This window comes from Plantibacter sp. lyk4-40-MEA-4 (genome assembly GCF_030209415.1).
GTDB classification, from domain to species: domain Bacteria; phylum Actinomycetota; class Actinomycetes; order Actinomycetales; family Microbacteriaceae; genus Plantibacter; species Plantibacter flavus_A.
This window is the reverse complement of sequence record NZ_JARVSA010000008.1, coordinates 1-56655: the sequence shown is the minus strand read 5'-3', so window position 1 is coordinate 56655 and position 56655 is coordinate 1. Positions and strand designations below refer to the sequence as shown.

Annotated in this window: 52 protein-coding genes and 1 tRNA gene (1 of these 53 only partly in view); 14 read left to right on the top strand and 39 right to left on the bottom strand. The window is 69.1% G+C overall.

Annotated elements, in window-relative coordinates; translation table 11 throughout:
- From QRN44_RS14680 to QRN44_RS14630, 11 genes are all read right to left on the bottom strand, one after another.
- Nucleotides 1-632, bottom strand: partial view of an ATP-binding cassette domain-containing protein gene (locus QRN44_RS14680; protein WP_121290484.1) — the 5' portion only. 142 nt of this gene lie to the left of the window's left edge; only the first 632 of its 774 coding nucleotides appear in the window; its start codon is at nucleotides 630-632; the stop codon falls past the left edge of the window.
- Nucleotides 629-1498: an ABC transporter ATP-binding protein gene (locus tag QRN44_RS14675; RefSeq protein WP_285039493.1), complete on the bottom strand. Its 870-nt coding sequence runs from the start codon at nucleotides 1496-1498 to the stop codon at nucleotides 629-631. The genes QRN44_RS14680 and QRN44_RS14675 overlap by 4 nt, the downstream gene beginning before the upstream one ends.
- A 57-nt stretch (nucleotides 1499-1555) precedes the next feature.
- The gene (locus tag QRN44_RS14670) at nucleotides 1556-3127 is read right to left on the bottom strand and encodes an ABC transporter substrate-binding protein (protein WP_285039492.1); all 1572 of its coding nucleotides are present in this window, start codon (nucleotides 3125-3127) and stop codon (nucleotides 1556-1558) included.
- A complete protein-coding gene (locus tag QRN44_RS14665; protein ID WP_285039491.1) occupies nucleotides 3124-4104 on the bottom strand; it encodes an ABC transporter permease in 981 nt (326 codons plus the stop codon). The genes QRN44_RS14670 and QRN44_RS14665 overlap by 4 nt, the downstream gene beginning before the upstream one ends.
- Nucleotides 4101-5051, bottom strand: a complete 951-nt coding sequence (locus QRN44_RS14660) for an ABC transporter permease (protein WP_071260690.1) — start codon at nucleotides 5049-5051, stop codon at nucleotides 4101-4103. Before QRN44_RS14660 ends, QRN44_RS14665 begins: the two co-directional genes overlap by 4 nt.
- Nucleotides 5052-5055: 4 nt before the next feature.
- Entirely contained in the window at nucleotides 5056-6216 is a 1161-nt protein-coding gene (gene solA / locus QRN44_RS14655; protein WP_079002628.1) for an N-methyl-L-tryptophan oxidase, read from the bottom strand.
- Between the two features lie 145 nt (nucleotides 6217-6361).
- Nucleotides 6362-8308: a helix-turn-helix domain-containing protein gene (locus QRN44_RS14650; RefSeq protein ID WP_175118270.1), complete on the bottom strand. Its 1947-nt coding sequence runs from the start codon at nucleotides 8306-8308 to the stop codon at nucleotides 6362-6364.
- A 57-nt stretch (nucleotides 8309-8365) separates the two neighbouring features.
- Entirely contained in the window at nucleotides 8366-9145 is a 780-nt protein-coding gene (locus QRN44_RS14645; RefSeq protein WP_285039490.1) for an enoyl-CoA hydratase/isomerase family protein, read from the bottom strand.
- A complete protein-coding gene (locus tag QRN44_RS14640) occupies nucleotides 9145-10431 on the bottom strand; it encodes a CaiB/BaiF CoA transferase family protein (protein WP_285039488.1) in 1287 nt (428 codons plus the stop codon). Before QRN44_RS14640 ends, QRN44_RS14645 begins: the two co-directional genes overlap by 1 nt.
- 179 nt (nucleotides 10432-10610) lie before the next feature.
- The gene (locus QRN44_RS14635; protein WP_285039523.1) at nucleotides 10611-12314 is read right to left on the bottom strand and encodes an ABC1 kinase family protein; all 1704 of its coding nucleotides are present in this window, start codon (nucleotides 12312-12314) and stop codon (nucleotides 10611-10613) included.
- A gap of 61 nt (nucleotides 12315-12375) precedes the next feature.
- Nucleotides 12376-12963: a PadR family transcriptional regulator gene (locus QRN44_RS14630; RefSeq protein ID WP_436278702.1), complete on the bottom strand. Its 588-nt coding sequence runs from the start codon at nucleotides 12961-12963 to the stop codon at nucleotides 12376-12378.
- Nucleotides 12964-13066: 103 nt separating this feature from the next.
- Here QRN44_RS14630 and QRN44_RS14625 point away from each other — a divergent pair, with 103 nt between their 5' ends.
- Complete coding sequence (locus QRN44_RS14625) at nucleotides 13067-13939, top strand: oxidoreductase (protein ID WP_285039487.1); 873 nt, start codon at nucleotides 13067-13069, stop codon at nucleotides 13937-13939.
- Between the two features lie 21 nt (nucleotides 13940-13960).
- On the opposite strand, the gene QRN44_RS14620 is transcribed toward QRN44_RS14625, so the two are convergent.
- A complete protein-coding gene (locus QRN44_RS14620; RefSeq protein ID WP_285039486.1) occupies nucleotides 13961-14446 on the bottom strand; it encodes a glutathione peroxidase in 486 nt (161 codons plus the stop codon).
- A gap of 185 nt (nucleotides 14447-14631) precedes the next feature.
- On the opposite strand from QRN44_RS14620, the gene QRN44_RS14615 reads away from it, so the two are divergent.
- The 3 genes from QRN44_RS14615 to QRN44_RS14605 are packed head-to-tail and all read left to right on the top strand — an operon-like array spanning nucleotide 14632 to nucleotide 17038.
- On the top strand, nucleotides 14632-15258 hold the full coding sequence (locus QRN44_RS14615) for a dihydrofolate reductase family protein (RefSeq protein ID WP_285039485.1): 627 nt from the start codon (nucleotides 14632-14634) through the stop codon (nucleotides 15256-15258).
- Nucleotides 15255-16670, top strand: a complete 1416-nt coding sequence (locus QRN44_RS14610; RefSeq protein ID WP_285039484.1) for a flavin monoamine oxidase family protein — start codon at nucleotides 15255-15257, stop codon at nucleotides 16668-16670. Before QRN44_RS14615 ends, QRN44_RS14610 begins: the two co-directional genes overlap by 4 nt.
- A gap of 44 nt (nucleotides 16671-16714) precedes the next feature.
- Nucleotides 16715-17038, top strand: a complete 324-nt coding sequence (locus QRN44_RS14605; protein WP_285039482.1) for a YciI family protein — start codon at nucleotides 16715-16717, stop codon at nucleotides 17036-17038.
- A gap of 121 nt (nucleotides 17039-17159) precedes the next feature.
- Here the strand turns inward: QRN44_RS14605 and QRN44_RS14600 are convergent, their stop codons facing one another.
- Nucleotides 17160-17720: an NADPH-dependent FMN reductase gene (locus QRN44_RS14600; RefSeq protein ID WP_121290461.1), complete on the bottom strand. Its 561-nt coding sequence runs from the start codon at nucleotides 17718-17720 to the stop codon at nucleotides 17160-17162.
- Between the two features lie 161 nt (nucleotides 17721-17881).
- A complete protein-coding gene (locus QRN44_RS14595) occupies nucleotides 17882-18739 on the bottom strand; it encodes a helix-turn-helix transcriptional regulator (protein WP_285039481.1) in 858 nt (285 codons plus the stop codon).
- 174 nt (nucleotides 18740-18913) lie between these two features.
- On the opposite strand from QRN44_RS14595, the gene QRN44_RS14590 reads away from it, so the two are divergent.
- Nucleotides 18914-19834 carry an SDR family oxidoreductase gene (locus tag QRN44_RS14590; protein ID WP_285039480.1) on the top strand — a complete coding sequence of 307 codons (921 nt, stop codon included), beginning with the start codon at nucleotides 18914-18916 and terminating at the stop codon, nucleotides 19832-19834.
- 121 nt (nucleotides 19835-19955) lie between these two features.
- On the opposite strand, the gene QRN44_RS14585 is transcribed toward QRN44_RS14590, so the two are convergent.
- A complete protein-coding gene (locus tag QRN44_RS14585; RefSeq protein WP_285039479.1) occupies nucleotides 19956-20945 on the bottom strand; it encodes a helix-turn-helix transcriptional regulator in 990 nt (329 codons plus the stop codon).
- A 97-nt stretch (nucleotides 20946-21042) separates the two neighbouring features.
- Here QRN44_RS14585 and QRN44_RS14580 point away from each other — a divergent pair, with 97 nt between their 5' ends.
- Both QRN44_RS14580 and QRN44_RS14575 read left to right on the top strand, forming a co-directional pair.
- Nucleotides 21043-21426 carry a VOC family protein gene (locus tag QRN44_RS14580; protein ID WP_285039478.1) on the top strand — a complete coding sequence of 128 codons (384 nt, stop codon included), beginning with the start codon at nucleotides 21043-21045 and terminating at the stop codon, nucleotides 21424-21426.
- Between the two features lie 132 nt (nucleotides 21427-21558).
- Nucleotides 21559-22110 carry an AAA family ATPase gene (locus QRN44_RS14575; RefSeq protein WP_285039477.1) on the top strand — a complete coding sequence of 184 codons (552 nt, stop codon included), beginning with the start codon at nucleotides 21559-21561 and terminating at the stop codon, nucleotides 22108-22110.
- A gap of 73 nt (nucleotides 22111-22183) precedes the next feature.
- Here the strand turns inward: QRN44_RS14575 and QRN44_RS14570 are convergent, their stop codons facing one another.
- Nucleotides 22184-22813 (bottom strand): TetR/AcrR family transcriptional regulator, encoded by a 630-nt coding sequence (locus tag QRN44_RS14570; protein WP_285039476.1) that lies wholly within the window; start codon nucleotides 22811-22813, stop codon nucleotides 22184-22186.
- An 86-nt stretch (nucleotides 22814-22899) separates the two neighbouring features.
- Here QRN44_RS14570 and QRN44_RS14565 point away from each other — a divergent pair, with 86 nt between their 5' ends.
- Nucleotides 22900-23862, top strand: coding sequence for a zinc-dependent alcohol dehydrogenase family protein (locus QRN44_RS14565; RefSeq protein ID WP_285039475.1), 963 nt, complete (start codon nucleotides 22900-22902; stop codon nucleotides 23860-23862).
- 34 nt (nucleotides 23863-23896) lie between these two features.
- On the opposite strand, the gene QRN44_RS14560 is transcribed toward QRN44_RS14565, so the two are convergent.
- On the bottom strand, nucleotides 23897-24262 hold the full coding sequence (locus QRN44_RS14560) for a DoxX family protein (protein ID WP_285039474.1): 366 nt from the start codon (nucleotides 24260-24262) through the stop codon (nucleotides 23897-23899).
- 119 nt (nucleotides 24263-24381) lie between these two features.
- On the opposite strand from QRN44_RS14560, the gene QRN44_RS14555 reads away from it, so the two are divergent.
- Complete coding sequence (locus tag QRN44_RS14555) at nucleotides 24382-24756, top strand: winged helix-turn-helix transcriptional regulator (protein WP_121290446.1); 375 nt, start codon at nucleotides 24382-24384, stop codon at nucleotides 24754-24756.
- A 743-nt stretch (nucleotides 24757-25499) separates the two neighbouring features.
- Nucleotides 25500-27227 (top strand): hypothetical protein, encoded by a 1728-nt coding sequence (locus tag QRN44_RS14550; protein ID WP_285039473.1) that lies wholly within the window; start codon nucleotides 25500-25502, stop codon nucleotides 27225-27227.
- Nucleotides 27228-28053: 826 nt separating this feature from the next.
- On the opposite strand, the gene QRN44_RS14545 is transcribed toward QRN44_RS14550, so the two are convergent.
- Complete coding sequence (locus QRN44_RS14545; RefSeq protein WP_285039472.1) at nucleotides 28054-33177, bottom strand: NACHT domain-containing protein; 5124 nt, start codon at nucleotides 33175-33177, stop codon at nucleotides 28054-28056.
- Between the two features lie 38 nt (nucleotides 33178-33215).
- Here QRN44_RS14545 and QRN44_RS14540 point away from each other — a divergent pair, with 38 nt between their 5' ends.
- Nucleotides 33216-33776 (top strand): hypothetical protein, encoded by a 561-nt coding sequence (locus QRN44_RS14540; RefSeq protein ID WP_285039471.1) that lies wholly within the window; start codon nucleotides 33216-33218, stop codon nucleotides 33774-33776.
- Between the two features lie 73 nt (nucleotides 33777-33849).
- On the opposite strand, the gene QRN44_RS14535 is transcribed toward QRN44_RS14540, so the two are convergent.
- Nucleotides 33850-33926, bottom strand: a tRNA-Pro gene (locus QRN44_RS14535).
- A 220-nt stretch (nucleotides 33927-34146) separates the two neighbouring features.
- Between QRN44_RS14535 and QRN44_RS14530 the strand changes: the two genes are divergently transcribed.
- Nucleotides 34147-34347 carry a hypothetical protein gene (locus tag QRN44_RS14530; protein ID WP_285039470.1) on the top strand — a complete coding sequence of 67 codons (201 nt, stop codon included), beginning with the start codon at nucleotides 34147-34149 and terminating at the stop codon, nucleotides 34345-34347.
- 79 nt (nucleotides 34348-34426) lie between these two features.
- Here QRN44_RS14530 and QRN44_RS14525 read toward each other — a convergent pair whose 3' ends face one another.
- The 4 genes from QRN44_RS14525 to QRN44_RS14510 all read right to left on the bottom strand — a co-directional run bounded on the left by QRN44_RS14525 (nucleotide 34427) and on the right by QRN44_RS14510 (nucleotide 39471).
- Entirely contained in the window at nucleotides 34427-36121 is a 1695-nt protein-coding gene (locus QRN44_RS14525) for a long-chain-fatty-acid--CoA ligase (RefSeq protein WP_502928645.1), read from the bottom strand.
- Between the two features lie 279 nt (nucleotides 36122-36400).
- Complete coding sequence (locus QRN44_RS14520; protein WP_064295482.1) at nucleotides 36401-37921, bottom strand: flotillin family protein; 1521 nt, start codon at nucleotides 37919-37921, stop codon at nucleotides 36401-36403.
- A 46-nt stretch (nucleotides 37922-37967) separates the two neighbouring features.
- Nucleotides 37968-38456, bottom strand: a complete 489-nt coding sequence (locus tag QRN44_RS14515) for an NfeD family protein (protein ID WP_079002642.1) — start codon at nucleotides 38454-38456, stop codon at nucleotides 37968-37970.
- A 100-nt stretch (nucleotides 38457-38556) separates the two neighbouring features.
- Nucleotides 38557-39471 (bottom strand): NUDIX domain-containing protein, encoded by a 915-nt coding sequence (locus tag QRN44_RS14510; protein WP_285039468.1) that lies wholly within the window; start codon nucleotides 39469-39471, stop codon nucleotides 38557-38559.
- 146 nt (nucleotides 39472-39617) lie between these two features.
- Here QRN44_RS14510 and QRN44_RS14505 point away from each other — a divergent pair, with 146 nt between their 5' ends.
- A complete protein-coding gene (locus tag QRN44_RS14505) occupies nucleotides 39618-40265 on the top strand; it encodes a TetR/AcrR family transcriptional regulator (protein WP_285039467.1) in 648 nt (215 codons plus the stop codon).
- 93 nt (nucleotides 40266-40358) lie between these two features.
- Here QRN44_RS14505 and der read toward each other — a convergent pair whose 3' ends face one another.
- From der to QRN44_RS14425, 16 genes are all read right to left on the bottom strand, one after another.
- Nucleotides 40359-41867, bottom strand: coding sequence for a ribosome biogenesis GTPase Der (gene der / locus QRN44_RS14500; protein ID WP_079002645.1), 1509 nt, complete (start codon nucleotides 41865-41867; stop codon nucleotides 40359-40361).
- Nucleotides 41854-42591, bottom strand: coding sequence for a (d)CMP kinase (gene cmk / locus QRN44_RS14495; protein ID WP_285039466.1), 738 nt, complete (start codon nucleotides 42589-42591; stop codon nucleotides 41854-41856). The genes der and cmk overlap by 14 nt, the downstream gene beginning before the upstream one ends.
- Nucleotides 42592-42599: 8 nt before the next feature.
- A complete protein-coding gene (locus tag QRN44_RS14490; RefSeq protein WP_175118234.1) occupies nucleotides 42600-43700 on the bottom strand; it encodes a prephenate dehydrogenase in 1101 nt (366 codons plus the stop codon).
- Nucleotides 43697-44518: a pseudouridine synthase gene (locus tag QRN44_RS14485; protein ID WP_079002647.1), complete on the bottom strand. Its 822-nt coding sequence runs from the start codon at nucleotides 44516-44518 to the stop codon at nucleotides 43697-43699. Before QRN44_RS14485 ends, QRN44_RS14490 begins: the two co-directional genes overlap by 4 nt.
- Nucleotides 44484-45119, bottom strand: a complete 636-nt coding sequence (gene scpB / locus QRN44_RS14480) for an SMC-Scp complex subunit ScpB (RefSeq protein WP_121290430.1) — start codon at nucleotides 45117-45119, stop codon at nucleotides 44484-44486. The genes QRN44_RS14485 and scpB overlap by 35 nt, the downstream gene beginning before the upstream one ends.
- Nucleotides 45112-45972 (bottom strand): segregation and condensation protein A, encoded by an 861-nt coding sequence (locus tag QRN44_RS14475; RefSeq protein WP_502928644.1) that lies wholly within the window; start codon nucleotides 45970-45972, stop codon nucleotides 45112-45114. The genes scpB and QRN44_RS14475 overlap by 8 nt, the downstream gene beginning before the upstream one ends.
- A gap of 16 nt (nucleotides 45973-45988) precedes the next feature.
- The gene (locus QRN44_RS14470) at nucleotides 45989-46864 is read right to left on the bottom strand and encodes a ParA family protein (protein WP_071260744.1); all 876 of its coding nucleotides are present in this window, start codon (nucleotides 46862-46864) and stop codon (nucleotides 45989-45991) included.
- 85 nt (nucleotides 46865-46949) lie between these two features.
- Nucleotides 46950-47885, bottom strand: coding sequence for a site-specific tyrosine recombinase XerD (gene xerD, locus QRN44_RS14465; protein ID WP_285039465.1), 936 nt, complete (start codon nucleotides 47883-47885; stop codon nucleotides 46950-46952).
- Nucleotides 47886-47888: 3 nt separating this feature from the next.
- A complete protein-coding gene (locus QRN44_RS14460; RefSeq protein ID WP_285039464.1) occupies nucleotides 47889-48527 on the bottom strand; it encodes an NUDIX domain-containing protein in 639 nt (212 codons plus the stop codon).
- Complete coding sequence (pyrG, locus tag QRN44_RS14455) at nucleotides 48520-50214, bottom strand: CTP synthase (RefSeq protein WP_199862395.1); 1695 nt, start codon at nucleotides 50212-50214, stop codon at nucleotides 48520-48522. The genes QRN44_RS14460 and pyrG overlap by 8 nt, the downstream gene beginning before the upstream one ends.
- Nucleotides 50215-50300: 86 nt before the next feature.
- Nucleotides 50301-51998 carry a DNA repair protein RecN gene (gene recN / locus QRN44_RS14450; protein WP_285039463.1) on the bottom strand — a complete coding sequence of 566 codons (1698 nt, stop codon included), beginning with the start codon at nucleotides 51996-51998 and terminating at the stop codon, nucleotides 50301-50303.
- Nucleotides 51995-53005, bottom strand: a complete 1011-nt coding sequence (locus QRN44_RS14445; RefSeq protein ID WP_121290417.1) for an NAD kinase — start codon at nucleotides 53003-53005, stop codon at nucleotides 51995-51997. The genes recN and QRN44_RS14445 overlap by 4 nt, the downstream gene beginning before the upstream one ends.
- Nucleotides 53006-53009: 4 nt before the next feature.
- The gene (locus QRN44_RS14440; RefSeq protein ID WP_175118228.1) at nucleotides 53010-53861 is read right to left on the bottom strand and encodes a TlyA family RNA methyltransferase; all 852 of its coding nucleotides are present in this window, start codon (nucleotides 53859-53861) and stop codon (nucleotides 53010-53012) included.
- A 3-nt stretch (nucleotides 53862-53864) separates the two neighbouring features.
- Nucleotides 53865-54023, bottom strand: coding sequence for a hypothetical protein (locus tag QRN44_RS14435; protein ID WP_167620469.1), 159 nt, complete (start codon nucleotides 54021-54023; stop codon nucleotides 53865-53867).
- A gap of 91 nt (nucleotides 54024-54114) precedes the next feature.
- Nucleotides 54115-55116 (bottom strand): HAD-IIA family hydrolase, encoded by a 1002-nt coding sequence (locus tag QRN44_RS14430; protein ID WP_240555473.1) that lies wholly within the window; start codon nucleotides 55114-55116, stop codon nucleotides 54115-54117.
- A 4-nt stretch (nucleotides 55117-55120) separates the two neighbouring features.
- Nucleotides 55121-55789 carry a hypothetical protein gene (locus QRN44_RS14425; protein WP_285039462.1) on the bottom strand — a complete coding sequence of 223 codons (669 nt, stop codon included), beginning with the start codon at nucleotides 55787-55789 and terminating at the stop codon, nucleotides 55121-55123.
- A 114-nt stretch (nucleotides 55790-55903) separates the two neighbouring features.
- Between QRN44_RS14425 and QRN44_RS14420 the strand changes: the two genes are divergently transcribed.
- Entirely contained in the window at nucleotides 55904-56182 is a 279-nt protein-coding gene (locus QRN44_RS14420) for a hypothetical protein (RefSeq protein ID WP_285039461.1), read from the top strand.
- The last annotated feature ends 473 nt before the right edge of the window (nucleotides 56183-56655 follow it).

The following is a 56655-nucleotide window of genomic DNA, read 5'->3' as shown; positions in this document are numbered from 1 at the left end:
ACGACCGCGAGGTTGTGGGTGATGAAGAGGTACGTCACACCCGTCTCCTCCTGGAGGCGGACGAGCAGGTTGAGCACCTGCGCCTGCACGGAGACGTCGAGGGCCGAGGTCGGCTCGTCCAGGACGACGAACTCGGGCTTCGCCGCCATGGCCCTGGCGATCGCGATGCGCTGCCGTTGCCCACCGGAGAACTCGTGAGGGAAGCGCCCCGCGGCGTCCCCCGGCAACCCGACCTGGTGAAGTGACTCGACGACCCGGGCTCGACGCGCGGCCGAACCCATGCCTGCGGCGACGAGCGGTTCGGCGATCGAACGTGCCACCGTGAAGCGCGGGTCGAGGGAGTCGTTGGGGTCCTGGAACACCATCTGCACCCGCCGCCGGTGCGTCCGCAGCGCCGACCCACGGAGCCGCGAGACGTCGCCACCGTCGAACTCGATGCGGCCCGAGCTCGGTCGCCGCATCAGGAGGATCGCCCGGGCGAGGGTGCTCTTCCCGGAGCCGGATTCTCCGACGAGTCCGAGCGTCTCGCCCCGACGCACCTCGAGCGACACGTCGTCGAGCGCGAGCGTCGCGTGCTCACCGTGTCCGAACCGTTGCGTGACACCGTCGACGCGGAGCAGGGTGTCGCTCATCGGACCTCCTCCAGGACCGCCGGTGCCTCGGCGAAGTCGTTGTCGACGGGGATGACCGCCAACGGCGACCGCACCGGCACCGACGGTCGCGGAATGCTCTCGAGGAGCGCCCGGGTGTACGGATGCTGCGGGTCCGCGAGGACCCGCTCGGCGCGGCCGGTCTCGACGATGCGCCCGCGGTACATCACGGCGACCCGCTCGCAGAGCTGCCCGATGACGCCGAGGTCGTGGCTGATGAACAGGACGCCCATCCCCGTCTCGTCGCGCAGAGTCCACAACAGCTCCAGGATCTGTGCCTGCACCGTCACGTCGAGCGCTGTCGTCGGCTCGTCTGCGACGAGCAGGGTCGGTCCGGCGGCCACCGCGATGGCGATCACGACTCGCTGGCGTTGACCGCCGGACAGCTGGTGGGGGTAGTAGCCGAGCCGTCGTTCCGCGTCGGGCATCCGCACGAGGTGCAGGATCTCCAACGCCCGCGCCCGAGCCTGCCGTTTGTCGGCGATCCCGTGGATGCGGAGGACCTCGGCGATCTGCGCCCCGATCCGCATGCACGGGTTGAGGGCGGACATCGGCTCCTGGAACACCATCGAGGCGCGCGCTCCGCGGAGCCCCGACCAGTCACGTTCCGTGGCACCCTGCATGTCGGTCCCCGCGACGTCGAGGCGGGACGCCGTGACCGTCGCCGAGTCCGGCAGTAGCCCCATCATCGCGAGGGCGATGCTCGACTTCCCGCTCCCGGACTCGCCGATCACCCCGACGATCTCCCCCGGACCGACGCGCAGGGACACGTCCTGCACCGATGGCGCAGCGCCACCGTAGGCGATGCTCAGCCCCTCCACGTGGAGGGCGTCGACGTCTCGATCCATGGTCAGACCAGCTTTCGCTCGAGTGGTGCGGGAGGGACGGTGGGGTGGACGACAGGACTACTGGCTCAGCCAGGCCTCGTCGAGCCGGTACCTGGAGTAGTACGCGTCGCTCTGGTAATCGTGCAGCTTGGCGCTGTCCCAGACCTCGAAGTAGACCGGGACCGCGACCGGCACGATCTCGAGCACCTGCTCGGCCGCTTCCTCTGCCAGCTGGTCGACGAGTTCGGCGTACTCGGCCGGGTCCGAGGCGCTCTTCGCCTGCTGGAAGAGCTCTCGAGCCGCGTCCGCCTCGGGGTTCCCCTCCCAGTGGTTGTAGACCCCGCCGTCGACGAGCACGGGGTCGTAGTAGAACAGCGACGCAGCACGAGGGCTGCCCGGGATGGCGACGAGGTCGGTCCAGCTCTCGCCGGTGGTGAAGACCGGGGCGATCTCCGACAGCGGCTTCGCGTCGAGCTTCAGGGTGATGCCCGCTTCGGCGAGCTGCTGCTGCATCATCTCGTAGACGGGGTGGTGCGACTGTGCGACGTCGCCCATGTAGCTGAGCGTGATGGTCGGGTTCGGCTGGCCGGCGTCCGCGAGGAGTTCCTTCGCCCGGCTGACGTCGCGCTCGTAGTACGGCAGCCCCTTCGGGTCGAGCGCGCCGGGGTCACCGGCCGGTGGCACGAACGACAGCGCGGCGTAGCCGAGCATCGCCGTGTCGACGAGGGCCTGGCGGTCGAGGGACAGCGCGACGGCGCGACGGACGTCGATGTCGGCGAGCGGCCCGGTCTCCGGGTTGATGTAGATCGCGAGGTTCTGGCGGTAGGACGCCTCCCCGAGGGTGAATCCGGCCTGGACCGCCTGATCGGCGAGGCTCCCGTCCGTGAAGTAGGCGGCCTGGATGCTGCCCTGCTGCAGCGCGGCGAGGCGTGCGGACTCGTCGGGGATGAAGTCGAAGACGATCTCGTCGAGGTACGGTTTCGTGTCCTGCCAGGCGTTCTCGTTCTTCGCCATCGTGACGCTGACACCGTCGCTCCAGTCGGTCACCTGGAACGCGCCGGTCCCGAAGGTGGTCCGCTGCCGCTCGTCCGGGGTCGCCGCGCCATAGCCCTCCTCGCTCACGATGAAGAACGTCTGGCGTGCGGAGACCGCGTCCACGAAGGTGCCGTCCGGTGCGCTGAACCGGAACGTGACCTCGGTCTCGCCGGTCTTCTCGATGCTCGAGACGTTCGCCAGGTAGGTGCTCGCCGACGTGGTGGCCTCTTTCATGAGGTTGAAGGAGTAGACGACGTCGTCGGCGCTGAACGCGCTGCCGTCGGCGAAGGTGACGTCGTCGCGCAGCTCGAAGACCCAGGTGAGTTCGTCCGGTTGCGACCACTCGGTGGCGAGCGCCGGGATGACCTCGCCGTCGTCGTCCTTCGCGAGCAGCGTGTCGTACGCGACGGCGTTGATGACCTCGGCGGCGATCGCGCTGGCGGCCATCGGGTCGAGTCCGCCGGCCGACGGCTCGGCCGGGACTCCCCAGTGCAGGGTGCCGCCGGCGACCGGGTCGCCGCCCGCGTCGGCCGTGGATCCGCCGGGCGCACAGCCGCTGAGCGCGAGGGACGCCGCCACGATGGCGACCGTCCCCGCGAGGATGCGTGTCTTCATTGCTGCCTCTTCTCTGGAGCGTCGTCCGTGGACGCCGCGTCGATGGTGGTGCCGGATGACGTGCCGTGGTGCGCCGCTGACGCTCGGCGACGCCCGCGTGGGCGGCTGAGCGAGAACGCGGGCTCCCGCCTCGGGGCGAAGCGGTCCTGGAGCCCGTCGGCGAGGAGGTTCCAGGCCGCCGAGAGCAGGATGATCACGAGGGAGGGCAGGACGATGAGGAGGGGCTGCACCTGCATGAAGCGCGTGAACTCGCTGATCATGCGGCCGGCCGAGGGTTCGGGCGCCTGGACACCCTGTCCGAGGTAGCTGAGCGCGGCTTCGATGAGGACCACCTGCGAGGCGACGGACGCGAACTGCACGAAGAGCGGCGTCAGGACGTTGGGGAGCAGGTGCTCGACGATCACCCGATGTCCCCGCACACCACTGAGCGTCGCTGCGAGGACGAAGTCCCGTTCGCGCAGCGCGATGACCGGGGCTCGCATGACCCTGGCGAATCCCGGCGCGAACACGAGGCCGAGGGCGATGATGAGCGGCCAGGGCCCGGTGCCGATGACGACCCCGACGACGAGCGCGACGAGGATCGCCGGCAGGGCGAGCGCCGCGTCCACGATCCGCATGATGATCGCGTCGACCCAGCCGCCCAGGTACCCGGCTACGAGCCCCAGCGCGGTGCCGATGACCGCACCGAGCAGGGCGGCGGCGCCCGAGATGAGCAGACTCGTCCGTGCGGCGAGCGCCAGCCGGGTGAGGTTGTCGCGGCCGAGGTTGTCGGTGCCGAGCAGGTGGTCGAGGCTCGGCGCGGCGAGGGCCGGTCCGGAGGCGGCGAACGGGTCGTAGGGCGGCGCGAGGGTCATCCATCCGGCGAGCAGGAGGATGCCGACGAGGATGCCGGATCCGCCCCAGAAGGCGGGGCCGAACCCGTTGCGACGGCGGCGGCCGTCGATCTTCGCGAGCGCGATGGCGCGGGTGACCGTCATGACGTGTGGACCCTCACTCGTGGGTCGATCAGCGGGTAGATCAGATCGACGATGAAGTTGATGAGCACGTAGACCGCACCGATGAGCAGCACGGTCGCCTGGATGATCGGGTAGTCGGACGAGCGGATGCCGGTGAGGAGGAGCGAGCCCATCCCGGGGAGCGCGAACACGGTCTCGATGACGACCGTCCCGCCGACGAGCGCGGCGAGTTCGATGCCGATCACGGTCGTGACCGGGATGAGGGCGTTGCGCAGCGCGTGCCGACCGACCAGCCGGGACGGTGACGCCCCTTTGGCTCGCGCCGTGCGGACGAAGTCCTGTCCGAGCGTGTCGAGCAGGGTGCCGCGGGTGTACCTGGCGACGATCGCCGCGAGGACGAGACCGATGAGGAGTGCCGGCAGGACCAGCACGCCGACGAGTCGCAGCGGATCCCCGCTCGCCCCCGCCGTACCCACGAGCGGCAGGCGCAGGGTGAGTGAGTTCACGAGGATGAGGACGGTGCCGAGCACGAACGGCGGCGTCGCGAGGAGCACGAAGGACAGCCCTCGGACCGCGTTGTCGGGGGCCCGACGCCACCGGGTCGCTGCGAGGACACCGGCCGGGATGCCGAGGACGGTCCCGAACAGGGTCGCCATGACGGCGAGGGTGAGGCTGAGCGGGAGGCGCTGGGCGATGAGGTTGGACACCTCGTTCGGGACGGTGATGGCTCGTCCGAAGTCACCCTGCAGGACACCGAGCAGCCACGCGAGGTACTGCGTCAGCCAGGGTCGATCGAGGCCGAGCTCCGTGCGGAGGGCGTCGAGCGCGGCCGGGTCGGGGTTCGAGGGGTCCGCGAACGCCGACAGGGGGTCGCCCGGGATCACCCGGACCATCGAGAAGACGAGGACGGACAGGACGAACAGGACGAAGAGCGACGACAGGACCCGGGAGACGATGTATCGCGCCATGGGATCAGCTCACGGAGGTCGGCATCGGTGAGACGCGGTCGGCGCTGCGGGCGTGGGACGGGGCGAAGCTCGAGATGTCGTCGCTCGTCCGCCCGTCGAGTGCGAGCTCCGCGAGGATGCGTCCGAACGCGGGCGTGAACTTGAAGCCGTGACCGGCGGCGAGGGCGACGATGACGTCCGGGTGCTCCTCGAGCGGGCCGAGGACGAAGTTCCGGTCCGGGGTGAGCGCGTACTGGCAGGTCACCGTGCGGAGCTCGCGGCCCGACGCCGGCACGAGGTCCGCCATGAAGTCGGCCAGCTGCCCGGTGAGCTCCGGCGACGGGACGAAGGTGCGCTCCGCCGGTGACATGCGGTTCTCAGAGACGTCGCGTGCGGCCTTCACGGTCGGTTCCCCGAAGGTCGGGAAGCCGTAGTAGCACTCCTCGTCCTCCCAGATCCACACCGGGAACCGCTCGCGATCGAGCTGCTCGGCATCGGACGGGCGGAAGTAGGTGACCTGCTCCTGCATCACGTCGAGCGGGATCGCCGCGTCGAGCGGCTCGAGCAGCTCGTTCGCCCAGGCGTCGGCGGCGAGGACGACCTTGCCGGCACGCACCGGCCCGCTGGAGGTCTGCACGACGACGCCGGCTCCGTCAGGGGTGAGCGCGTCGACCCGGGTGCGGTCGCGGATGTCCGCCCCGAGCGCCCGAGCACGGAGCTGGAGCGTCGCGACGGTACGGGCCGCGTGGGCGATGCCGGTGTCGGCGGTGTAGACCGTCTCCACGTTCTCGGGGATCCGGAACTGCGGCCAGCGCGCCTGCACCTCGGCCGGCGTCAGCAGCTCGTGCGGCACCCCGCACTCATCCAGGGCCGCGGTGAAGTCGGTGGCCGAGTAGGGTCCGTCGACCGGCAGGAAGATGACGCCACCCGTGATGGTGAGCAACCGTTCGCCCGACTCCTGCTCGAGGTCAGCCCAGTCGCGGTACGCCGACTGCGCGAGTCGCACGTACTGCGGAGCCCCGTACGACGTCCGGACGATCCGCGAGGTGTCGTGCGAGGCGCCGCGGACGTGCCCGAGTTCGAACTGCTCGAAGGCGACGACCTTCGCGCCCCGACGGGCGAGGTGGTAGGCGGCGGCACTGCCCAGAGCTCCCATGCCGACAACCGCGACGTCGAACGATTCCATCCGGTGGTGCTCCTTCGTGCTTGCCCGATCGATTCAGGCAAGTGTGCTGGAGCGCCGGAGACCGGCCTATGGACCGAGCACCCATGTTTCCGCCCCGAGAGTGTGTCGGAACGACGGACGGCGCCGATCAGTGTCTCGCTTGGGTTCAGCCGGCCGGGTGTGCGTCGCGCAGCGATCGTCGGAGGCGCTCGAGTCGCGCGGCGGCCTGCACGCGGAACCGGTACTCGCTGTCGTCCCAATCCCCGACGAGCAGTGAGCGGATGCGGTCGAGGCGCTGCTGCACCGTGTTCGGATGGATGCGGAGGCGTCTCGCCACCGCATGTCGGCTCTCGCCGTCGTCGAAGAAGCCGGCCAGCGTGTCGAACAGCGCGGTGCCACGTCGTTCGTCCCAGTCGAGGATCGGTCCGAGCAGTTCGTCCACGAAGCGGATCACCGCTGTCGGCTCGCCCGAGGTGAGCGCGTGATAGGGCGCGAGACCGTCGGACGGCACGGTGGCGGCTTCGATACCGAGCGGGCGGAGGAGCCGCAGATCGTCCGTCGCGCGTTCGACGGCCGGACCGAGCTCCGCCCATCCGCCGAGGCCGGTGCAGACCACCGCCGTGAGAGCCGATTCGTTCAGTCGGTCGGCCAACAGCCGCCGGAGCCGTTCCGTGTCGGCGACAGGATCCTCGACCGACCAGGCCACGATCACCCGGTGATCACGCCGGGCCACGACGCCATGGTCTCCGACGGCGCTCGCGGCGACGAGCGCCGCGTCGGCGACGTCCCGCTCGAGGACGTCGACAACCGCGCAGGCCTCCGGCGTCATGGCACGCAGCGCCGGTTCGACGTCCGCTGAGCGGTCATCGTCCGTGCCGTCCACGACCGCCAGGAGCCAGCGCGCGCGACGTTCTGCTCGGAGGGCGATCACCGCGTCGCGCTTGAAGGAGACCAACGCGGCGACCTGGGATGCCCGCTCCAGCGTGCGGCGGAGGACGCTGTCGTCGGGACCGGATCCGGCCTCGGCGACGATGGATCCGAGGACGCGATCGGCACCGACGATCGCCACGACGAGCCAACGGCGCACCCCGGCTTCCACCAGCTCGGCGTGCCCGCTCAGTTGGCTCCGACCGACCGCGTCACGGAGCACCGGTCGGCTCGGCAGCTCACCTCCGCCGTCGAGGAGTCTCGCCTGGTCGTCCAGCGCCCAGACCCGCCGTCCGAGCCGTTGCGCGAGGGTCGCGACGAGGTCCACCACCGTGCCGCCCGACATCGCCGCCGACGTGAGCTCCTCGTGGATACCGCTCGCGAGCTCCGTCGCGGCGAGGTGACGTTCGAGTTCGCGGTAGGCCTCCTCCGCGCGCACGACGGCCGCCGCCCGCTCCGCGAGCGCCCGAGCGGTGTGCAGGACGGCTGCAGCGTGGTCGGCGAACGCCGAGAGCAGGAGGATGTCGTCCGGCGTGTAGTCGTACCCGAACCGGTTGCACGCGAAGAGCGCGCCGAGCACCTCGTCGCCGACCGCGAGCGGGACGCCGAGGAACGACACGAGCCCCTCCGCCCGAACAGCGGCGTCGATCCGGTCGTCGTGCCCGACCTCGGTCATCGCCTCGTACCGCGCGACCCACGCTGGTTCGCGCGTCCCGGTGACCAGGCTGGCGAGTCCCACCCCGGCCGGGACGGCCAGATCTCGGAACCCGGGCGTCACCGTGCCGACGGAGTGCCGGACCCGCAGGTCCCCACCGGCGTTCTCGACTTCGGAGAGATAGGTGACGTCGGTGCCCATGAGCTGGTGCGCGCGCTCCACCAGGCGACCGAGGACCTCGTCGACGTCCTGCAGGCGGACGAGCTCCCGCGCGGTCGAGAAGAGCGCCTCGAGCTCGTTCGCCCGGCGCCGCAACCGTGCGCCGCGCAGTTGCGACTCGCGGACGGTCTCGACCACCGCCTCGGCCTCCGCTCCCGCGACACCGGCCCGGGCGAGCAGGTCCCGGACGCCCGCCCCGGGGCGCCCGGGCTCGTCGCGGGATGCCGCGAGGAGGTCGAGGACCAGGGAGGCCTCCGACGTCGCTGCTTCGACACTCGGGCGTGGTTCGTCGGAGCCGATCGCCGGACTCATGCGGACTCCATCAGCGTGGTGGCGGCACATGACCGCCTCGGGCAGGATGGCCTCAGTCTAGGAGTCGTGCGAGGGGAACACGGGTGGGGTGCGGGCGGCGAAGGCGGCGAGCCCCGCCCGGGCGTCCTCACTGGTGAAGGCCTCCTGTCCGAGAACCGCCTCGCGGTGGAACGCCTCCTCCAGCGGCAGATCCGAGAGTTCGCGGACCGCCCGTTTGACGGTGGCGATGGCGGTGCGACTCTTCGCGAGCAGCTCGTCGGCGACCCCGAGCGCGGTGTCCATGAGCGCTGTCGCCGGGACGACGCGGTTGACGACGCCGTACCGGAGAGCGGTCGGGGCGTCGATGCGCTCACCGCGCAGCATGAGGTCCATCGCGAAAGCGTACGGGATCTGACGGACCAGACGGCTCAGCGTGCCTCCCGCGGGCACGACACCGACGCCCGTCTCCGGGAACGCGAACCCCGCGTGCTCCGCGGCGATCCGGATGTCGGTGGACAACAGGATCTCGAACCCGCCTCCGAGGCAGAGCCCGTTGACCGCGCCGATGACCGGCTTGTCGAGACGGGTGTGCTTCTGATGCGCGTCGTCCCACTCACTGATGTCGAACCGGCCGTCGGCCAGCGCGGGGATCGATTCGCCGAGGTCCGCGCCGACGCAGAACGCCCGGTCCCCCGCACCCGTCAGGATCGCGACCCCGATGCGCGGGTCGTCGCGGACCTCGACGAACGCCTCACCGAGCTGTTCGTACATCGCGAGGGTCAGCGCGTTGCGTTTGTCCGGACGGTCGATCGTGATCACCGCGGTCGCCCCGGACCGGTCCAGTCGGATTCCGCTCATCAGATGGTCCCCGCGGCCCGCAGCTCGTCGATGGTGGCCTCGTCGTAGTCGAGCAGTTCCCGCAGCACTGCCGCAGTGTGGGCCCCCGTCGCCGGCGCCCGGCCGTTCGTCCGCGGCGGGGTCGCGTCGAGTTTGACGGGTGACCCGAAGGTCCGGAGTGCGCCGAACCCGGGGTAGGCGGTCTCGACGACCATCTCCCGCACCGCGATCTGCGGGTCGGCCACCACCTCGCCGATGTCCTTCACCGCGCTCAACGGGACGAGGTCTCCGGCGAGCGCCTCGAGCTCCGCCTTGCTGCGGCCCGCGAACCAGCGCTCGACGAGTGGACGAACCGCATGCTCGTAGACCTCCTCGTCGAAGCGGTCCACCATCGCGTGGAGCCCCGGGTGCGCCTCGTACTCCCCTGGACCGCCGAAGAGCTCACAGGAGATCCGCCAGAACTTGTCGGTGTAGCCGCCGAAGAAGACGAACCCGTCGCGGCATGGGAACGCCTCGTAGGGCCGCACGAAGGGGTGCGCGTTCCCGAGCGGACCTGGCACCGTGCCCTCGGCCGTGTAGGCGACGACCGCGTTCTCGGTCAGGGTGAGCACCGAGTCCTGTTGCGAGATGTCGACCAGCTGTCCGGTGCCGGTGGTCTCGGCGTGCCGGAGAGCGGCGAGGACGCCGATCGTGCCGTACAGGCTCGCCGCCAGATCACCGATGATCGTCCCGACCCGCGTCGGCGGCCCGCCTGCGGGTCCGTTCATCGACCAGAGACCGCCCGTCGCCTGGGCGCTGTTGTCGTAGGCAGGGCGGCCGCGCGACGGACCGGTCTGCCCATATCCGCTGAGGGCGGCGTACACGAGGCGAGGGTTGATCGTGCGCAGCTGCTCGTAGCCGAGGCCGAGGCGGTCCATCGTGCCCGGGCGGAAGTTCTCGACGAGCACGTCGGCACGCGCCACCAGACGTTCGAGCAGCGCGGCGCCCGACGCGTGCCGGAGGTTGGCGGTGACGCCGAGCTTGTTGCGGTTGTATTGCGCGAAGAAACCGCTCAGCGGGTCGTCGCCCACCTGACCGTCGGAGTCACCCTCCCCGGGGAGCAACGGCGGGAAGGTCCGGGTGTAGTCGGGTTCGTCCGGGTGCTCGACCTTGATCACGGTGGCCCCCAGGTCCGCGAGGACCATCGAACAGTACGGACCGGCGACGACCCGGGTCACGTCGACGACGACCACGCCTGCGAGCGAGCCGCGCGCCGTGTCGAAGCCGCCGAGATCGGCGAGGCGGATACGCAGGTCCTCGTCGATCATCGCGTGCCCCCGGTCGTCGAGGTGGTGTGGTCCGGCCGCCTGCGCATGTCGCTCCGCTCTGCACGTCGGAACGGTCCCGATCGTGCGTGGCGATCCTGTCACCGAGGCCGACCGTGGGGACATGTCCGTCGGGACCATATCCGCAGTCCCCTGGACGGTCACGACACATGCCGGACGGGTCAGCGGCCGCGTCGCCCCGAGAACAGTGCGTGGAGGAGCGGCACGGCGGAGACCACCATGAAGACGGTGCCGAGGACGGCGTCGTCGGCTCGGAGGACAGCGCCGGCGACGAGCAGCGCGGCGAACAGCACGGCCGAGACGACCCGGCCCGTCGTGCGGTCGAGCCGCGCGATCCGCTGTTCGAGTCTCGGGTTGGTGGTCGCGACAGCACCCGCTTCCACCCGCGTGATGACCGCGTCGAGACGCTTCGGCAGGCGGACGGCGACCGTGGCGATGTCGAGCGCCTCGCGACCGAGGTCCTGCACGACGTTGCCGCGCTCGTCGCGCAGCAGCTGCGCGGCGTAGGGTTCGACGGAGTCCCAGAGGTTGAACTCGGGGTCGAGGGCGCTGCAGACACCGGAGGTGAGCGAGATCGCGCGGATGATGAGCAGGAAGTTCTCGGGCAGCTGGAACGGCAGCGTGCGGATGACCTCGCTGAACTGGTTGCCGAAGTCTCGGAACTCTTTCGGGTCGACGTCGCGCAGTTCCGCGAACCCCATGCCGCCGAAGCGTCCGAACAGTGCGGTCATGGCCCGCTCGAGCTCGGTCGTGTCGGCCGAGGGCAGGAGGACGCCGAGGTCGCGGATCGCGTCGACCAGGCCCTTGCCGTCGCGTGAGGCTGCGGCGATGAGGAGCTTCCGGAGGCCGCGCCTCGTGGTCGGTGGAACCTCGCCCATCATCCCGAAGTCGATGAACGTCAGCTTCCAGGGTCGCTCCCCCGGGGCGGCGTCGACGGGCGTCACGAAGATGTTGCCGGGATGCGGGTCGGCGTGGAAGAAGCCGTTGGTGAAGAGCTGGTCGAACATGACGGCTGCGAACACGGGTGCCACGTCGACCGGGTCGATGCCGGCGGCGCGCAGGGCGTCCGCGTCGGTGATCTTGATGGCGGTGACGTCTTCGAGCGTCAGGACGCGCTGGGTCGTTCGCTCCCACACCACCGCGGGGACGGAGACGCGGTCGTCCCCGGCGAAATCGACGGCGAACCGCTCGGAACTCGCGGCCTCATGGAGGTAGTCGATCTCTTCGAGGCTCGTCGCGGCGAACTCCTCGACGAGTGCGGGCATGTCGACGCGGTCGGAGACGAGCCGGACACGGCGCAGCCAGCCACCCACCTTGCGGAGGGCGGCGAGGTCGACTGCGACGATCTCATCGATGCCCGGCCGCTGGACCTTGAGCACGACGGCGTCGAGCCCGGTGTCGGCAGCGAGCGCCGGCGCGAGCGTGGCGCGGTGCGCTTGTCCGAGCGAGGCTGCTGCCACGGGACGTTCGTCGATGCCGGCGAAGACCTGCGAGAGCGGCACGCGGAGTTCCGACTCGGCGAGCGCGCGGATGCGAGGGAAGGCGACGGGCGGGACCTCGTCCTGCAGGCCTTCGAGCTCCTTCGTGATCTCCGGCGGGAGCACGTCGAGGCGCGACGACATGAACTGGCCCACCTTGATCATGAGGCCGCCGAGGTCGACGGCGAGTATGTGGAAGCGTCGTGCGAACTTCTGCATGCGGCGAGTGCGGGTCCGCTCCGTCAGTTTGATGAGTCCGAACCGCGGCAGGACGATCTCGAACCACCAGGCGGCGGCCAGGTGCCAGCTCGCGAAGCGGAGGATGCGACGGTACCGGGCACGCCCATGAGCGGGCGGACCGGCTGGAACGCCGGCCCGCCCGCTCAAGGGGAGCTCGCCGAAACGGGACGCCGTGTCGCTGGGCGTCCCGCCGGTCGACGACACTCGGTCAGTCCTGGGCGAGGATCGCGTAGAGGCGCTTGCGAGCGTCGTCGAGGATGGCGACGGCCTGCTGGACCTGCTCGGGCGTTCCGGTGCGGCCGACCTGGGCTGCGGCCTGGGCCAGCTCGACACCGGCCTTCGGCAGGGCGGTGAAGCCGGGGTGGTCGGACGAGTCGGCGTTCTGCCACGGAGCGGACGCCCCGGACTGGGCGACCTCGTCGCGACCGGCTTCGGTCAGCGCGTAGGTCTTGCGACCGCCCGACTCCTCGGCCGTGATGATGCCCTCGTCGGAGAGGAGCTGCAGCGTCGGGTAGACCGAGCCTGCGCTGGGCTTCCAGGAGCCGCCGCTGCGCTCTTCGATCTCGCGGATGATCTGGTAGCCGTGCATCGGCTGCTCGGCCAGGAGGGCCAGCACGGCGGAGCGGACGTCGCCGCGGCCGACACGGGAGCCGGCGCTCTTCTCGAACTTCGAACGCAGCTGTTCCATCATCTGCCACATGCCGTCGGTCCCGAAGCCGGCTCCGCTGCCGAAGCCTCCGCCGTTACCGAACCCTGCGCCACCGAATCCTGCGCCACCGCTTGGGAATCCACCCATGATTGCTCTCCTCCGTCGTACGTGAACGATGCTCAACGATATATCGGTGAAGCTGTGAACGATATGTGTAATCGGAAGATCGTGATGGCGTAACGTCGCCCTCATGAGCCCCTGGACCGCAGCAGACATCCCCGACCAGCACGGCCGCGTCGCGATCGTGACCGGTGCGAACAGCGGGATCGGCGCGGTGACGGCCCGTGAGCTCGCCGCCAGCGGCGCCGCCGTCATCCTCGCCTGCCGCGACACGGAGAAGGGCGCGCGGGCAGCGGCGACGATGACCGGCGACGTCGAGGTGCGGCAGCTGGATCTCGCCGACCTGGCGTCCGTCCGTCGATTCGCCGACGGGGTCGAGCGGGTCGACGTACTGATCAACAACGCGGGCGTCATGGCGGTCCCCGAACGCCGCACGACCGACGGCTTCGAGATGCAGATCGGCACGAACTTCCTCGGGCCCTTCGCACTCACCGGCCTCCTGATCGACCGCATCACCACGCGGGTCGTGACGCTGTCGAGTGCCGCGCACCGGGCCGGCAAGATCGATCTGGCCGATCTCAACTGGCGCAACCGGACGTATCGACGCTGGTCGGCCTACGGCCAGTCGAAGCTCGCCGACCTGATGTTCTCGGCCGAGTTGCAGCGACGCCTCACGGCGGAGGGGTCCTCGGTGCTGTCCGTGGCCGCGCACCCCGGCTTCGCGTCGACCGAGCTCCAGTCGCACACCGAGTCCGCGCAGGGTCCGCTCCTCGCATGGGGAACCCGGCTCCTCGGTCAGAGCGCGGACATGGGTGCACTTCCGACGCTGTATGCGGCGACCTCGCCCGACGTCGAGCCCGGCGGCTACTACGGTCCGAGCGGCTTCGGGGAGATGCGTGGTGGCCCGAAGCCCGTCGGCCGGACCTCGGCGGCCCGCGACGAGCACGTCGCCGCCGAGCTCTGGAAGACGGCCGAGGCGCTCACCGGCATCACCTACCGGTGAGCGCGCCCGGCCCTCTCGGCGTCACGAGGGAAGGCTCTCCTCGATCGCGGCGATGACCTCGGGGGCGTCCGGCTCGGTCGTCGGGCGGAAGCGGTGAACGGTCCCGTCGGGCGCGATGAGGAACTTCTCGAAGTTCCACTTGACGTTGCCCGCCTTCCCGTTGGCGTCCGCGGTCTTCACGAGCTCCTGGTAGAGCGGGTGCCGGTTGCGGCCGTTGACCTTCACCTTGTCCATCATCGGGAAGGTGACGCCCCAGGTGGTGGAGCAGTACTCGGCGATCTTCTCGTTGTCGCCGAGCTCCTGCAGGAACTGGTTGCTCGGGAACCCGATCACCGTGAAGCCGCGGTCGGCGTACTCCTTCTGGAGTGCCTCGAGCTTCTCGTACTGCGGTGCGAGGCCGCAGCGGCTGGCGACGTTGACCACGAGTTTGGCCTTCCCGTCCCACTCAGCGAGGGTCGTGTCCCGGCCGTCGAGGGTGGTGACGGGGATGGTGTCCAGATCGGTCATGGTGTGATGCCTCTCATCTGTCGAACGACGTCCTGCTCGAGCACCGGTGTGCGCAAGCGGATCCACTCCGAACGCTACTCGCCCAGGACACGGCCGGCGCCCTTTCGGCAGGGCGTTCCCAGCCGACAGGCGTTGACACCGCCTGCCCACCGGTGGATCGTGAGTGCAGCAGATCGGAGCAGGACATGGGACGCATCCACATCGACCTCTTCATGACCCTCGACGGCGTCGCGCAGGCACCCGGCGGGCCGGAGGAGGACCCCAGCGACGGGTTCGTGTTCGGTGGCTGGCAGGCGCCGCTCATCGACGAGGTCGACGGGGAGCAGATCGACGCCGGCATGGTGGGTATGGACGCCCTCCTGCTCGGGCGCCGGACCTACGACATCTTCGCCGGGTACTGGCCGCACCAGGAGGGTGGCCAGGACGACGGCATCGCGCGGTTGTTCAACCGACTGCCGAAGTACGTCGCGTCACGTGAGCCGCGGGAGCTGGGGTGGGCGAACTCGACGCAACTCGGACCGGACCTCCCGGAGGCCGTTCGCGCTCTGCGCGAGCGTCACTCGCAGATCCACGTCATCGGCAGCCTCGACCTCGTGCAGACCTTGCTGGCCGACGCACTCTTCGATCAGCTGAACCTGTGGGTGTACCCGATCACGCTCGGCACCGGGAAGCGCGTCTTCGCGACCGGCACGGTCCCGTCCACGCTGCGCCTGCTCGGCCCCGCGACCACCTCCCCCGCCGGGACCGTGCACCTTCGCTACGAACGGATCGACGGCACACCGGCCACCGGCGACATGGGCGACCCGCGATGAGCGCGTCGGACGCGGCGTCGGCGCAGCGGTCCGAAGCAGACACCCGCTTCGACACGGTCGTCGTCGGTGCCGGCGTCGCGGGGCTCGTCGCCGCACGGTTGCTCGCGGCCGCCGGACGCGCAGTGGTCGTCGTCGAGGCCCGCGACCGGGTCGGCGGGCGGGTGTCGACCGAACGTCGCGACGGCCGGGTGACCGATCTCGGCGCGTCATGGGTGCACGGTGTCGATGACAGCGCGGTCGCCGCGGCGGCCGAGGCGTTCGGGATGCGGACGGTCGAGTTCACCGTCGGTGGTTACCAGCCGGACAGCCGACCGATCGCGTACTACGGTCCCGACGGCAGGCGCCTGTCGGACGCCGAGGCTCGCGGTTTCGCCGAGGACGTCCATGCCCTCGATGCGACGCTGCTCGGTGTCGTCGCCGAGTCGGCCCCGGACGCGTCGTACCGTGACGTGACCGAGGCGGCACTCGCCCTGCAGGCGTGGGAGACCGAGCGGGCGCAGCGGGTCCGCGAGTACCTGGAGCATCGTTCGGAGGAGCAGTACGGTGCGTGGATCGCAGACCTCGCGGCGCACGGGCTCGACGACGACGCGATCGACGGTGACGAGGTCGTGTTCCCCGACGGGTACGACGTGCTCCCGCGGCGGCTGGCCGAGGGGCTCGACGTGCGTCTCGGGCGCCTCGTGTCGCACGTCCGGTGGTCGGAGGGTGGTGGCGCCGCGGTTACGACCCGAGGGCCCGCCGGCGAGGAGTCCTACCAAGCGGACTCCGTCGTGGTGACCGTGCCGGTCGGGGTGCTGCAGTCGAAGGGGTTCGCGATCGATCCCCCGCTGCCGGAGCCGGTCGCCGGCGCCCTCTCACGATTGCGGATGAACGCGTTCGAGAAGGTGTTCCTGCGTTTCGAGCGACGGTTCTGGGACGACGACGTGTACGCGATCCGCCAGCAGGGGCCGGAGGGTCGCCGGTGGCACTCCTGGTACGACCTGACGACGGCGCACGGTGCCCCGACCCTGCTGACGTTCGCCGCCGGCCCGACGGCCGTGGAGATCCGGGACTGGGACGAGTCGCGCGTCGTCGAGTCGATTTTCGACCAACTGCGGCGTCTGTACGGCGACCGTGTCGAGGAGCCGACGGAGGTGCACGTCACCCGGTGGCAGGACGACCCGTTCTCCCGCGGGTCCTACGCCTACATGACCGTCGGGTCGACGACCGACGACCACGACGCCCTCGCGACCCCGGTCGGCGACGTCCTCCACCTCGCGGGTGAGGCGACGTGGACCGACGACCCGGCGACCGTCACAGCGGCCCTGCACTCCGGCCACCGGGCCGCCGAGCGCGTCCTCGGTCGGTCGATTCCCATCGAGACCCTCTGGCACGACGAGAGCGCGGTACCGGTCGTCGACCCGGTCCGGTGACGACCACGAGTGCGCTCTTGCGAGCGTCGAAGGAGAAGAAACGTATGCGATTCATGATGTTCGTCCTCACGGACCCCGTGCCCGACGAGCCAGCCGATGACGCGGACGTCGACCACTGGGTCCAGGCGCTCGACACGACGGGGAGGCGTCTCCTCGGCGACGTGCTGGACCCGAGCGAGGCGCGCGGCGTCCGTGTGCGCGCCGGTGAGCGACTCGTCACCGACGGCCCGATCCCGGGAGCGACCGACACGCTCTGGGGCTTCGACATCCTCGAGTGCGCCGACCTCGATGAGGCGATCGACGTCGCCGCCCGCCACCCGATGGCCCGCAACGGCCGCCTCGAGCTGCGCCCGTTCCCGGGAGCGTAGGAAGCCGACGGGCTGAGCGGACACCCGGGCACCGACCACGAGTCCCAGGAGCCCGCCGGCGTCGACCCATCGACCTCGGGCCGACGAGGGAGGCGGAATCGCCGAGCGTTCGGTCCTTCGATCAGGCGCGGAGCGGCTTCAGGGCGCCTGCCCACGCTTCGAGCTGGTCGAACAGCACCCCGGCGGCTTCGGCGTGCTGGGGCCCGGGCGTGAAGGTGCTGAAGTCCTCGAAGTCGGTGAAGAGCGAGAAACTCAGCTGCTGCCGTACATCCGCGATCTGCAGTTCCGCGCTGATGCCGCGAAGGTGCTCGATCGCGCGGGCACCGCCGAGGCTGCCCCACGCCACGAACGCGGCGGCCTTGTTGTTCCACTCGGCGTACAGGTAGTCGATGGCGTTCTTCAGGACGGCGGACGTGGAGTGGTTGTATTCGGGCGTGACGAAGACGAATCCGTCGTACGGCGCGATCGTCGCCGCCCAGGCCTTCGTGTGCTCGTTCTCGTATGCCCCGAACGACGGCGGCGTCGGCTCGTCGAGGAGAGGCAGCGGGTGGTCGAGCAGGTCGATGAGCTCGTAGCTCGCGCTCCGACCGGCGGCTTGCTCGACGACCCAGTCGGCGACGGCCTTGCCGTTTCGGCCGGGGCGGGTGCTGCCGAGGATGATGGCGATTCGGAGGTCTGACATGGGGTGCTCTCCTTCGATGTGCGTGCCCGTCCCGCGAAGCACGGGACGTGGTGGTGCTTGGCTCGCACTGTAGCCGGGAGGCTGGGCAGGCGTCCCCATCCGGGGTGGGGCTTGCCGAAGGGCTCCGGGCGTGCTGGGATCGGCGAACCCCGGCGTCGTGCTCAGGAGACGGCCGGCCCGCTTGGCAGGGTCTGCGCGCCGATGACGGCGAGGAGTCGGAGTTTCTCGGCGCTCTCACTCCCGGGCTCGGCCGTGTAGACGAGCAGCCGGTGTGACTGCTCGGGGTCCAGCAGCGTCTGGCAGTGCAGTTCCAGCTCGCCGACCTCGGGGTGGAGGAACCGCTTGACCTCCGTCGGCCGGAGACCGACCTCCTGCGCGGCCCACAGCTCACGGAAGGTCGCGCTCTGCTCGAGCAGAGCGTTCGCGAGGCGTTCCGCACGCGATTCGGGTCCACGCATCGTGACGACCTCGCGGAGCCCGGCGGCGTACACGCGCGAGAGCAGCAGACGATCGGCAGGCGGGTAGGCGGCGCTCGCGGTCGGGTCGGTGAACCAGCGGTAGCCCAGGCTCCGGTCGTCCCCGGTGAACCGGGAGGCGTCGCCGTTGAGGGCGACGGCCATCGGGGTCTGGCGAAGCGTCTCGCCGAGTTCGTTGATGATCTCCGCCGGAGTGTCCTGTAGGCGGTCGAGAATGCGCAGCAGACCGGGACCGACGTGGTCGCCGTGCGTTCCACGAGCGGGAGGCGTGCGGCCGGCCAACCGGAAGACGTGGTCCCGTTCATCGAGGGAGAGGTGCAGGCCCTGCGCGATCGCGGCGATCATCTGCTCGGACGGTTGGGGCCCGACGCCGCGCTCGAGCCGGGCGTAGTAGTCGGTCGACATGTTGCAGAGCGCCGCGACCTCCTCGCGGCGGAGGCCGTCAGTCCGTCGCCGCGGACCGCGCGGGAGCCCGACGTCCTCCGGCTGCAGCTGGTGCCGACGGTGGCTGAGGAAGGTCGCCAGGCCGTGCCGATCGATCATGTCGCGTCTCCTCGTCGTGCAGCGGTCCGTGGACCTCCTTTCTATCGTGCGAGAGCGGTGCCAGCCACGGATCGCCGATCAGTGGATGAGCCGGTCCTGGACCTGCCGAAGCCGACCGTCGAGAGTGGTTCCCACACGCCGGACCACGGCGACACCCACGACGAAGGAACGACCATGCCACGAACACCCGCGTTCACCATCCCCGACCTGACCGGGTCGTTCGCCGTCGTCACCGGCGCGAGCGACGGCCTCGGACGGGTCATCGCGACCGAGCTCGCCCGGGCGGGTGCCGAGGTCGTCCTGCCAGTACGCTCGACCACGAAGGGCGCGCACGTCGCCGACGGCATCCGTGCAGCGGTTCCCGGCGCGACGGTGTCGGTCCGCAGTCTGGACCTCGCCTCCCTGGATTCCGTCACAGCGCTCGTCGAGCAGCTCACCGCCGAGGACCGCCCGATCGACCTGCTCATCAACAACGCCGGCGTGATGACGCCGCCCGAGCGGCAGGAGACGCGGGACGGCTTCGAGCTGCAGTTCGGCGTCAACCACCTCGGCCACTTCGCGCTGACCCTCGGTCTGCTACCGCTGCTCAAGGCCGGTGGAGCGCGCGTCACGCACCAGACGAGCATCGCCGCCCGGAGCGGATCGATCAACTGGGACGACCTCGACTGGAAGAGCAGCTACGACGGGATGCGGGCCTATCAGCAGTCCAAGATCGCCGTGGCATTGTTCGCCCGCGAACTCGATGCTCGGAGCCGAGCCGGCGGCTGGGGTGTCTCGAGCAACCTGTCGCACCCCGGCGTCTCCCCCACCAACCTGTTGGCCGCCCAGCCGGGCATGGGCCGACAGCGCGACACCGGAGCCCGTCGTGTGGTCCGCCTGCTCTCACGCCTCGGCGTCGCAGGCACGGTGTCGAGTGCCGCTCAGCCCGCGCTCATGGCCGCGACGGCACCGACCGCGCGAGGCGACGAGTTCTACGGCCCGGTCCGCACGATGGGTGGCCGACCCGCGCTCCTCCCGGCACTCTGGCCGCCGATGCGGAACCTGGACGACGCCCGTCGACTCTGGGACGAATCCGAGCGGCTCATCGGACGGTGACGCGGCGGCTGGGCGCTAGTCGGACGGCCGGCGCTCTGAGCACGCCCGCCGGAACCCGTGGCGGTCACCGCCACCCCGGACGTCCGGCGGCGTGCTTCGACGTGATTCGCATGGTCGCGCCCTACGGGAGCGGAGGCATCCCAGCCGCGCCGCGTGCGATGCGGAGCATCCGCGTCGCTGTCGCGTGGAGGAGTTCGCGGAGATCCTCGGGCTCGTCGACGATCACCGCATGATCCCCCAGCCCGGCGATCACCGCTGGAAGCCAGTCGAGGCGTTTGGCTCGGATCGAGACCCGATGCCAGGTGGGTGCGTCATCGATCGACTCCACGACGGCCACGCTCTCCGGGAAGTGGGCCCGGATCTGCGCGACGCTCGCCTGGATGCGCAACCGGACGTGCCATCGGTAGTCCGCCCCCGCGAAGCGATCGACGAGTGGAGGGCGCTTCGCTCGAGCAACCGGGTCCGGGACGACGCCGGGCAGCGCCCGCGCCGATCGGATGCGGTCGATACGGAAGGTGCGTTCCTCCGCTCGCTCGACGTCGAACGCGTCCAGGTACCAACGACCGGCATGGACGAGCAGCTCGAACGGATGCACCGTGCGACGCGAGGGCGTGTCCTCCGCGTCGCGGTAGCGCAGTTCAACGGGGCGTCTCGCTCGGATCGCGTCCGACACGGTGAGCAGGACTCCCGCGTCGGGCACGTCGTGGCGCTTCGGCCTCCGTGCTGCGGCCTGCAGGACCGCCTCGAGGCGGTCCACGGACGCGGCCGAGAGGGATCGTCGGATCTTCGCGAGGGCGATCTGCGCTGCGACGTCCGGGGAGTCCGAGGACGACTGGGCTTCGTTCAAGCCGAGGAAGACGGCGACCGCTTCCTCGTCAGTGAGGATGATCGGCGACACGCGTCGGCCGACGGCGAGGCGGTACCCGCCGTAGCGACCGCGCACCGACTCGATCGGGACATCCATGTCCACGAGACGCTGCACGGAGCGGCGCACGGTCCGTTCGTCCACGCCCAACCGCTCGGCGAGCTCTGGCACGCTGCGGATCTCAGCGGACTGCAGCAACTCGAGCAGCTGCAGCGCTCGAGCAGTCGGCGAGCCGGGATGTCCCATCTCCTGAGAATACCGGGCGAAATCGGTCCGGTATCAGTTCTATCGTCGTCAACGCCGCCGCACCCGCGGGGGCACCCCAACTGCCAAGGAGACACGCATGCAGCTCGCAGCCACCCGGATCATCACCGACGACGTCGACACCCTGGTCGCGTTCTACGAACGGGTCACCGGTGCGACCGCGGCACGATTGCACCCGTTGTTCGCTGAGGTGCGCACCGACACCGGCACGCTCGCCATCGCCAGTTCGGCGACCATCCCACTGTTGGGCGAGGACGCCGCCGCACCGCGTGCCAACCGATCCGTCATCCTCGATCTGCTCGTCGAGGACGTCGACGCGGTCTACACGAGGCTGCAGGGCGTCGTGGAGACGTTCGTGAACGAGCCGACGACCATGCCGTGGGGCAACCGGTCGCTGCTGTTCCGCGACCCCGACGGGAACCTCGTCAACGTCTTCACCCCGATCACCGTTGACGCAGGGTGAACGCGTCGCCTCGTGACGTGCGCCCACGACCTACGCCGGGATGACACGCTCGCCGGATGTGGGAGGAGTCCGAGCAGCTCATCAGCTGACACGCCAGAGCCGGCGAGCGGAACACGGTCTATCCTCGGTCCCGTGAAGATCGTCGTGTCGGGCACCCACGCCAGCGGGAAGAGCACCCTCATCGCGGACTTCGCGCTCCGCCACCCGGAGTTCACGGTCCTCGGGGAGGTGTTCGACCTCGTGGAGGACGCCGGGGACGTCCCGAGCAGCGCCATGTTCGCCGCCCAGCTACGCCTCTCGGCGGACCGGCTGCTGGACGAGTCGAATGACGGCGACGTCATCGCCGAACGCGGGCCACTCGACTTCCTCGCATACCTCCTCGCGTCAGCGGAACTGTCCGGCACCGACCTCGACACCGGGTTCCTCGAGCGGGCGAACACGCGCGCCGCCGCGGCGCTCCAGACGGTGGATGTGCTGGTGGTCCTTCCGTTGACGCCGAACGACGGGATCCACGTCGGCGCGGACGAAGACCTGGAGCTGCGGACGGCCATGAACGCCGTCCTGCTCGATCTCGTCGACGACCCCGATCTCATCGCCGACCACGTCACGGTCGCCGAGATCATCGGCGACCCGTCAGACCGATTGGCCACCCTGGAGGCTCTGGTCGCGTCGCAGCAGCGCTGACCTGCCACCGGACACGCCCACGACTCGGTGCCGGGTGGTGGTCATCCGGGTCACCGCGGGCACGGGCACACGCCTACGCCGGGATGACGCTCGGGATGAGTCGCGGCGCTGGAGGCAGCGGTCCGTGCCGGTCGGACGCACGCAATCCGTCGATCACGAGTGCGGCGTAGCGTCGTGCAGCTCGGACGCGCTCCGTCTCCGTCGTCGTCGAGAGTCCGCGAGCCGCGAGCAGGACCACGAGGAAGTCGTCGAGGACGAAGTCCGGGCGCAGCGCGCCGGCGTCGATGGCACGACGAGCGACGGCGGTGATCGCCCGCACGGCCTGTTCGCGCTGGGTCCGGAAGTCGACGGCATCGGGGTAGGCGGCGAGGAACGCGTCCGTGAACCCCTGGTTGCGGGCGTTGAGGACCAGGACCTCCTCGATGATGCTGCGGAAGGCACGCCAGGGGTCGACGTCCGCGAGGGCGTCGACCACGATCGAGCGGCAGGCGCCGAGCTCGTCCACGAAGGCGGCTCTGACGAGATCGGCTTTGGTCGGGAACCGTCGGTAGAGGGTGGCCGGCCCGACACCGGCTCGGCGGGCGATCTCCCGCATCGTCACGTGGAGGCCGTCCGTCCCGAACAGATCGCGGGCTGCGGCGAGGACGCGGTCACGGTTCTCCTGCGCGTCGGAACGCAGGTTCTGAGGCAGTGTCGCGGACATGTGTCTCACATTACTCAAGTGGACGGGTGCGTCCGTTACGTTTCGGGAGGCGGGTCAGATCCCCCGCCGCGAAACGGAGTGCACCCATGCGCGCAGTGATCATCCGGACCTTCGGCGACCCGAGTGGGATGGAGGTGGCAGACCTGCCGGTACCAACGCCCGGGGCCGGTGAGGTCCTCGTTCGGACGGAGGCCGCAGGCGTCGGCGGGGTCGACGTCGTGATCCGCCGGGGCGGGATTACCGAAGCCACCCGGGACTCGGGGATGATCCCGGGAAGTGAAGCCGCCGGCGTCGTCGCCGCGACCGGGCCGGACGTCGATCCCGCGTGGGTCGGTCGACGGGTCTGGGCGTTCACGGGGACCTCGGGTGCGTACGCCGAGTACGTGACCGCGCGCGCCGACGAGATCGTCGAGCTGCCGTCCGACCTGACGTCCGTCCAGGCGGTCACGCTGGGCAGCGCGTTCCCGGTCGCGCACTTCGCGCTCGATCGCGCTCGCCTGACCGAGGGCGAATCCGTCCTCGTGCGCGGCGCCGCCGGGAGTATCGGCCTGGCCGGCGTCGAGCTGGCCGCTCGTGCCGGCGCCGGGGTCATCGCCGTCACCACGTCGTCCCCGGAACGCGGGGAACGTCTGCGGGCGTTCGGTGCCACCCACGTGCTCGACCGCTCCGGCGCAGGCGATGCGGATGCCCCGGCGGAGTTCGACGTCATCCTCGACATCGTCGGCGGCCCCGACCTCCCCCGGTTCATCGAGCGGCTCTCGCCGAACGGCCGCCTGATCGCCGTGGGCGTGGTGGGCGGGTTCCCGCCCGCCGACTTCGGCACGGCTCTCCTGGCCGGCTTCCGCCGATCGATCACCTTCGGAACTCTGAGCCTCGACACCGTGCCGCGCGAGGAACTCGCCCGGGTGCGAGCCGAGGTGTTCGACGATGCCATCCGAGGCGCACTGTCGCCGGTGGTCCACGACACCATGCCGCTGAGCGACGCAGCCGAGGCGCACCGGCTCATGGACGCCGGGGACGTGTTCGGGCGCATCGTGCTCGTCCCCTGAGTCGGTTGACGAGGCAGGCACCGATCCGCCACCGCTACAGCCAGATCGTCGCCAGCCAGACCTCGACGGCGGCGAGCACGAGCAGGGCAACGTTCAGCCCGAGGACCCGGAACTCGCCGCGGCGCACGTGCACGGTGATGCCACCGATCTGCACGAGGACGAGGCCGACCGCGGCCGCGACGGTCAGCCAGGTGAGGACGCCCACGAGCGGGGGCAGGATCAGGCCGACCACGCCCAGGATCTCGAGGGCGCCGATCACACGGACGGTCCACAGCGGCATCGTGTCGACCCAGGCCATCATGGGGCGCAACTGATCAGCCGAGCGGACGAGCTTCATGCCGCCCGAGTACAGATACATGACCGCGAGCAGTCCTGCGACGATCCAGTAGGCGATGACCATGTGCAACCTCCGAGTGCGTGTGTGCGTTGATGGTTACGATAGGTAACCAACGCAAGTGTGGACCGGATCGGACCGGCGTACAAAAGGCACACGCGTGTGACCGAGCCGCGAGGAGTGCCGTGTTCCGCTACCAGAGGCTGTGTTCCGTCCGGGGCGACCAGGGCAAGGCCATCCGGTCGCTGCTCGACCGCATCGCCGACAAGTGGGCGCTGCTCCTCATCGCGACGCTTCACGACGGCCCGTTCCGGTTCACCGAGCTCGAGCAGCGCGTCCCGGGCATCTCCCGACGCATGCTCACCCTCACCCTCAGGAACCTCGAGCGCGACGGGCTCGTCACCCGCACCACCTTCGCCGAAGTGCCGCCACGGGTCGAGTACGAGCTGACAGACCTCGCCGAATCGCTCATCCCGCACGCGGTGGCGCTCGCCGAGTGGGCCGGTGAGCACGTCCCGACGATCGAGGCGAGCCGCAGGGCGTTCGACGAGCGGTCCTGAGCGCCGGGCGTGGTGCGGACCAACGGAAAAAGTCCCGGAAACCAGACGGCTTCCGGGACTTCCTGGTCGGGCTGACAGGATTTGAACCTGCGACCCCGTGACCCCCAGGTGGACTGTTCAGCCCAGATACTTGACTTCCCAAGCTTCTTTGCCCTCACACGGCCTTATTTCACATCGTAGATTGCATGTATTGCGTGCATCAGGTCCCGGCGCTCGGCGGGTCCAACGACCTCAATTCGACTACACGGAAGGCGCAGCTATCCCCGCTCTAGCGACAAAGGTATGCTGCGGCGCAAGCAGCGTTGTATTCGCTGCAATGCCACCCACATTATCTCGGCTACAGCCGCCTCTGGCCCGGCCTATGCGCGTCCCGCTGGCTTCTACCTGGCTGGGTAGCGCATCGCTGCTGCGGGCAGTCCGCTTTTCGGTCGTTGGGCGCAGGCCGCCGGGTACGGGATCATGAATGACAAAGCGAAGTTGCGGGAGGTGCACGATGAGTCACAGAGGCAAGAAGCCTGCGAAAATCCTGATCAGAGAGACCCACGAGCCAGCAGCGCCACAGAACTGGCCCGATGGCCACGTCGCGGTCGAGTTGACCGGAGCTGAGGAAACGGAGTGCCTCGAGGTCACGATCCACGGAGTGCGGCACTACCTCCACTCCACGACGGCACGCGAACTCAGCAACATGCTCCTGACACGGATCGACGAGTGGAACGAGATCGCGCGGGTGGGAGGCGCTCCAGGTGTCTAAGCTCGCAGGCGACGCCAACGACGCGAGCAGCGGGCTGATCGCTGCCCTTGCCCTACTGTCGGATGCGAAGCGGCGCGAGGATGCGGTCTCCGCACTGATCGCGCATCTCAAGGCGACCGAAACACCAGCGGCGGTCGCGCTCCTCCGCGGGTTCTCCCAAAGTGTTCGGCTCTATGAGGATGATGCACCGCTGCGTCGCCCGTACTGGCAGCGACAGTACGAGGAAGGCCGAACTGACCCGCGCACTCTCGACTTTGAGGTTCTTCTCGACGCGGCGCAATCGCCTGCGGCGAGCGCGCTCGTACGAGCGCACATCGGCGACCTCACCTACAGCTACCGCGCGAACCAGACGGAAGTGGGCTCCATCTCCGCGGATGCCTACCTTCACCTCGCGCGCGACCCGAACCTTGATCGCGTCGAGCAGTACCTCCTCGCAGCGAGGGCGTTCGTTGTTGGGCGGCGTCTTGACGATACGAGCAGACAGGATGCCGCTCGAACAAGACTGCTTGAGATCGCCGACGAATCGCTCGCGGCTACAACAGCAGAGAACTCTGAGGGTGGCACCATTCTGCGGACGCTGGAATATCTCGTCTTTTGCGGAGGGTCCAAGTCGGAGGCAGATGCGCGGGTGCGCGCAGCGCTCCCGCTGTTCGAGGGCGATTGGCATCTGCGGCGCGAGCTCGCTCTATTCCTGGCCACACTCCAGGAGTCCAAAGATGACGCTGACTACATCGTCGCAGAGCACCTTCGTGCGCTGGTCGCACAGGCAGATTCCCGTGAAGGGTTTCTGAAGGAGGCAATGCTACGGCAAATCCTCGCCACCGCGCGTGCGCAGGGTCTCAGAGACGTAGCTGGTGAGGCCAGCAGTGCTCTCTCCCAGATCCGCCCCGAGGATTACGACTTCAAAACGAGCGAGTTCTCATGGAAGCTAGACGACGAGACTCGCGGCCAGGTCGAACGTTTCCTCGGACTCCTGGGGACATCACCGCCAGAACAGGCGTGGGCGATCTGGGCAAGCAAGGCACCGGAGTTTCTCCCAAGCAGCGAACGCCCGCCATACGAGTTCCAGATCGTGGACCAGATCGCGACAATCACCGAGGTAAACCGGGCCGGCCATGTGAGCTTCCAGGCCAACTCTGACGACGACATCGTCCGTTACCGTCACCACAAGGAAGATCGACGGCTGTATGAGTATCAGTTCCAGCTCGTCATCGGACCGGGACTACTCGTCCTCCTCAATCGTCCGGAATGCGTTGCTGCCCTCCGCGACAAATGCACGCGCTCGCCGCTATTCACCACCATCGGCGCTGAGCGGGTCTCACATGCCTTCGATGCGTTCCTCCGAGGTGACGTTGATCCCGCGGGCGTTGTACTCCCGACGATCGAAGCGGCTATCCGCACGTTCGCTATTGAAGCGCAAGTCTCGATCTACAATGCCGCTGGCGCTGCCAACGTATTCAAGACCCTCGGCGGCCTTATCCGCGACCTCACTCCTGCGTTAGAAAATGGGGCGCGCTTCGGACGGTTCTGGGACTTCGCGCTGACAGACCAGCTCGGATTCAACATCCGCAACGAGTACCTACACGGATTCCTCGAGCGGCTAACTCACCTCGACGTAGTGGTCATCTTGCAGGTGGCCGCTCAGCTGCTTTTCCTCTTCACGTTCGATTCACTAGACCCCGGCTCTCCCTCCGCTGGTGACATGTCGCAGTCTGGCTAGAACCCACAGGCCAGCGTGGGCGTTTGGCAACTCCAGAAACGACGATCCTGCCCGCCGCCGTTCGCAACATTCGACGAACACGTACAAGACCCGAGGACACGAACGATGAAGACCTCGCCACTGACCATCACCCCGCTGGAGAGCCGCGCCTGCGCAAGGTGATGGTGGACATTCAGAACGACGTCGCCGCGTACTACGCAGCGACCGCCCGAGGCGGCGACCTCGGCATGCACGCCCGCGCCTGGCTCGGTCGGAGCAAAACCTCAACGACCTACTCACAAAGCAGCTCCACGACAAGGCCACCTACCTGGCACTTTTCACGCCCACGCCCACGTCCGGCGCCGAACTCATCAATACGGTCCAATACGCCCGCAACGTCGACCAACATCTGATGGTCGAGGTCCGGCCGAGCGAGGACGTCCTCACCACGACATCGCCGCAGGGTTCACCTACCTCCACGTCGACGTATCCGCCAACACCGAACATGTCACCCACAAGCTCCCCACGCCCCCAGACGACGCCGTACTCAACAGCCCATAGGGGGCAACGACTTGGGTCACCCCAGACCCAGTAAGAAGCAGACTGGATGATCGGCCTTGACCCAAACAGGTGGCGGCAAGTCGACTTTGTCGAGCATCCGGGCCATTTCCCGGACTCGTTGTGTACGAGCGACGTCGGGCCATCCGGCAAAGTGCGCAGGTGCCGCCGCGCTAGCCACGTCAGGACCGGCAACTACGCAGGGAGATTGTTCGCAACGATCTCCAAGAGCACCCGACCGGCCTCCCAGCCCAGCACCAGCGTGCCGCCTGTAGCTGGGTTCAACCCTCTATGGCGCGTGCCTGGTGAGGGTGACCGCTGCCGCGTGCGCGGGACGTTCGGCCCCGGTGAACGGATCTTGGACCACCACATCCGGGTTGGTGACGGTAAGCAATTCCCGAGCTATCGTCGCGGAGCTTTCATCGAGTAGTCCGACGTGGTCGAGCACGGTTGCCAACAGGTAGGTCCGTTGCGTATCTAAGACCGGGTCGTGGGTCCGCCCACCCGCAGGCGTCAGCGCCCAGATCGGCGTGGCGGAATCCACAGCGGCAGGGTCTTGGATCGCGGCTCGAAGTGCAGTGACAGCGTCCGGGTCGTGGCGGAGTCGGCGCAGCAGCGGCCCGGTTAGCAGGGGAAACAGGTCGGGGGCGTCCCGGAGCATGATCTGATGATGGGCCCGTTCGACGATCACGGGCAGCGCGCGGGGTGGGGAGGACCGCACGGCGACGGCGAGCGAGTCGATCCACTCGCGACGTTCCCGTGGGTCGTCGACGCGGAACCAGGCCTCCAGATCGACAAACATCGTGCGACTGCGTTCGTCGGTCGGGAACAGCTCGCAGAATAACGCCCGAAGTTTCGGGTCGGTGTCGAAACCGGGCTCCTGCGTCAGCGCTTCGCGGAGCGTGTCGGCGGGAATCTGCCACGAGTCTGAATCGACCAATAGGTTATAGACCTCGTTCGTCTCACCCCGGCGTGAGGTGGCGGAGCTCGCGTTTGTCAGGCACGCGATGAAGAGGTCGAGATCACGGCGCCCACCGCGATGCGACCAAAGCAGATGCTCGGCGCTATTGCGGAACTGAGGGTTCGAGTCCGCCTCCGCACGGATTAGCTCGTTGATCGAGGGATGCGGTGATGAGCTCATGCTGAGCTGGCCGAGCACGCTTGCCCGCGCGTCCTCGCGGACATCCCTGCCGTTGGAGGCTGACAGCAGCGCGAACAGGTCCTCACCGAAGTGAGCAGATACCTCGTCCCAGTTGGCGTTGAGAAGGTCGACCAGTTCCCGGTCGACGCCGCCGAACAGGTGTCGAAGGTGCACGCCGGGCCGGGTAGCTTCCCCGATGGTCTCCAGGAGCCCGTCATGCAGTCCGAGATCACTGAGCAGAAGCATCCCCACCCACCCGTTCTGTCGGCGGTCTTCTAGAGCCGGACCGTACCCGCAGAGTTCGGCTTGCACCTGTGCCCGCAGCCAGTCGGTGGCCTCATCGGTCTGTACGTGCTCGGCGTTCGGCGATATCCGATACCGCTCCACACGACGGATCAGGCCGGTCAGTGCCGCGCGCTGTACCCACACATCCGGATCCTCACCCCAGTATCCGACAATATCGCGCAACGTGGCGGGAGTCAGATCGGAGCGGGTCAGCGCATCGACGAGAACCTCCCTCAAATGCGGTGGCAGGTAGCCGAGCTGATTGAGAACCGCATCCATCATCATGTTGGCGGTGGCGTCGGCGCGGGCACCGTACGCGCGGACAATCGCCGGGGGCGCCGGGTCATGGATACCGCTGCTGAGGTGCCGGGGATGCTGCAGCGCCTGCAACGCGAATGTGACTACCAGCTCGTGCGCCGGCCACGCGGCGATGATCGCGTCGACATGCCAGGTGAGGTGTCCTGTTCCGACGGCTGTGCAGCGTGTCGCGAGTTCGTCCGGATCGTAGTCACGCAAGATTGCGGCGGACTCAGGGCACTCCGGGGTGGTGGTGAACTGGGCCCACGCTTCAGCGACGGCCATCGCCACTACGACCTTCGCTTCTCCGTCGCCCTCATCGGCCGAGGACCGCAACAACCCGACGAGCACCCGGAACCCTTCCGCGGCACCGAGCGCCTTCAGCGCGAGCGGCGCGAGTGGCGCCGCCGACTCGAGAGGCCCATGCAGGCGCTCATCGAACACTGCGCGCACCTCGGGACGCTCCCCAAAACGTCGTAGCAGCGCTGCCCCGGTACGGACCGGACGCCACGAGTCCAGGGCGGGCAGGAGCACATCGAGCGCGTCGTCGTCGGGTAACGATTCAGCGAGGGCGATGACCCCGTCGTTGAACGGAGGTTTCGGTGCCTCTTCCCGAATGGTCGCCGCTGCACTGCGCGCGAAAGCTGGGTCCGCGCGCCACGACTCGGGGATAAGTGCGAGGTTGTGCAGCAAAAGTCCGTGGCGGTCGGGGTGTTCCAACTCGCTCGCCACCCAGCTCTTAATCGCGTCGTCGCCGCTGAACGTGGTGCACGCCAGCAGCCAGGCCATCGACCGGTCGCCGCCGTTCTCGCCGTTTCCGGACAAGGTCTCCAGGACGAACAGCGCCTCGCTCGGCTCCTCGGACAGCGCATGCTGCAAGAACGGGATAGCGAGATCCTTCCAGTGCTCCCGCGGCCGCAACCCCTCGTGCCGCAGGAACCCCCCGAACCACTGCTTCTCCGCAGCGGTGAGGTGATCAAACCTCCCTCCCGCGGCGTCCCGCAGTAGGTGCAAAGCGCAAACCCGCAGTTCCGGGGTGATCTGCGCTCTCGCCCACTCCAGGAGAGCGGGCAGCTGCGGCCAGTCCGGCCACCCAGTTCCCAGGCACAGCAACGCGAACGCCTGGTCGATGGCCGTCGCACCGTCCCGGACGCTCGCCTCGATGCGGTCGCCGATTGTCGCGTCGCCGGAGTATCGGATGGCGATGGCATGGGCCGCGTTCAGCTGCACAGTCTCCTCCTCGTGCCGCAGTCCCCACAACAGCGCAGGCAGGACCCCCGTGTCCACGACCGCGGCGTCGCGGAGCATCCACAGCGGGGACGTCGGCTCAGGGTGCGCGGCGTTGAGCCATCGCCTGAACGTTGTAAGCAGCAGCGGTCGCAGCGATGCGTGTTTCGTCATAGAGACCAACGACGCGATCAAGGTGGCCCGGTGGTCGGCGTTAGCGTGCTCGTCAACCCGGTCGATGATCTCCGTCACCCATTGCGACTGCTTCGGCGTGGTGAGCGCGACGTTGGCGGCGATGGCGTCGGCGATCAGTTCGTACTTGTCGACCGGGTCCACCTCGGGGTGCTCGCTGAGCCGGGCGAGCAGGGATGCGTTCACGTGCGTGTTGACCTGCGTAGCAAGCCCGGCGATGAGCACATCCCGCCACGTGGGGTCGCCGGCCCGCGCGGTCAGGGCACTCTCCTGCTCCTCAGGTGAGAGGGTAGCCAGGTGCTCGCCAGCAAGCTGGTCGAGCAGAACTCGATGCAAGAACCCGACCATGCCGACGCCTTGCGGGACCAGCAGACCGTATTCGTCCTCCGCCTGCGACAGCACGGCTGTCGCGACCCTGGCTGCGTCAGCCGCCGGGTACGCCAGCCCGTCATCGCGGCGAAGCTCCTCCCGGAACCGTCGCTCCATCTCCTGCCGTTGCCGGATTGTCGAGCCGCCCTCGACCCGCGCCTTATAGGCGACGCCACGCAGCACAGTGAGCATGTCGCCGGTGGAGAATTCTGATCCCGCCGCGGAGGAGGCGCGGCGGCGCATCTGCGGATGTTTGTCCACCAGAAGCTGGACGAGCGCGGAGAACAGATGGAACCGTTGCGGCGGCAACGACTCACCTCGCCACGACTTCGCCAGCAGCCCGAGGAATAGCGGCGTACCCAGAAGCGCGCTCAACGCCGGGATCTGAGTCAGTTCGGCTAGAAACGACTCCGCTTGCGGGCTGGAGGGCCCATCCACACCGATCGTGTCGGACTCGGACAACACCCGCGTGACCAGGTCGACCTGCTGCGTGCGAGTGAGAGGTGCGAGGACCGCTTTCGCCCATGGCTCCACCCAGTTCAACCGGTCCACCGCGTACGGGCGGGCGGTGAGGATCGCGCCGATGCGACGCTGGGATACGAACGATTCGAGAAGCCCGAGCGCGTACTCGGCGGAGGCGGGGTCGTTCCACTCGTCGATGCCGTCGACGAGCAGGATCGCCCGTTCATCATCGAGAGCCGGCTGGGTGAGATCCCATGCCGACGGTCCACCCTGCTGGGTGACCCACGCCCGAATGGCCGAGACAACCGAGTTCGTGGTGGATCCGTCGAGGTGACGACACAGGAAACCGAACGGGAGCCACAAAGGCAAGTCGCCGCCGTGTGCCCGCTGCAGCGCCGCGGACTGCGGCTCGGTAGCGAGGATATCCACGGCGGTGAACATCAGGAAGCTGGACTTGCCCGACCCGGGTGCGCCGATCAGGAGCCGCAGTCGCGCGGACTCGATCCATTCGTCGACACGAGTGCGCGCCAGATCCGTATCCGCCGATCGGACCGGGTCTCGCCGCGCCTGCCGGCGGATGCGGCGGCGCATCCGCCGAGGAGTGCCTGCGTACTCATCGAGCGGCTGGATCGATAGCAGTTGCTCCGTCTGCTCCGACTCGGAGGCAGTGACTCGTGCTGTGGTGTTCTCGGTCGCTGGTTGCGTATCGAGAATCAGATACGGCAGACCCTGCGTGTGCGTGCCGGTGACCGTCGGCGAGGCTCCCTGCGCCCGGAACGCGGCCCGGTAGAGGGCTCCGAGGGCGTCGCGAGCCGCGCGTGCCTTCTCAGGGGTGATCCGCCGGGAAAGCTCCGCGGCGCGGTCCTCGCCACAGAACGCGGTCACCCAAGCCCGTCCGAAAAAGTCATCCACTAAGCGAGGGTGATCGCGGAGCCGGGCCGCGACCTCCTCCGCTCCCCACGGCACGAACTCGATGCCCTGCCCAGCGAGGGTGTCGTGCGCAGACCGGACGACGGCATCCAGTTTTGTGTCGCGGAGCGATGAGCTCGTGGCGTAGTAGAACCGGGAGCACCGGTCCGCCCACTCACCGGCGAGGAAGTCAGTGACCGCTGAGGTGATTGACGCGGCGGTGAGGTCTTTCACCCGGCGTGACTGCAGGGCCACGAAGCTTCGCGCCACCGTGGCGGCGGCGTCCAGCGAGGGTGTCGTGCGCGCATAGACGTCGATTCCTGCCTGGGCCTGTCCAGGCAGACCGTACAGAATTGCATGCTCGATGTGTGCTTCGTTTTCCAGCATGCGCGTGAACAGACGTTCAGCATTCTCCGGAGTCAGCTCTCCAACAGGCAGCAGCGCCGGCCTGGTCTGCACAGGCGGGTCCGGCCACGGACCATCCGGGATGGACCACAGTGTCGCTGGCAGTTCGAATTGACTATTCGTCACACTGCCATTGTGTCGCTCGGAACCGACAGGGTGCCTGCTTGCTTGCGGCTCGCCGTCAGGCGTACACCGTCGAAGTAGCCAAGGCTGTCCGCCGCAAACAGTTCGCGGCCTCCACGATGGTTTCGATTCGAGAGGAGGTCACGCGAGCGCTCGCCGACTTCCAGACATCGGATCGCGAAGACAAGGCGGCCCTGCGCGCGCGGCACAAGCCGCTAGAAGAGAAGGAGGCGGGACTCATCGACCTCGCAGCCGAGGGACAACTGCAGATCACGAAGATCAGGCAGTGCCTCGACCCCATGACGCTACGAAAGGCAGCCGTCGCGGAGAAGCTAACCAGGACGGAAGACCGGATGAAGTTCGGAGCAGACCAGGTGCTTGCGTTCGTCAATCTCCTCAAAAGGCGCGGTGAGCTTCATGAGCGAGTGCACGAGGGCATGCAACGCAGTCTGCTGCTCGCCTCCCACAGCAAGCTCCGCGTGTACGTCGAGAGCGACGGCCTCAGGATCGAGAGCGGTAGACCAGATATCCACGCCACGCTTCACAGCTGTTCAGTACAGCAGCGCGTCGCCGCAGCTGACCACGTCGTGGGCAAAAAGTGAGGAGCCTCCCGCATTTCTGCGGAAGGCTCCTCCACTGGCCTCAACGAGTCCAATTGTTTGAGCAACTCAAATATGGTCGGGCTGACAGGATTTGAACCTGCGACCCCTTGACCCCCAGTCAAGTGCGCTACCAAGCTGCGCCACAGCCCGATGCCATCTCCGCGGGCGGAGAAGACAACTCGAACAGTCTAGCGGATTCCGAGGGCGCTCCGTGACACGGCTCCGGCGACGGTAGCTCATCCCAGACAAGCCGCACTCGTCGGGCAGGAGGTCTCCCCTGCCCACCCTCGAACGGGGCACGCTACGGTGACTCGTCCGCAATCGCGTGACAGGACGAACGGACCGATCCGGCCACCAGATGGAGGACCCCATGCGCTACAGCCACTACTGGAAAGAGGTCCGCGTCGCGGCCCTCACCGCCCTGCCCGTCGCGATCGGCTCCGGCATCGTCCAGGTCAGCCGCAACACGCCGATCGACGACGCCGTCATCGGCGGCGCCATCACCTTCGTCGCGCTGTCGCTCCTCATCCCCGTCGTGCGCCACTGGGTGCACCCCGAGTCCCGCGGCTGACCACTGCGGCAGGCCGCAGCACCCGCGGCACGCCCTGCACGACGCGCCGCGAGATCGGGCACGTGCCATCGCAGAGCCGCTATTCGGCTTTGCGATCCGCGACGAGCTGGTCGCGCACTTTGCGTCGCAGCACCTTGCCGATGAGCGACGTCGGCAGCTCGTCGAGCTGCACGACCCGCTTCGGCACCTTGTACGCGGTGAGGCGGGTCCGACAGTAGTCGCGCAGCGAGCCGGCGTCGAAGACGGTGCCGGCACGCATGACCACCGCAGCCGTCACGTCCTCGCCACCGGAATCGCGCGGCAGGCCGACCACGGCGGCCGACTCGACGTCCGGGTGCGACAGGAGCGTCTCCTCCACCTCGGACGGGCTCACGTTGAACCCGCCGGTGATGATGAGCTCCTTCACCCGGTCGATGACCGTCACGAAGCCGTCCGCCGACACCGTCACGATGTCGCCGGTCCGCAACCAGCCACCCTCGAGCAACGCCTCACGCGACTCGTCCGGACGACCCCAGTAGCCCTGGAAGACCTGCGGACCCCGGAGCAGCAGCTCGCCCGACTCCCCCGCCGCACGATCGACCGTCGGGTTCTCGGGATCGACGACGCGGATCTCGGTGCTCGGGAACGGCACCCCCACGGTGCCCGGCCGACGCGACGGACCGATCGGGTTGCCGAGCGCCACCGGCGACGACTCCGTCATCCCGTAGCCTTCGACGAGCAGACCGCCGGTCGCCTCCTCCCAGCGCGTGACCGTCGACACCGGGAGGCTCATCGCCCCGGAGATCGCGAAGCGGACACTCGTCAGGTCGACACCCTTGCGGCTCGACGCACGCGATAACGCGTCGTAGATGGGCGGCACCGCCGGCAGGAACGTCGGCGGGGACTTCTTCGCCGCCGTGAGCACCAGCTCCAGATCGAACTTCGGGAACAGCACGAGCCGCGCACCGATACTCATCGCGAACGTCAGACACAGCGTCATGCCGTACGCGTGGAACAACGGCAGCACCCCGTAGAAGACCTCGCCACCCTCGCTCAGGCCCGGCACCCAGGCGCGTCCCTGCGCCGCGTTCGCGCGCAGGTTGCGGTGTGTGAGGATGGCACCTTTCGGCGCCCCGGTCGTCCCGCTCGTGTACTGCAGGAGCGCGGTGTCGTCGAGCGTCGGACGCACGACCCGCTTCGACAGCTTCCGTCCGCCGATCAGCCGATCCCACGGAAGCACGTGCTTCGCCGACGGGGTCGCGGTCATCGCCGCACGCGACTCGCGGGCACGCTTCACCGGCAGCCGGAGCGCCAGCCGCTTCGACAACGGTAGGGCCTGGGTGATGTCGACCGAGACGATCCGTCCGCGCATCACGTCGGCCGGGAGGTCGGCCACGAGGTCGTAGACCTTGTCCCACACGATCGCGACGTGCGCACCGTGGTCCTCGAACTGGTGCCGCAGCTCCCGAGCCGTGTAGAGCGGGTTGTGCTCGATGACCGTCGCGCCGAGCCGGAGCGCCGCGTAGAACGCGACGACGTGCTGCGGGCAGTTCGGCAGCACGAGGGCCACGCGGTCGCCCGGCTTCACACCGAGCTTGCGAAGCCCTTCGGCCGCTCGCGCGACCTGTTCGCCGAGCTCGCTGTAGCTGGTCTCCGCACCGAAGAACTCGAGGGCGATGCGATCACCGAAACGCTTGACCGAGGTGTCGAGCAGGTCGACGAGCGTCTCGGTGACCTCGTCGATGTCGGCTGGCACGCCACTGGCGTAGGACGACAACCACGGCCGTTCGGCCAGACGCTGACGCTGTGCCTCTCCGGCCTCGGTCGGCTCCGACGACTGCTCGCCCTCGCGCTGCTCGGCTGTGTTTCCTCGATGGTCCACGATGATCCTCCAGATGACACCGCGCGCACCGCACGCATGCCTCCACCCTAGGCGGGCGCGTATGCCCGACCGGGGATGCGACCGGACTGCTTGACAAGCTCCAAACCGACACCGGTGAATCGCCCGAGGAACGGTGGAACAACGCCAGAAGCCGGCCACCCGAAGGCGACCGGCTTCCGAGGATCGAACGCCTCAGACGGCGTCGGGCGACGCGGGCGTCTTCGGCTGACGCTTCGCGGCCGCAGCGGCGTTGTCGGACATCGCCTGCTGGAGGTTCTCCCCCAGTGCGCCACCGGCGACCCCACCCAGGAGGGCGGACAGGTCGAGCCCGGTGATGTCCTTGACGACCTTCGGCACCTCGCTGACGACCTGGCCGACCGTCTTCGTGACGGCCGACGCCCCCTCGGTCGAGATGACCGTGAGGTTCGAGATGTTGCCGAGCGGCTCGGACACGGCGCGCGTGATCTCAGGCAGACGAGCGATGATCTCGGACGCGAGTCCGGCCTCACCGTACTTCTTCAGCGCCTCCGCCTTCGCGTCGATCGCCTCAGCCTCGGCCAGACCCTCCGCGGCCACGGCCGACGCCTTCGCGTCACCCTGGGCGCGGATACCCTCGGCCAGCGCGATCTGTTTGTCGCGCTCAGCGGTACCGGCGAGGCGCACGGACTCTGCAGCGGCCTGGGCGTCCTGCACGGCCGCGACCTTGTTCGCCTCGGCGATGGTCTTGCGCTTGAACGCGTCGGCCTCCGTCGCGGCATTGGCTGCGTCTCGGGCCGCCTGCGCGCGCTGGACCGTCGCGTAGGCGTCGGCCTCGGCCGGCTTGCGCACCTCGATGTCGAGGCGTTCCTGCTCCACCTTCGCCTTCTCGGCGAGCGCCTCACGCTCCTGCTCCGCGACCAGACGGTCCTGCTGCGCCGTGGCCAGTTGACCGGAGGCCTCGGCCTCGGCGTTCGCGCGGTCGGTCTCCGCCTTGATCGTCGCCTGCTTGAGGCTCAGCGCCTTCTGACGCTCCGCGACCTGCTCCGCCGCTTCGATCCGTGCGAACTCGGAGGCACGAGCGGTCTCGGCCTCCTTGATCTCGGCGTTCTGCCGGGCGAGCGCGTTCTCCGCGCGCCCGAGGTCGGCGAGGTAGTTGGTGCCCGGCGTCGAGATGTCGGAGATGTTCAGCAGGTCGACCTGGAGGCCCTGCTCGGCGAGATCCGTCTTGGTCGCCTCGACCACCGCTTCGGAGAGGGCGTTGCGGTTGGAGATGATCTCCTTGATCGGCATGTTGCCGATGATGGAACGCAGCGACCCTTCGAGGGACTGCTGGATGATCTGCGTCAGCGACCCCTGCTGGGAGAGGAAGCGCTGCGCTGCACGGCGCACACCCTCCGGCGTGCCGGAGACCTTGAAGTTCACGCTCGCCTGGATGGCGACCTTGATGAAGTTGGTGTCGACACCCTCCACGACGATGCCGATCTGACGCTGCTCGAGCGAGATCGGGAAGCCCTGCTGCAGGATCGGCCATATGAACACCCGCCCACCGATGACGACGCGCTGACCGCCATCGGGCTCACCGGTCTTGGCGCCGGCCCCCCGACCGACGATGACGAGCGCCTGGTTCGGCGGCACGCGCTTGATGCGTCCGGCGACGAACGCGACGATCGCGAGCGCCACCACGACGAGTGCGATCACGGCGATCACCGTGATGTTGGTGGTGATGAAGTCCATAGGGCAGGTGCCTTCCCCTCGAGGGCGTGCTGGTGGATGGATGGAATCAGGGCTGCGTGTCGGCAGCGGCTCCGCTCGACACGGGTTCGACCTTCACGCGGGAACCCTGGAGCTCGACCACGCGGATCCGGCTACCCGTTTCGATCCGCGTGTCGGAGAACGCGAGGCGCGTCTCGATCTCGTGCGGGCCGTCGAGGCTGACCTCGCCGAAGGACGCCGAGATGGTCGACCGGGCGACCCCGTAGAGACCGAGCGGTGAACTCGGCGTGCCGTCCTCCGAACGCTTGAAGCTCCGGATCATCAGCTGGACGCCAACGAGCACGAGGACACCGATGACGGCCGAGATGACATAGGCGGACCAGACGGGCAACCCGTTCGCCAGCACGATCGCGCCGACCGCGCCGAAGACGGTGAACGCGCTCCCCAGCGCGGTGGCCGAGACCGCCCCGTCCAGGAAGTCGAAGATCTCACCGAAGACCAGGGAGATGAGGACGATCACGAGACCGACGGCGCCGACGATGATGAACAGGGTCATGCCACCAACCCTACTGAACGCCCAGGCGACGTGCAGGAAAGCGGTCTCCCGTCACGGCGGCGACGGGCTGCGGGCCCCTGTGGAGCGACTGCAGGGGCCCTCAGCCCACTGCGTCGAGCAGCTCCGTCAGCCAGCCGGCACCGCGCGTCGTCGCGCCCAGACGCTCGACGCGTTCGCGCAACCCGCGGTCCGAGGTGACCACCACGACCGCCCCGTCGAGTTCACGGACGACGTCCACGAGCGCGTCGTCGCCACTCCCCGCAGCGTCGACGATCGAGACGCCGGCCCGCAGTTCGTGCCCGGGCTCTCGTACGCTGTCATCGGTGTGGACGCCGCGGGCCTGTCCTTCCACGACGGCGACGTAGGCCGGCCACCAGCGGTCGAAGTCGAGGTCGAGCGCCTGGGCGTCGAGACCCTCGTGCGCGAGGCGGCCGAGGCGCGCGACGAACCGCTGTGCGGCACCCGCACGGTCCTTCCACCACCCGTCGGGTCGCGAGCCGACGACGTTCGCGACGTCGACGACGACCGTGACGCGGCGCTCGAGCTGCGACCGCAGGCCGGGCCACGAATCGGCGAAGCCAGGGTGCAGAGGAAATGTCTCGACCTCGGCGAGCGGCACCCAGGCGAGAGCGATGCTCTCCGGGTCGGACACCACGGGCTCGAACGGCTCGACCGCCTCGACGATCACCGTCGTGTACGACCAGAACCCGAGATCGAGCACGGAGTCGAACCGCAGCTCGATCGACTCGGCGGGGACACCCGCCTCCTCGTGCGACTCGCGGACCGCACCGTCGACAGCGCTTTCGAACTGGTGACGCGCGCCTCCCGGGATGCCCCAGGTGCCGCCGAAGTGGCTCCAACCGGCCCGGTGCTGCAACAGCACGCCGCGCGCCCGATCGTGCACGAGGAGTCCTGCTGCACCGAACCTCCCCCAGAACTTGCGGCCGTCCCCGGATTCGACCCAGGCATCCCCTGCGTCCCGGAGGGGGCCGCCGGGAGGATGCGCATCAGTCATTGGACCAGCCTGGCACGAAACGCTGGGCGGCACCCCCTTGCCCACCGTCATCTCCACACCACGTGCAGAATATGTTATATATTGAACTCCAGTATTGCATCGGCAGCGCTCGCGCCCGCCGCACCGAACCCACGCGAAGGACCCTCATGGATGCACGTCAACGCCGGACGCGGGCACGGCTCGCGCGCACGATCCTGCAACTCGCCGCCGAACGCCCGACCTCCGAGATCTCCGTGTCGGAGATCGCCGCACGCGCCGGCATCAACCGATCGACCTTCTACCAGCACGCGGCGGCGCCGTGCGAGCTGCTCGAATCGGTCCTCGCCGAGGAGCTCACGGAACTGAGCATGACCCACCTGGCGACCGTCTCCGCGGACGACGCCCCGGCGGCGATCACCAGCGCCACAGTCGCCGCGCTCCGCCACATCGACGAGCGCGCCGACATCTACCGCGTCGGTCTCGGCGACGACCTCATCGGTGCGAGTCTGCAGCCGATGCTCAACCGCGTCTTCACCTCGACGGTGCTCGAGATCTTCGAGCGCGGGGCGATCACCCTGCCCCACGCCGAATGTCTGAGCGAGGAGCAGCGTGAGCTGTTCACGCGATCGGCAGCGCACTTCGTCGCCGCGGGCTCCGTCGCGGCGTTCCGCGTCTGGCTCGACACCCCTGCACCACGCGACATCGCGTCGTTCCTCGAGGTCATCGGCGAGCTGCTCCCGAGCTGGTGGCCGTTCCAGGCCGAACACGAGCCCGCCTTGGCGCCAGCGGACGAACCCGCCCTCGCTCGCCCCTGACCACGCCTCGACCAGGACGACGAAGGCCCGGGACCACTTCATGGAGTGGTCCCGGGCCTTCGTCGCCACCGTCAGGCAGACGGACGCCGCGGGTCAGCGCTGGCGCTTCTCGCGGACGCGCATGTTGACGTTGATCGGCGTGCCCTCGAAGCCCCAGATCTCGCGCAGGCGACGGACCACGTAGCGCCGGTAACCGGGATCGAGGAAGCCGGTCGTGAAGAGCACGAAGGTCGGCGGACGGCTCGCGGCCTGCGTGCCGAACAGGATGCGGGGCTGCTTGCCACCGCGCAACGGGTGCGGGTGCGCCGCCGTGAGCTCGGCGAGGAAGGCGTTGAACTTGCCGGTGGGGATACGCATGTCCCACGACTCGAGGGCGACCTCGAGGGCTGGGACGAGACGCTCCAAGTGGCGGCCCGTGCGCGCGGAGATGTTGACGCGCGGCGCCCAGGACACGTGCGAGAGGTCCTGTTCGATCTCGCGCTCCAGGTACTTCCGGCGTTCGTCGTCGAGCTGGTCCCACTTGTTGAAGGCGAGCACGAGGGCGCGACCGCTCTCGAGGACGAGGTCGATGATGCGCACGTCCTGCTCGCTGATCACCTCGGTGACGTCGATGAGGACGACGGCCACCTCGGCCTTCTCGAGCGCCGTGCTCGTGCGGAGCGACGCGTAGAAGTCGGCACCCTGCGACAGGTGCACCCGGCGACGGATGCCCGCGGTGTCGACGAAGCGCCAGATCTTGCCGCCGAGCTCGATCTGCTCGTCGACCGGGTCGCGGGTGGTCCCGGCGAGGTCGTTGACGACGACGCGCTCCTCGCCTGCGGTCTTGTTGAGCAGGCTGGACTTGCCGACGTTCGGGCGTCCGAGGATCGCGACACGGCGGGGGCCGCCGAACTCGTCCTTCGCGACGGCCGAGACCTGCGGGAGGACCTTGAGGATCTTGTCGAGGAGGTCGGCGACACCACGACCGTGGATCGCGGAGACCGGGTGGGGCTCGCCGAGGCCGAGGTTCCAGAGCGCTGCGGCCTCCGGCTCCTGACGGGCGTCGTCGACCTTGTTGGCGACGAGGAAGACGGGGCGTCCGGTCTTGCGGAGGAGCTTGACGACCTGCTCGTCGGTCGCCGTCGCACCGACCATGGCGTCGACCACGAAGATCACGACGTCGGAGAGGTCGATGGCGATCTCGGCCTGGGCCGCGACAGAGGCGTCGATGCCCTTGGCATCGGGCTCCCACCCACCGGTGTCGACGACCGTGAAGCGACGGTCGTTCCACTCGGCCTTGTAGTTCACGCGGTCGCGGGTGACACCGGGGGTGTCCTCTACGACGGCCTCACGACGGCCGAGGATGCGGTTCACCAGCGCGGACTTGCCCACGTTCGGTCGTCCGACGATCGCCACGACCGGCAGCGCCGGCAGGAAGCGGATCTCGTCCGGGTCCTCCGTCGCGCCGTCGAGGATGTCGAGGTCGTCGCCCTCGAGGTCGTAGTCGGCCAGGCCGGAGCGGAGGGACGCGGCCCGCTGGGTCGCGAGCTCCTCGTCCATGTCCTGGAGGCGGTCCGCGAGGTCGTCGGGGCCTCCGTCGAACTGCTCGTCATCGTGAGCCATGGGAGTTCCTTGCTGTGAGGGATTCGGTGACGCGGACGACCGCGTCGACCGTCTCGTCGAAGTCGATGTGCGTGGAGTCGACCGTGGTCACTCCGTCCGCCGCGTTCATGAAGTCGACGACCCTGGAGTCCGCCCGGTCACGCCGCTGCAGTTGTTCCGCGACGTCGCCGGCAGGGTGGCTCTCGAATTCCGCTGAACGCCTGGCCATTCTAGCCGCTTCGGACGCCGTGAGCAGGATCCGAGCCTGAGCATCCGGTGCGACCACCGTGGTGATGTCGCGTCCCTCGACGACGATGCCCGGGCGGTCGACGCCGGCGATGAGCGATCGGAAGGTCTCGTTGATCCACGCACGCACCTCCGGGACACGGGCGACGGCGGACACGACCGCCGTCACGCGAGGGCCGCGGATCTCGTCCGTGACGTCGCGATCACCGAGCGTGAACGCGGTCACGTCCGGGTCGAGGGAGACGGTGAAGGCGCCACCGAACGCGTCGAGCGAGCCGATCACCGCCGCCGAGTCCTCCGGGTCGACGTCCGCGTCGAGCGTGTGGAGCGCGAGCGCGCGGTACCAGGCGCCCGTGTCGAGGTAGCGGTAACCGAGCCGACGGGCGACGGCCTTGCTCACGCTGGACTTGCCGCTGCCGGCCGGTCCGTCGATCGCGACCACGACGGGTGCGTCAGGCGTCGTCGACGCGCCGGTGCTGGTGGGGTGCTGTTCGGTCATGTCTCTTCCTATACTTCCGCGATGCGCCAGCCGCGCGACTCGAGGTCGTCGACGGTGCGCTGCTTCACCTCGGGGAGGACCTGGACCTCCGCGAGACCGATGTTCGCGCCGGGCGAGTGCTCCAGACGCAGGTCCTCGATGTTGACGCCGATCTCGCCGAGCTCCGTGAACAGGGCGCCCAGCTGGCCGGGGCGGTCGTCGAGCAGGACGACGATGCTCGCGAACCGGCGGTTCTGGCCGTGCTTGCCGGGGAGCCGTGCGACGCCGGTGTTGCCGGCGGCGATCGTGTCCGCGATCGTGCGGCGAGCGCCCGGCACCTCCGGGTCCCGGAGCGCCGAGATGACGGACGCGAGGTCGGTGGACAGCTGCTCGAGCACCGGGAGGACCTCGGCGTGGTTGGCGCTGAGGATCTGGACCCAGAGCTCCGGCGCGCTCGAGGCGATGCGGACGGTGTCGCGCAGCCCCTGTCCGGCGAGCTGGATGGCGCCCTCCTCGGCGTCCTGCAGCTGGGCGGCCAGGAGGCTCGCGACGAGCTGCGGCGTGTGCGAGACGAGCGCGACGAAGCGGTCGTGTTCGTCCGGCGTCATCTCCATCGGGATGGTGCCGAGGTCGAGCGCGAGGCCCTCCACCTGCGACAGCGCCCAGGCGGGTGTCTCGGCGTCGCGGCAGATCACCCACGGGCGACCGAGGAAGAGGTCGGCTCGCGCCGAGATCGCTCCCCCGCGCTCACGGCCGGCGAGCGGGTGCGACCCGATGTACCGGGTGAGGTCGACACCGCGCTCGAGCAGTGCGCGGTACGGTTCGAGTTTCACGCTCGCGACGTCGGTCACGACGGCATTTGGGAACGCGGCGAGTTCGGCCTCGATGACGCGGGCGGTGACGTCCGGCGGGACGCAGATGACGACGACGGACGGGTCGTCGGAGGGTTCCGCCGCACGACCCGCGCCGTAGTCGACGGCGAGGCGCAACTGACTGGGCGATGCGTCGTCGAGGATGATGTCGACGCCCTTGGCGCGCAGTGCGAGTCCGATGCTCGCGCCGAGGAGGCCGGCTCCGACGATGCGGACCGAGCCCTGCACGCGCGCGGGAGCGGCGCTCAAGTCGCTCATGCCGTCGGCTCCGGCGCCTCCGCTGCCGTGCCGTCGGCCGCACGGGCTTCAGGACCGTGTGCGCGGGCGATGGTCAGGATGGCGCCGAGTTCGTCCTTGCTGAGCTCGCGCAACTGGCCGGATCCGAGCGTCCCGAGGTGCAGCGGACCGAACTGACGGCGCACGAGGTCGACGACCGGGTGGCCGACGGCGTCGAGCATGCGACGGACGATGCGGTTCCGCCCGGAGTGCAGCGTGAGCTCCACGAGACTGGAGCCGTCCTCGGTGCCGAGCAGGCGGGCCTTGTCGGCGGAGATCGGTCCGTCCTCGAGCTCGATGCCCGCGGTCAGCTTCGCGAGGACCTGGGGGGTCACCTTGCCCGTGACCTTCGCGATGTACGTCTTCTGCACACCGAAGGAGGGGTGGGCGAGCACGTGCGCGAGGTCGCCGTCGTTGGTGAGGATGAGCAGACCGCTCGTCTCGGCGTCGAGGCGGCCGACGTTGAACAGCCGTTCCTCGTACTGCTCGGTGAAGCGGCGCAGGTCGGGGCGACCGCGGTCGTCCTTCAGCGAGCTGTAGATGCCCACCGGCTTGTTGAGCATGAGGTAGCGCTTCGAGGCGTCGAGCTGGATGGCGCTGCCGTCGACGGACACGAGGTCGTGCTCCGGGTCGATCCGCGAGCCGAGCTCGGTGACGACGACGCCGTTCACCTCCACGCGGCCGTCCTCGATGAGCTGCTCCGACACGCGCCTCGAGGCGACGCCGGCGTTCGCCAGCACCTTCTGCAAGCGGATGCCCTCTGATTCAGTGCTGGTCACTGTCGAATCCTTCCCGGCCATCGTCGAGCAACGGCGAGATCCGCGGCAGCTCCTCGATGGCGTTGATACCAAGTTGGGTGAGCAGGAGATCGGTGGTGCCGTAGTTGATGGCACCCGTCTCACTGTCGGTGAACATCTCCGTGATGAGTCCACGCCCGAGGAGGGTGCGGACGACGGAGTCGACGTTGACGGCGCGGATCGAGGCGATCGCGCCGCGGCTGATCGGCTGCTTGTAGGCGATCACGGCCAGGGTCTCGAGCGCCGCCTGCGACAGCTTCGTCGGGTTCTGCGTCACGACGTAGTCGGTGACGAGCGCGTCGTAGTCGGCTCGGACGTAGATCCGCCAGCCGCCGCCGACCTCGCGGAGTTCGAATCCGCGTCGGACGCCACCGCGTTCGCCGTCGTAGTCGGCGACGAGGTCGGCGATGGCCCGTCTGACGGCTCCGACCGGCACGTGCACGGCAGCGGCGAGGTTCACGAGGCTCTGCGGTTCGTCGGCGACCATGAGGATCGCCTCGAGCGCCCGTGGGACGTCCGGTGCGGGCACCGGCGCGGGCTCGGGCGGCAGGCTCTGGGCGGCGTCCGTCGGCCGCCCGATCGACTCGGGTGTCGCGTCAGGCATCGTAATCGGCTCCCAGGTTGGCGAGGCTGTCGTCGTTCCAGGTCTCGGCGGTCCAGCGGAGCGTGAGCTCGCCGAGCGGTTCGATCTGCTCGAAGGACAGCGCGGCGTGCCGGTACAGTTCGAGCACGGCGATGAAGCGCGCGATGACCACGCCCTTCAGCTCCGCACCGGCCACGAGCTCGCGGAAGGTGTGGGACCCGCCGCGGCGCAGGATGGCGACGACGTGCGCCGCCTGCTCGCGGATGCTCACGAGCGGTGCGTGCAGGTGGTCGAGACCGACGGTCGGCACCTCGCGTGGCGTGAACGCGAGCGTCGCGAGTGCGCCGAAGTCCTGCGCGGTCAGCGTCCAGACGAGTTCCGGGGTCTGCTGGCGGTACTGCTCCTCCAGCCGGACCGCCCGGAAGTGCCGCGCCGCCTCCAGGTCGAGGCGCTCCGCGAACCACGCGGACGCCTGCTTGAACGCGCGGTACTGCAACAGGCGGGCGAACAGCAGGTCCCGCGCCTCCAGCAGGGCGACGTCCTCCGCGTCGACGAGTTCGCCCTGCGGCAGCAGCCCGGCGATCTTGAGGTCGAGCAGCGTGGCCGCCACGACGAGGAACTCGCTCGCCTGGTCGAGTTCGTCATCGGCCTCGAGCGTCCGCAGGTAGGCGATGAACTCATCGGTCACGCGGCTGAGCGAGACCTCCGTGATGTCGAGTTCGTGCTTGCCGATGAGGGTCAGCAGGAGGTCGAAGGGTCCTTCGAAACCCTCGAACGACACCCGGAACGACGGTGACGGTGCCGGTGCGGGGTCGACGGTCGTCGCCTCATCGGAGCGCGAGCCGGTGTCGCCGGCCGGAGGGAGGACGGCCACGGGCGTCCGCGCGGGATCAGGCGATCGCGCCACGGGAGATGAGCTCTCTCGCGAGCTGACGGTAGGCCTTCGCGGCGGCGTGCTCCGGTGCGAACTCGGTGATCGGGGTTCCGGCGACGCTCGCGTCGGGGAACTTCACGGTCCGTCCGATGACCGTCTCGAGGACCTTCTCGCCGAACGCGTCGACGACGCGCTCGAGGACCTCGCGCGAGTGCAGCGTCCGGGAGTCGTACATGGTGGCCAGGATCCCGTCGAGCTCGATCGCCGGGTTGAGGCGGTCGCGCACCTTGTCGATGGTCTCGATGAGCAGCGCGACACCGCGGAGCGCGAAGAACTCGCACTCGAGCGGGATGAGCACCCCATGGCTGGCGGTGAGGGCGTTGACCGTGAGGAGGCCGAGCGAGGGCTGGCAGTCGATCAGGATGACGTCGTAGTCGTCGGACACCTTGCGGAGCACCCGGGCCAGGATCGTCTCCCGCGCGACCTCGTTGACGAGGTGGACCTCGGCGGCCGAGAGGTCGATGTTGGCCGGAAGCACGTCGAGACCCTCGATGGCGGTGTGCTGGATGACCTCGGCCGGGTCCTTCACGGTGCCGAGCAGCAGGTCGTACACGGTGTTGGAGTCGTGGGTGGAGATGCCGAGACCGGCGGACAGCGCGCCCTGCGGATCGAAGTCGACGACGAGCACCCGGCGGCCGTATTCGGCCAGCGCGGCGGACAGACTGATGGTGGTCGTCGTCTTGCCGACCCCGCCCTTCTGGTTGCAGAGCGAGATGATGCGTGCCGGTCCGTGCTGCGCCAGCGTGGGCGGCACCGCGAACTCACGACGCGGGCGGCCGGTCGGGCCGTTCGGGTTCAGTTCGGCGGCGGTCTTGCGCGCAGAATCCTGCACTGCGCTCGTGTGCTTCGTACCGGCCACCGGTGTTGCCTCGCTCCCGCTTGCTGTCGTTCGAGTGACGAGTCTACCGGGCCGCGGGTCAGGCCTGCGGTGCCGCTCCGCCCGCGGTCCATCTCGCCCGGGGATGGGACTGCGTGTACACATCACGGAGGTTGCCGACCGTCACCAACGTGTACAGCTGCGTCGTCGCCACCGAGGAGTGACCGAGGAGTTCCTGCACGACCCGGACGTCGGCTCCGCCCTGCAGCAGGTGCGTCGCGAAGGAGTGTCGGAGGGTGTGCGGCGACACGTGCGACTCGAGTCCGGCGCGCTCGGCGGCACGCTGGAGGACGAGCCACGCACTCTGTCGGGACAGCCGCGCACCGCGCTGCCCGAGGAACAGCGCCGGCGTCGACCGACCGAGGCCGGAGAAGACCGGCCGGACGCGCACGAGGTAGCGGTCGACGGCGTCGCGGGCGAAGCTGCCGAGCGGCACGATCCGCTGCTTGCCGCCCTTGCCGAGGAGTCGGACGATGTCGGTGTCGATGACGTCGTCGACGTTCAGGCCGACGGCTTCCGAGACCCGGGCTCCGGTCGCGTAGAGCAGTTCGAGGAGCGCCTTGTCGCGGACGGCCAACAGGTCGTCGCCGTCGGTCGTCTCGAGCAGCGCGCGGACCTGGTCGATCGTGATCGCCTTCGGGAGCCGCCCCGGGAGCTTCGGCGGCCGCACCTCACGTGCGACGTCGACCTCGACGAGCTGTTCGTCGAGCAGGAACCGGTGCAGACCACGGATCGACGACAGCACCCTGGCGAGCGAGGACGCACGCACCGGCTGCCCCTCCGGTGTCCGGAGCGACGCCGTGTACTCCGACACGTGCGCAGCGGTGACGGCCGGCGCCTCGACGACGTCGTGCGCCCCGAGCCAGGCGAGGTAGCCCTCGAGATCCCGCCGGTAGGCGGCCTGCGTGTTGGCCGACAGGCCGCGCTCGATCGCGATGTGCCGCAGGTAGTCGGCGACCGCGCGATCGAGCGCCACGCCTCAGGCTCCGCCCGGCCCGATCGTGGAGTCGCCGCTGTCGCGCAGCGTCGACCACCCGCGATCGCGAGCCGCGGCGGCCGTGAGGACACCGAGCATCAGGATCGAGTTGTGGAGCCGACCGTCGAGTACCGCGGCCACGGCGTCGTCGAGCGGCACCCACTCCACGAGGATGTCCGCCTCCTCCTCAGCACGGGCGAAGGCCTCGGCGGTCGCCGTGAGATCACGCGCGAGATAGATGCGGATCGACTCGTTGCTGCCACCGGGCGTCGTGTAGAACTCCGTCAGCAGCTGGAGCGAACCGGCGACGAGATCGGCCTCCTCCTCCAGCTCGCGACCCGCGGCCACGGCCGGGTCCTCCCCCGCGATGTCGAGCAGGCCGGCAGGCAGCTCCCAGTCGCGCTCCCCGATCGGGTGGCGGTACTGCTGGATGAGCAGGACGCGCTCGTCGGCGTCGAGCGCCAACACCGCCACCGCCCCGGTGTGGTCGACGAACTCGCGCACGACCTCCCCGTCACCGTAGCGGAACGTCTCCCGACGGATGTCCCACACCTTGCCCGCGAACGCGCGCTCGGAGGACACCACCTCGACGGGGTGCGACTCGTCGCGCAACGACGCGGCGTCGCCGGTCGACTCAACCATTGGCGACGTCGAACAGCCGGCTCGCCTGCTGGCGCTCGAGCGAAGCACCGACGAGGCCGGCGAACAGCGGGTGCGCGTGGTTCGGGCGCGACCGCAGCTCGGGGTGCGCCTGCGTGGCGACGTAGAACGGGTGCACCTCGCGCGGCAGCTCGACGTACTCGACGAGCGTGCCGTCGGGCGACAGGCCGGAGAACTGGAGGCCGGCGTCCGCGATCTGCTGGCGGTAGCCGTTGTTCACCTCGTAGCGGTGACGGTGACGCTCGGACACCTCGTCCGCACCGTACAGCTCGGCGACGATCGAGCCCTCGTCGAGCTTCGCCGCATACAGACCGAGGCGCATCGTGCCGCCGAGGTCGCCGCCGGCGATGATCTCGACCTGTTCGGCCATCGTCGCGATGACGGGGAACTGCGTGTCGGGGTCGAACTCGGAGGAGCTGGCGCCTTCGAGCCCGACGACGTTCCGGGCGTATTCGATGACCATGCACTGCAGGCCGAGACAGAGGCCGAGCACCGGGATGCCGTTCTCGCGGGCGAACTTCAGGGCGCCGAGCTTGCCCTCGATGCCGCGGATGCCGAAGCCGCCGGGGACGCAGATGCCGTCGACGTCGGCGAGCGCCTTGATCGCTCCCTCGACGGTCTCGCAGTCGTCGGACGGGATCCAACGGATGCTGACCTTGGTGTCGTGGGCGAAGCCGCCGGCCTTGAGCGCCTCGGTCACCGACAGGTAGGCGTCGGGCAGGTCGATGTACTTGCCGACGAGGCCGATGGTGACGGCGTGCTTCGGGTGGTGGACGGCCTCGAGCAGGTCGGCCCAGCCACTCCAGTCGACCTCGTTCGTGACGAGACCCAGGCGGTCGGCGATGTAGGCGTCGAGGCCCTGGTCGTTCAGCATGGTGGGGATGTCGTAGATGCTCGGGACGTCGACCGCGTTCACGACCGCGTCCTCGTCGACGTCGCACATGAGCGCGATCTTGCGCTTGTTGCTCTCGGTCACCGGGCGGTCGCTGCGGAGCACGAGCGCGTCGGGCTGGATGCCGATGGACCGGAGGGCCGCGACCGAGTGCTGCGTCGGCTTCGTCTTCTGCTCACCGGAGGCGCCCATGTACGGCACGAGCGAGACGTGGACGAAGAACACGTTGTTCCGGCCGAGCTCGTGGCGGATCTGCCGTGCCGACTCGATGAACGGCTGCGACTCGATGTCGCCGACCGTGCCACCGATCTCGGTGATGATCACGTCGGGCTGGGGGGTCTCGGACGCCTGGAGGCGCATGCGGCGCTTGATCTCGTCCGTGATGTGCGGGATCACCTGCACGGTGTCGCCGAGGTACTCGCCGCGACGCTCCTTGGCGATCACGGTCGAGTAGATCTGACCCGTCGTCACGTTCGCGGCCTGGCTCAGCTCGATGTCGAGGAACCGCTCGTAGTGGCCGATGTCGAGGTCGGTCTCGGCGCCGTCGTCGGTCACGAAGACCTCGCCGTGCTGGAACGGGTTCATCGTGCCCGGGTCGACGTTCAGGTAGGGGTCGAGCTTCTGCATGACCACCCGGAGCCCGCGCGCCGTCAGCAGGTTGCCGAGGCTGGCTGCGGTGAGCCCCTTGCCCAACGAAGAAACGACACCACCAGTCACGAAGATGTGCTTGGTCGTGCCGTTGGAGCCCGAGACGATGCCGTCGGTCGGAGAGTTCAGGTTGCCCGCTTCAGAAGTATTCACCACGGGCTTTTATCCTACCATCCAGTTCGGGTTCATGTGTCGCTTCCTTCGCGGTCGCGTCGTCAGGAGGCTGCGAGGGCGAGCAGTTCGCGGGCGTGGGCGAGGCCGCTAACGGACTCCGCGAGCCCGGAGAGCAGCCGCGCCATCTCCGCCTCACGCTCGGCGCCGACGAGCTGGCGTACGCTCGACGCCGTCACCGAACCGTCTCCGCCCTTGACCACGCTCAGGTGGTTGTTCGCGAAGGCCGCGACCTGCGCGAGGTGGGTGACGACGATCACCTGCGAGCGTTCGGCGAGGGCCGCGAGGCGACGCCCGATCTCGATCGCCGCGGCTCCTCCGACGCCGGCGTCGACCTCGTCGAACACGAAGGTCGGTACGGGGTCCGCGCCGGCGATGACGACCTCGAGGGCGAGCATCACCCGGGACAGCTCTCCGCCCGAGGCGCCCTTGCCGAGCGGTCGGGGCTCGGCACCGGCGTGCGGCCGGAGGAGGAAGGCGATCATGTCCTTGCCGTGCAGCGTGAGGTCGTCGCGATCGGACACCTCGACGACGAGCTCCGCCTCGGCCATGGCGAGCGAGCGCAGTTCCGCGCTCGCGGCTGCGCCGAGTCGAGCAGCGGCTTCGACCCGGACGGCGCTCAACGTCGCGGCAGCGGCATCGACCTCCCCGGAGAGCCGTTCGACGTCACCCTCGAGCTGGGTGATGCGGTCGGAGTCGCCGTCGAGCTCCATGAGGCGGGTGCTGCCCGTCTCGAGCAGGTGCAGGACGTCCTCAGGGGTCGGCCCGTACTTCCTGGCGAGTGTCGCGAGCGTGGCACGGCGCTCCTGGACGACCTCGAGTTCGCGAGCGCCGTCCTCGTCGAGTCCGGCGAGGTAGCTCGAGAGCTCGGCGGCGATCTCCGCGGCCAGGTAGCTCGCGTTGGCGACACTCGCGGCGATCGCGCCGAGAGCGGGATCGTGCACCGAGGCCCGGTCGAGCTGCCGCCGCGCGCCTTCGAGGAGTCCGACGACGTCGCTCTCCTCGCCCGCCTCGGCCGAGACGAGTTCTCGGGCGCCGGCAGCAGAGAGACGGAGCTCCTCGAGGTTCGTCAGTCGATCGGCGCGCTCGGCGAGCTCGGCGTCCTCGCCGGGCTGCGGGTCGGCCTGCTCGATCTCGGCGAGCGCGACGCGCAGTTGCTCGGCCTCGAGGAGTCGCGTGTCGCGCTCGTTCGTCAGGGTCTCCAGTTCCGTCCGCAGCTCGAGGAGCTCCGTGTAGCGCCGCTGGTAGTCGCCGAGGGCCCGCTGGAGCGGTTCACCGGCGAAGCGGTCCAGGGCGTCCCGCTGGGCCGGCGCGGCCCGCAGCCGGATCTGGTCGGACTGCCCGTGCACGACGACGAGCTGCTCGCCGAGTTCGGAGAGGATACCGATGGGCGCCGTCCGGCCGCCGACGATCGCGCGGCCGCGGCCCTCGGCGGTCACGATCCGACCGAGCAGCAGCTCTGCCGCATCACCCGCAGGGTCGAGGTCTCCCCCGGCCTCGCGGACGCGCTCGGCGACCGCGCCGTCGCCCGGCACCAACCAGCGTCCCTGGACACTCGTCTGCTTCTGGCCCGCTCGCACGACGCCGCTGTCCGACCGCTGACCGAGGAGCAGCCCGAGGGCGGTGACCACCATCGTCTTGCCCGCGCCTGTCTCACCCGTCACTGCGGTGAAACCGGGTCCGAGTGGGAGCGTCCCGGACGCGATGACGCCGAGGTCGCGGATCTCGATCTCCTCGATCATGCGGTGCCCTCCTGATCGCTGTGGTGTCGGGTGGCCGTGGAGGCCGGGACGTGGATCGTGCCGGTCATCGGCTCCTCGCGTCCGACGGGGCCGCGCCAACCGGTGACCGGCAGCCGGAACTTGTTGACGAGACGATCGGTGAAGGTGCTCTCGTGGAGGCGCGCGAGGCGGACCGGCACCGAGGAGCGTCTGACGACCACCCGTGCGCCCGGCTGGAGGTCCTTGGCCCGGCGGCCGTCGCACCAGAGCACGCCGAGGCCGTCGGTGCGTTCCAGGACCTCGACGGCGAGGGACGACTCCGGGCCGACCACGAGCGGCTTCGCGAACAGGGCGTGCGCGCTGAGCGGGACGAGGGTGATGGCCTCCACCGACGGCCACACGACCGGGCCGCCCGCCGAGAAGTTGTAGGCGGTGGAGCCGGTCGGCGTCGAGATGACCACCCCGTCGCACCCGAAGGAGGAGAGCGGACGCTGATCGACCTCGATCACGACCTCGAGCATGCGCTCCCGACTCGCCTTCTCGACCGTGGCCTCGTTGAGCGCCCAGGTCTCGTAGACGACCTCCGCGCCGACCTTCACCCGGACGGAGAGCGTCATGCGCTCCTCCACGAAGTAGTCGCGACGCACGACGCGTTCGACCGTCTCGGCGAGGTCGTCGCGTTCACTCTCGGCGAGGAAGCCGATGTGACCGAGGTTCACCCCGAGCAGCGGCGCCGCCGATCCTCGGGTCACCTCGGCCGCTCGCAGGATCGTGCCGTCGCCGCCGAGGACGATCGCCAGTTCGATGTCGCCGAGGGAGACCTCCTCGTCGAGGATGGAGACGACGTCGAGCTCCGGGTCGACGGCGATGAGGTCGGCCCGCTCCAGCGCGCTGAGGACCGGGCGGACGCCCGCCTCCAGGAGCAGCCTGGACACGAGCACGGCGGCATCGCGGGAGTCGTCGCGACCGGTGTGCGCGACGACCAGGATGTTCCTCGGCGCGACCGCAGGATCGGTGGAATGTGCCATCGGGTTACGCTCCAGCCATCGAGGTGATCTGCTGCATCCATTCTGTCGGATTGGTTCCGTGCTCGGCCGATATCCACACCACGTACTCGCGGTTGCCGTGGGTGCCGACGATCGGCGACGGGATGAGCCCGGCCGTCCCCAGCCCGAGGTCCCAGGCCGCCCACAGGACGCCCGCGACGGCGTCGGCACGGAGCGCGGGATCGGTGACGACGCCCTCACGGACGCCACCACGACCGACCTCGAACTGCGGTTTGACGAGCAGGACGAGTTCCGCCGGTGACGCGACGACCGACACGAGTGCCGGGAGCACCTGGGTGAGCGAGATGAACGAGAGGTCGCCGACCACGAGCGACGGACGCTCGTCGAGGCCGGTGAGGTCACTGAGCTGCTCCGGCGTCAGGAAGCGGACGTTGCACCCCTCCACGACCCGCACCCGCTCGTCGTCTCGGAGCTGCGGCACGAGCTGGTCGTGCCCGACGTCGAGGGCGACCACCCGACGCGCTCCGCGCTCGAGCAGGACCTGGGTGAACCCGCCGGTGGAGGCGCCGGCGTCGAGGACGAGCGCGTCGTCGACCACGACCGGGAAGGTGTCCAGGGCGGCGAGCAACTTGTGGGCGGCTCGACTGACGTAGTGGTCGGCGCCGGCGACGGCGACCCGAGCATCCGGGTGGACCCGGTGGGAGGCCTTCACGATCGTGCGGTCGTCGACGCTCACGAGCCCGTCGGCGATGAGCTGGGCCGCATGGGTTCTGGAGCGGGCGAGTCCTCGCGCGGCGAGGGCGGCGTCGAGGCGGGCGGACTGCGCGGCGCCGTCCGGCGAATCGGCTGCAGCCGGTGCTTCGGGTGTGTTCTCCATGCGCTACGCCGACGTCTTCGGCGAGTCGCTCCCCTCGAGCGTCGCCCGGAGTTCGTCGACGAGCTCGCCGTACGCGGCGGCCCGCTCCTCGAGCGGCTGCTCGTCGATGAGGCGGACGCGGGACACGAGGCCGTCGGTCGGGTGCTCCGGTTCGTTCGTCACAGGGCAACCCTACCGGCCGCCACCGTCGCCGCCCCCGGGAACCGCTGTGGGCGAACACCCGTGACGAACCGCGCCTCCCGAGGGGTGGGCATCACTCCGCGTACAGGTGCTCCGGGACGTTGAGCCCGTAGATGGCCCGGCCGGACGCCCAGATCGCGGCGCACGCGGCGCGCAACAGGTCGATCCGCGACGGGCCGTCGGACTCCACCACGACGTCGTTCCCACGGATCCGCACCGTGGCCGCACCGACCGTCGCCGCCTTGCCGTCGCGCGACATGGTGGTGGCCGGATAGGGCTCGTGCAGCTGCCGCAGGTCCTCGAGGATGAAGGTCGGCCGGGAGTGCTGGTCGGCCGCGAGGACGTGCTTGGCTCGATCGATACCGGTCAGGACGAGGGCCGACGCGATCCCGGCGCGGTTCGCACCGAGGATGTCGGTGTCGAGTCGGTCGCCGATGAAGAGCGGCTTCGATGCGCCGAAACGCACCTTCGCCTCGTCGAAGATCGGAACCTCCGGCTTCCCGGCGACGGTCGCCAGACGGCCGACCGCTGTGTGGACGGCCGACACCAGCGTGCCGTTTCCCGGAGCGATCCCGCGAGCCTGTGGGATGGTCCAGTCCGTGTTCGTCGCGACCCACGGCAGCTCGGAGCCGTCGGCGGTCGGCGTCTGCAGCGCGAACGCCGCTTCCGCCAGCTGCGACCAGCCGACTTCGGGAGCGAACCCCTGGATCACCGCAGCCGGCGAGTCCTCAGCCGAGCGGGTGACGACGAAGCCACCCTTCTCGACCTCGTCGACGAGCCCGGCACCACCGACCACCAGGATCGTCGACCCGGCGGGCACGAGGCCGGCCAGCAGCCGGACCGCGGCCTGTGGGCTCGTGACGACCTCTGCCGGCGCGACGCTGAGCCCGAGGTCGGTCAAGTGCTGCGCGACGGAGGCGTCCGTCCGGGAGGCGTTGTTCGTGATGTATCCGACGCGAACGTGTTCCGCCGCCAGGTTCAGCGACTCCACTGCGTGCGGGATCGGGTTCGGACCGGCGTAGACCACGCCGTCCAGATCGGCGAGGACCACGTCGACGCCGTCGAGCGGGGTCACGGGCTTAGGCCTTCTCGTCAGCAGCGGACTCACCGGACGGCTCCTCCCCGGGCTGATCGTCGGATCCAGGGGCGTCAGCCGTGGGCGACTCGGATTCGTCGTCGAACTCGAGGAGCTCCTCCACGACCACCATCGTCTCGCCCGCGTCGTCCGCAGCGGACTGCTCGAGCGCCTCGGAGGCGATCATCGCCCGGTCGTGCCAGACGGCCGCCTCCTCCTCGCGACCGAGGACCTCGAGGGTCTCGGCGTAGGCATTGAACAACGCCGGGCTGTAGGAGAACGCACGCTTCGGGTCGAGCTGCGGGATCTGCAGCTCGAGCAGCGCGTCCTCGGTCTGCCCGAGGTCGAGCCGGGCCCCCGACATCGCGATCGCGAGGGCGACGCGGACCGGCACGTCGAGGGTCGAGCGGTCGACGGACCGTCCGAGTTCCAGGGCACGCTCCGGTCGGCCGACGCCGCGTTCACTGTCCACCATGAGTGGCAACTGGTCGTCCTTGCCGGAGATACGGCGGTAGGTCCGCAGCTCGCGAAGCGCGAGGGCGTAGTCGCCGGTCTCGTACGCGGTGATGGCGAGGGTCTCGCGGACCATCGCGATCCGGCCGGCCCGACGGGCAGCGGACATCGCGTGGAGGTGGGCCAACGCAGGATCGCTGTCGATCAGTCGCGCCGCCATCGCCAGGTGCTGGGCGACGCCGTCGGCGTTCTCCTTGCTCAGGGTCTTCAGCTCGTTCCGCGCACCCTTGTCGAGGTCCTGCGGCGTGACGTCGTCAGGGATCTCCGGGTCGTCGTGACGCGGCCGGATCGACTTGAGCTCGAACGCGATGCGCTCTTCTTCCGTCAGCTCGCGCTCGCGTCGGAACGCGTCGCGGTCGCCGCGGGCAGGAGCGCCATCGCGCGTCCACAGCTCGCGTCCACCGCTGTCGCGCCCGCGGTCGGGGCGGCCACCACGCTCAGAGGAGTGTCCACGGTCGGTCCGGTTCCCACGGTCCAGGCGATCGCCGGACGAGGGGCGGTCACCGCTCCGCGCAGGACGGTCCGACCGCTGCGGACGATCCCCCGACGATGAACGGTCCCGTTGCCAGGCAGGACGGTCCGACCGTTGCGGACGGTCGCCGGACGCCGGCCGATCCTTCTGCCAGGCCGGACGATCCGAACGCTGCGGACGGTCTCCTGATGAAGGACGGTCACCGCTGCGCGCGGGACGATCCGAACGCTGCGGACGATCCCCCGCCGCCGGGCGGTCACCGCTCCGTGCTGGACGGTCGGATCGCTGCGGACGATCGGTGCCACGAGCGCGATCATCGCGCCGTGCAGCACCACCGTTCCCACGGTTGTCACCGGAAGATCTCGGAGGACGTCGCTCACCCTTGTCGGGCTGGTCTGCTGACTGGTCACTCACGATGATCTCCACGGTGCTCGGACGCCGTCACCCGGCGTCAACCTACTGTTGAATTCTTGTCCCACGGTACCCGTGAAACGACGACTTAACGCAAAATGGCCACCCAAGAACCTTGGGTGGCCATTTCAACGAAGAAGTCC

Excerpts from the sequence above, each read along its gene's own strand:
- QRN44_RS14675 (WP_285039493.1), bottom strand. The coding sequence starts at position 1,498 with ATGGATCGAGACGTCGACGCCCTCCACGTGGAGGGGCTGAGCATCGCC.
- QRN44_RS14670 (WP_285039492.1), bottom strand. The coding sequence starts at position 3,127 with ATGAAGACACGCATCCTCGCGGGGACGGTCGCCATCGTGGCGGCGTCC.
- QRN44_RS14665 (WP_285039491.1), bottom strand. The coding sequence starts at position 4,104 with ATGACGGTCACCCGCGCCATCGCGCTCGCGAAGATCGACGGCCGCCGC.
- QRN44_RS14660 (WP_071260690.1), bottom strand. The coding sequence starts at position 5,051 with ATGGCGCGATACATCGTCTCCCGGGTCCTGTCGTCGCTCTTCGTCCTG.
- solA (WP_079002628.1), bottom strand. The coding sequence starts at position 6,216 with ATGGAATCGTTCGACGTCGCGGTTGTCGGCATGGGAGCTCTGGGCAGT.
- QRN44_RS14650 (WP_175118270.1), bottom strand. The coding sequence starts at position 8,308 with ATGAGTCCGGCGATCGGCTCCGACGAACCACGCCCGAGTGTCGAAGCA.
- QRN44_RS14645 (WP_285039490.1), bottom strand. The coding sequence starts at position 9,145 with ATGAGCGGAATCCGACTGGACCGGTCCGGGGCGACCGCGGTGATCACG.
- QRN44_RS14640 (WP_285039488.1), bottom strand. The coding sequence starts at position 10,431 with ATGATCGACGAGGACCTGCGTATCCGCCTCGCCGATCTCGGCGGCTTC.
- QRN44_RS14630 (WP_436278702.1), bottom strand. The coding sequence starts at position 12,963 with ATGGGTGGATTCCCAAGCGGTGGCGCAGGATTCGGTGGCGCAGGGTTC.
- QRN44_RS14625 (WP_285039487.1), top strand. The coding sequence starts at position 13,067 with ATGAGCCCCTGGACCGCAGCAGACATCCCCGACCAGCACGGCCGCGTC.
- QRN44_RS14620 (WP_285039486.1), bottom strand. The coding sequence starts at position 14,446 with ATGACCGATCTGGACACCATCCCCGTCACCACCCTCGACGGCCGGGAC.
- QRN44_RS14615 (WP_285039485.1), top strand. The coding sequence starts at position 14,632 with ATGGGACGCATCCACATCGACCTCTTCATGACCCTCGACGGCGTCGCG.
- QRN44_RS14610 (WP_285039484.1), top strand. The coding sequence starts at position 15,255 with ATGAGCGCGTCGGACGCGGCGTCGGCGCAGCGGTCCGAAGCAGACACC.
- QRN44_RS14605 (WP_285039482.1), top strand. The coding sequence starts at position 16,715 with ATGCGATTCATGATGTTCGTCCTCACGGACCCCGTGCCCGACGAGCCA.
- QRN44_RS14600 (WP_121290461.1), bottom strand. The coding sequence starts at position 17,720 with ATGTCAGACCTCCGAATCGCCATCATCCTCGGCAGCACCCGCCCCGGC.
- QRN44_RS14595 (WP_285039481.1), bottom strand. The coding sequence starts at position 18,739 with ATGATCGATCGGCACGGCCTGGCGACCTTCCTCAGCCACCGTCGGCAC.
- QRN44_RS14590 (WP_285039480.1), top strand. The coding sequence starts at position 18,914 with ATGCCACGAACACCCGCGTTCACCATCCCCGACCTGACCGGGTCGTTC.
- QRN44_RS14585 (WP_285039479.1), bottom strand. The coding sequence starts at position 20,945 with ATGGGACATCCCGGCTCGCCGACTGCTCGAGCGCTGCAGCTGCTCGAG.
- QRN44_RS14580 (WP_285039478.1), top strand. The coding sequence starts at position 21,043 with ATGCAGCTCGCAGCCACCCGGATCATCACCGACGACGTCGACACCCTG.
- QRN44_RS14570 (WP_285039476.1), bottom strand. The coding sequence starts at position 22,813 with ATGTCCGCGACACTGCCTCAGAACCTGCGTTCCGACGCGCAGGAGAAC.
- QRN44_RS14565 (WP_285039475.1), top strand. The coding sequence starts at position 22,900 with ATGCGCGCAGTGATCATCCGGACCTTCGGCGACCCGAGTGGGATGGAG.
- QRN44_RS14560 (WP_285039474.1), bottom strand. The coding sequence starts at position 24,262 with ATGGTCATCGCCTACTGGATCGTCGCAGGACTGCTCGCGGTCATGTAT.
- QRN44_RS14530 (WP_285039470.1), top strand. The coding sequence starts at position 34,147 with ATGCGCTACAGCCACTACTGGAAAGAGGTCCGCGTCGCGGCCCTCACC.
- QRN44_RS14520 (WP_064295482.1), bottom strand. The coding sequence starts at position 37,921 with ATGGACTTCATCACCACCAACATCACGGTGATCGCCGTGATCGCACTC.
- QRN44_RS14515 (WP_079002642.1), bottom strand. The coding sequence starts at position 38,456 with ATGACCCTGTTCATCATCGTCGGCGCCGTCGGTCTCGTGATCGTCCTC.
- QRN44_RS14510 (WP_285039468.1), bottom strand. The coding sequence starts at position 39,471 with ATGACTGATGCGCATCCTCCCGGCGGCCCCCTCCGGGACGCAGGGGAT.
- QRN44_RS14505 (WP_285039467.1), top strand. The coding sequence starts at position 39,618 with ATGGATGCACGTCAACGCCGGACGCGGGCACGGCTCGCGCGCACGATC.
- der (WP_079002645.1), bottom strand. The coding sequence starts at position 41,867 with ATGGCTCACGATGACGAGCAGTTCGACGGAGGCCCCGACGACCTCGCG.
- cmk (WP_285039466.1), bottom strand. The coding sequence starts at position 42,591 with ATGACCGAACAGCACCCCACCAGCACCGGCGCGTCGACGACGCCTGAC.
- QRN44_RS14490 (WP_175118234.1), bottom strand. The coding sequence starts at position 43,700 with ATGAGCGACTTGAGCGCCGCTCCCGCGCGCGTGCAGGGCTCGGTCCGC.
- QRN44_RS14485 (WP_079002647.1), bottom strand. The coding sequence starts at position 44,518 with ATGGCCGGGAAGGATTCGACAGTGACCAGCACTGAATCAGAGGGCATC.
- scpB (WP_121290430.1), bottom strand. The coding sequence starts at position 45,119 with ATGCCTGACGCGACACCCGAGTCGATCGGGCGGCCGACGGACGCCGCC.
- QRN44_RS14460 (WP_285039464.1), bottom strand. The coding sequence starts at position 48,527 with ATGGTTGAGTCGACCGGCGACGCCGCGTCGTTGCGCGACGAGTCGCAC.
- recN (WP_285039463.1), bottom strand. The coding sequence starts at position 51,998 with ATGATCGAGGAGATCGAGATCCGCGACCTCGGCGTCATCGCGTCCGGG.
- QRN44_RS14445 (WP_121290417.1), bottom strand. The coding sequence starts at position 53,005 with ATGGCACATTCCACCGATCCTGCGGTCGCGCCGAGGAACATCCTGGTC.
- QRN44_RS14440 (WP_175118228.1), bottom strand. The coding sequence starts at position 53,861 with ATGGAGAACACACCCGAAGCACCGGCTGCAGCCGATTCGCCGGACGGC.
- QRN44_RS14425 (WP_285039462.1), bottom strand. The coding sequence starts at position 55,789 with ATGGCGGCGCGACTGATCGACAGCGATCCTGCGTTGGCCCACCTCCAC.